Below are 54,119 nucleotides of genomic sequence, written 5' to 3'. Positions count from 1 at the left end.
TCTCCACGAGTACACCGTGAGGACGAGAGACACGCAGCCGACCGCCAGGAACATCAATCGCTTGGCGATGCCATCAAGATTCATGGCGCCTCCGAATCCTCCCACGAGGCCGCAAATGCCGAGGAAAAGAGATCGCCAGCCCAGCAGCTCATCAGCCAAGCCTCTGATGAATCCACCGCCTTGCAGCGAGTTCCAGTATTCTCTCAGTGTCATCTCATCACCGCGTCAGGAGATCGGGGGCTGCGCAGGACGGTTGAACGGGCCGGGTGCGATGTAGCGGACCGGACCGCCCTGCGGGAGCAAATAGACTACGACCGTCGCTCCGAGAGCCACCGGCACACCGAACACCTTGACCCCGACCCTGCCGAACGCGCGCGTCACCGGGCCGATCTGAATTCCCTTGCTGACTTCACCTGCGACGAGTCCAGTGAAGAAGGGGCCGATGAATCCCTTGATGGCCTCATTGGCCTCGTCGTGGCGTCCGAGGAGGTGCAGCACCACTCCGTCGATCGCGCCGCGATAGCTGAAGAAGCCGACGACGTCTCGCACACCATCGGGAATTCCCGCATTGTCGTACATATCGAACTCGACGTCATCATTGGATGAATCGTCCTGCAGACGGTACCCGTTCGCCTCGTTCCGCTGGGCCTCCTCACGCACCTTCTTCGCCTTGGCCTCCTGCTCCTCCTGATCCTTCGCGACGTAGGCCGCATAGGCTTCCCTCGCCGCCTGGTTGGCGGCCGCAGCGTCCTTGCCCGCGGCGATCGCGGCCGCACGGGCCTTGTTCGCGGACGAGGCGGCGCTCGCGGCGGAGTTGCTGGCCTGGACCGCGGAGGCGGTGGCCTTCTTCGCCGAGTAGTTCGCGGCCCGGCTGGCCTTCTGCGCGGTCGCGGCAGCCGACTTGGCCTGCTGCGCCGAGGCGGCCGCCCGCTCCGCCGACTTGTCCGCAGCCTCCGAACTGGCGCGGGCGCGGTCCGCGTGCTCCCCGGCCGTCTTGGCCGAGGCCGCCGCCGCATCGGCGTAGCCCTTGGCCTCTTCGGCAGCGCCCCGTGCACGGGCGGCCGCTTCCGAGGCAAAGTTGGCGTCCTCGTGCGCGGTGAACGCGGCCTTGGCAGCAAGGCTGACCTGCGCCTGGACGGCCGCCACGTGTGCGGCGGTGTCCTCGTCCGCCTGAGCCTGCTTGTACTGGATCCGGGTCACGAACACCGAGCACACCCTGGCAGCAGCGGCCGTGACTCACGACCGTCTTCGCTGGCGACGAACACGCGTCTCGCTCATCTCCAAGACGAGCCAGTGACATCAAAACTCACTGACCTTGATCTTGACGAGCCAGACGAGGTGACTCCCGGAACCGCATCCAAATGACTCCCCCTCAAAGTGACACAGCCAACCGTGGTCGGGACTTCCTGGCCGGTGGTGTGGTCGAGGTCGCCGGCTGGTCTGGTGCGTACACGCGGCGCTGGGCAGGACGGCACCGCTCCGTGCGAAGGAAGCGGGCCGACCATGTTGGACGTGGACGCGGGCAGTGGTGACCGGGTGGCGCTGGCGGTGCTGACGCAGTACCGGATGGCGACGACCGAGCAGATGCACCTCATCCTCAACCCCCAGGTGCGGATCGAGCAGACCCGGCGTCGGCTGGCCAAGCTGCGCGCGGAGGGGCTGGTTGACCGGATCACCTTGCCTCAGAGGGGGCGAACACGGGTGTGGTTTCCCACCCAGTACGGCGTGCAGGTCGCCCGCGAGTGGCCGGAGCTGCGGGGACGGCGGCCGTCGAAAACGGTGTCAGATCGGACCGCGGCGCGGCTGCGGGTCGGGCACGCGCTGACGGTGACCGAGACCGGACTGGCCTTCCTCCAGGACGCGCGGCGCCGCGGCGAGCTGTGTCGGCCGCTGGACTGGATCCCCGAGGTCTACCACCGCATCGGGAGCGGCGAGGCAGTCATCCCGGATGCCTTGCTGTATTACCGGCGGAGCCATGAGGGCGGCGAGGGGGCGATGCTGCGGGCGTTCGTCGAGGTCGACCGGGCCACCATGGGCCCCGAACGTCTGGCCGCGAAACTCCACTCTTACGCCCGCCTCCACCGCTACATGCCCGCGCCCGCGCCCGGCAGGCGGCAGCGGCTGGCCGACCAGGAACTGCTGCAAGAGAAGTGGAGGCGGCACTACCCGCTCTTCCCGCGGCTGCTGTTCGTCCTGGACGGCACCGGCCCCGCCGGCATCCAAACCCGTATCACCGCCCTGCGCGCGACCGCCACGGACCCGGCGCTGACCAGCTTCCTGCGCGAGGTACCCCATCCTGGCGGCGCCGCTGGTCGACCTGCTCCACAGCGGCCCATCCGAGCCCGCGCCGCAGAGGCCTGGGCGCCTGTGAGACGCGGCCCGGCGCCGTCGCATTACTCACCATCGCTGCCCCCGAGCTCTTCGGTGAGGCCGGCTCGTCACTCATGCGCTTCCTCCTTCCCCCGCTGGCCCTTGGGGGCCTGAAGGCTCCACAGCCGCCCGTCCGGGTCGCGCACGGTCATCAACCGGGTCCCGAAGTGCGTGTCCTCGAACGGAGTGACCACCTCGACGGCAGGGTCAGAGCGAAACGCGTCCGCGTCGGCCACCTTCAGTACCAGCTGCATCTGCGGCTGGCGATCTGCGGGCACCTCGGCGATGAACAGCGGGGGGCCATCGCCATTGCGCAGCTGGCCGGAGCTGTGGTCCGTCTCGAATTCCAGCTCATAGCCCAGCGCCTGGAAGAACCGCGCCGCCTTACCCCAGTTGTGGGTCTCCATGAACACAGCCTCGATACCTTCAGTCGTCATCTCAGACCTCCTCCTCATCCGATCGCTCTCGTTCTTCCTGGGAGTCGTCGAGGTAGGCACGCAGCGCCTCGGCAACCAGTGCCGACAGCGACAGCTCCTTCTCGATGGCACGGTGCTTGACCTGCTTGATCAGCCCGATCGGCAGGTACACGTTGAACTGCTTCACATCCTCGTCACCCACGGCAAGCATGCTAGCAAACTAAATCACTAGGATGTCGATCGCAATCCGGCCTGCACAGAGGAGGCATTTCCTCTTGGACAGTGCGTTGCTGAGCAGCGAAGCGCGTGCGGGGCCGGGCAGACGAGCGGGCAGCGCGCCCGGCGACTGGAGAAGCTCGGCATGGTCTGGTCGCCGGCGGATGAACGATTCCAGGAGAACCTGGAGGCTGCCAAGGCGTACTACGAGAACCACTGGACCCTGTGCACGCCGCGGACCGCGACCGCGCTGGACCGGCCAATCGGGCATTGGCAGTCCAACCTCCGCCGCCCCGGCGTGCTCGCGCGGCAGAGCCTGGCCAAATGCGGACCGGAGAGGTGTGGTGGGACGTCGCCGGTCAGGAACCCCGGCGCGCGAGGAGAGCACCCGGCCGCCGTCGCGTATCGCGCTCCTGGGTTCCCGGGTTCCGGCCGTGTCCGGTCCCGCCGCATCGAGAATTCGCGCCAACGTGTCCACGGTTACGGCTTTGAGAACGCGGGTGGCCTGTGTGGCGGTGTTCGGGCCGGAGTGGAGCTGGAACCGCAGATGGTGTCGAGCGGGGCGCGGAGCCTCCTCCTTTGGTGATGTCGGCTACCAGGTGTCAAGCTGCCTTTCCGGTCGTCGCGATGGGAGCCTGTGTCTTCGAGTCGTCATGCTCCCGCTGGATGGCGAGGAGGACGGCGTCGTCGCTGAGGTGCTTGTCTGCGTGGTGCAGCAAATCATCATGAAGGCGGCCGACGGTGTCGTCCACGTTGTCGCGCATGCAGGTAGGGATGCGGTCGATCAAAGGGTAGAAGATGCCGTGGCGGTTTCGAGCCTCAGTGACCCCATCGGTGTGCAGCAGTAAAGTGTGCCAGTAGGTGGCGGGAACGTTATGCGTGGTCAGGTGTCCTGCGGCGAGGGTGAGCTGGCCGAGTGGGAGGTTGGGTTCCTCGGAGTCCAAGAGCTTGGGGCCCGACGCGCTGAGGAGGATGGGGGGCTCGTGTCCGCAGTTGAGGATCTCCAGCGTCCCGTCGTCGTTGATCTCCAATAGGACTGCGGTCACGAATTCCTCGTGCGGCTCCGGACAACCGGCATCGGAGAGTTCACCGCGGACCCGTTCGAGGGCGGAGTCTAAACGCCGAGCGAGGCTCCTCAAGGTGGGCTCGTCGTGGGTGGTCGCCCGGAAGGTGCCGAGCACGGTAGCGGCCAGCTCCACCGCCTCCAGCCCTTTGCCGCGCGCGTCCCCGACGATGACGCGGACCCCGTATGGGGTGGGGATGGCGGCGTAGAAATCACCGCCGATGCAGGCGTCTGCAGCTGCGGGTTGGTAGCGAATGGCGAGCCGAACGGGGCCGAGTCGGTGGGGCATGGGTGGGAGTAGCGCCCGCTGCGCAACCTCGGCGACCGAGCGAACCCTGGCGAGTGCGCGCTGCGCGCGCCCTTCCCTGATGAGGCAGGCGGTGCAGCTGACGCCTGTCGCGATCGTGACTAGGGAGAGGTCGTACCAGCCAGAGACAGAATCGAGCGGGCCGTGCTGAATGTGGAAGACCACGGCCACGGTGAGTGCTGTGAACCCGGTCAGGGCAGTGCCGCAGGGCTTGCCGGATAAGACGAAAGTCAGCGCCGGTGTAACGGACAGCAATGGCAGCAGACGCAGGCTAGGTAGGGCAAGCTGAACCAGCGCGATCAGGCTGATCGCGATCAGAGCGGGCAGAGCGGACCGAATGGCCTCGGATAGTTTCGAGCTGACGTAGACCCCGACCCGTCGGGCCGCGCGTCGACCACGTCCTCGGGTGCGACCCCTCGCAGGCCCACTCGTCTCGTTGGCGGACTGCTCGGCATGGCGCGTCATTCCATTGTCCCCAAGTGGAAGGCGGTGCCCACAGGCTGCCGCATGCCGGCAACCTACTTGCTGCGACTGCCAGAATCGGCGGCCGCACTCCGCCCTGCCACAGGTGCCGAATGAACTCGATCCAGTGATCTGCGACAAGCTACCGGCTTGGCGAATGACCAGGACTCTAGCGGCCAACGGAAAGCCATTACCAGCTCTCCCCACAGGTCAACCCAGCGCCCCCGCCGTCCCAATCGGCGTGCCCCGACCGACGCGGAGGGGGCTGAACTGGGCACCGCCCGCGAAACTTCCGCTCGTCCTTGGCTGATCGTCTGGCTGAACGGGACCTCGGCGCGGGCAAGACGACGACGGCGCGAGGACCGCGACGCCGCCGAGGTAACACTCCACGTGGGCACGCCTGGAGCCCTGCCTTCCCCGCAACGCCGGGAAGGCAGGGCGCCCTCGGCCGCCAGGCGGGCCACCGCGGCGGCCGAGTGGCGGCCAGCATCCGCGCACCGCGGGCGGCGACCTGCCCGAACCGCCGCGCACCCGGGGCGGCTACCGCGACTACCCGCCCCAGGCCGCACACCGGCTCGCCTTCATCCGCGAGGCCCAAGCAGCCGGGCTCACTCTTGCGGAGATCCGCTCCGTCCTGGTCGTGCGCGATGCTGGCGAGGCGCCCTGCCTGCACGTCGCAGACCTGATCGCGCAGCACCTCGCGGACATCGAGCGCCGCATGGCCGAGCTGCGTGCCACCCGCACCGCCCTGCGCACGCTGACCCGCCGTGCGGCGGCCACCGACCCGAGCACGTGCACCGAGGCCGACATCTGCCGCATCATCACACCCGGACCGAGTGACAACGGGGGATTGTCACCGCGGGAGTGACAATCTACGGTTGTCAGCATGAGCCCAGAGCCCACCGTGGACCAGCTCATCCAGGCGGCCCACGCTCGTGCCATCAGTAACGACCCGCTCGATGTCCTCGACGCCGTCCTGGCCCTGGCACGTGATGTGTCCGGCCGGTCCGACGCAGCTGTCGACCAAACCGTGTGGCAGGCCCGCGAGGCCGGATACTCCTGGACCGTGATCGGCGAACGCCTCGGCGTCTCCCGCCAGGCCGCCCGCCAGCGGTACGCCAATCGCATCGCCCATGCACCCTCGACCGTCGGCCTGATCCGCGGCCGCGACCTGGAGGCCGCACTGGCCGCCGCCCTGGACGCTGCCGAGGCCGAGCATCTGGCTGAGGCGGGCACCGAGCACATCCTGCTGGGCCTGCTCACCGACGGGGTGGCCGCCGCCACCCTGGAACAGCTCGGCGTCAGCCGCGACAAGATCCGCGACGCCAGCCACCGCCTGTTCAGTTACCCCTCCCAACCCGCGCACGTAGGCCGGACCGTGTTCTCCGCCGAAGCCCAAGCGGCTCTGGCCGGCGCCGAGCAGCTGGCCACCGAACGCACGCCGGCCTGCGCGCCGGTCGCCGTCACCACGCCGCAGCTGCTCGCCGTGATCGCCACCAACCCCGGCTCACGCGCCCGCCGCGTCCTCAACGACCTCGGCGTGGACGTCGCCGACATCAAGCGGCTGCTGCACTGCTACATCAACGTCCCACGCACTCCTTTCGGCCGCCGCCCCCGCCGCGGTCGGCCCGGCAAGAAGCAGGCGCATCGCTGTTCGTTCTGCGGTCACGCCCGTAGCGAAGAGCACCGCCTGGTCGCCGGGCCCGACGTGTGGATCTGCTCCAATTGCGTCGAGATGTGCAGCGAGACACTCGCCCAGCCAACCGAGACAGGAACGTGACGGCCAGCCAACCCAGCCTGACCAGGCGCTAGTTCAGAGAAGGTCAGCGTCCCGATCGCCGTCCTGGGCGCAACCGAGGATCACAGCGTCTGCTTCCGCCGGCCGTCGACAACGGCCTGCTGCGCAACTGCTACTGGTGCGAGATCGAGGACCGCGAAGTCTCCCACGGAGAGATCGGCCAGGGCTATCAGACGGCCGGCGGCCGCATCATCCCGCTTACCGACGAAGAACTACGGCAGCCGCCGCTGCCCACGGCGCGCGATCGAACTGGTCGGCTACCTCCCGACCGCCGACATCGACCCGATCCGGATCGGCCCCGGCTACTACCTCCAGCCACAGGGCAGCCTCGCCGCGAAGCCGTACGTGCTGCTGCACCAGGCCCGGATCCCAATGCGCGGACAGGCAGAGCTCCGGCTGCCCTCGTGATCAAAATTGAGACGTCCGTACGTACGGGTTGCTGCGCCGAGCATCCCCGCCGGAGACCCCGGCCCGCCCAGAACCCGACCGGGACACCAGCCTCATCCTGAGCGGCGCACAGTGGCGTGCCCGCAGGGCGGTAGCCGTCACCGACCATCACGCCGTTGCAGTAGTACGGCCAGCCCTTCGGGCCGATCTTCGCTTCGGTGAGCATCCGGCCATGGAACACCGGCGGTGACCTGCGAAGAAGCGCGATCCGGGGTGCTTCCCGCCGGGCGGGAGGCCATCACCAGATCTTTCCCGAAGCGCCCGCCAGGCGGGCCGCCACGGCAGCCCGAGACGGTAAGCCGCCGCCTTGTGCACCTTCCCGCCCATGAGGCACGAACCCGTTCACGAGGACCTCTGTCCGCTGTGCGGCCGACCGCTCCGACCCGAGTACCGCCGCGCACCCAACCCTCGCCCAGAGACCACCCGGCCCGCGTCTGGCTCCACCAGTACCGCTGCGACGGCTGCGAGGCCGCCCGGCCCCAGCAGTCCGCGGACGTGATGCGCGCCATCTACGAGACCGAGCCGTGCCAATGCTGCGCTCCAGCTAGCGCCGACCGCTTCCGCGTGCCGGTCGGCCGTTGCCCGCACGACCAGGTCCAAGACGTCGTCCAGGGCGAGGCCTCCCCTACTCGGTCGGGTGAAGTCGGCGGGATCGGAGAACCTGTGCGGCTGCCCGCGCGTAGTGCCCGGCATGAGGCGGATCAATGACGCGCATGTGGCTGTGCCGGGCCTGGCCGTAGTGGACGTCGCGGCCGCGGATGACGAGACCGCCTCCGCGGTCCAGGAGCTGCTCGCCGCACGGTGCGCCGTCGCACCGGCGGACCGTACGACCCGGGAGCCTGACGAGCCCGGCGTGCGGCTGCGATTCTTCCTGGACCTACAACAGCACGCCGACACGTAGGCTCGCGGCGGGCGCCTGGCCGTGCTCGTGCCGGGCCGTGACGGGGCTTCTAGGCTGGTAGTGCTCGGGTCCCGGAGGTGTGCCATGCCCGCGAGCATCTTCAACGGCGCTATCTCGTTCGGGCTGGTCAGCGTCCCGATCACGGTCCTGAGCGCGACCGAAGACCACAGCGTCCGCTTCTGGAGGATCCACACCGCCGACAACGGTCTTGTGCGCAACCGCTACTGGTGCGAGGCGGGAGACCGCGAGGTCACCTTCGAAGAAATAGGGCGCGGTTATGAGCTGCCCGGCGGCCGGGTCATCCCGGTCACGGACGAAGAGCTGCGGGCCCTCCCGCTGACCACGACGCGCGCCATCGAGCTAATCGCGTTCATCCCGGCTGCTGCCGTCGACCCGCTGCGCATCGGCCCCGGCTACTACCTCCAGCCGCACGGGCTTATCTAGATCTCCCTCCGATATTTGCTGGTCAGCAGGGTTTCGTGTGGTGAGGGACGTGAGGTGTGGAAGGTCAACCTGGAGCGTCAACTCTGCGTCGAGGTGGATTGGTTGTGGCAGTGGCCCCGCCGAAGGCGGGGCCACTACGTTGATCTGTGAGGTGCGGTTGCAGTCGGTGCCGAAGCTCTGTGCTTGTCACGCTGGCGAGGGAGGCAAGGTCACGGGCCTGAGCTCGGGGGATTGAAGACGCAGAACTCGTTGCCCTCCGGGTCGGCAAGGACGATCCAGCGAAAGCCATGCTCGCTCATTTCTTCAGAGAGCCGCTCGGCGCCGAGTCGTTCGAGACGGTTGGCCTCGGAGGTCAGGTCTGCGGTCCCGAAGTCCAGGTCAAGGTGCATGCGGTTCTTCCCCTGCTTGGGTTCTGGGACGTGCTGCAGGAGGAGAGTTGGTGCGGGAGTTTGCCCAACCAGGCTCAGGTAAGGGGGTCCGTGGAATCCGCGCCGGTAGTCCAGCGGGGCGAGCGCTGCGAGCCAGAAGTTCGCTTGCGCTTCCGTGTCGACACAATCCAGCGTCACGACGATCTGCATGGCGGAACGGTAGGAGCCCTGGTCCGCCTTGACGATCCATTTTCTGCAGCACCCGGGCTCCCTATGCCTGGACCTCGGCCGCGTTGATCGCGGCGCAGGCGGCGCGCAACCGGCACCCATGCTGCCGGTTTCGCGCCGTCGCCAGGGGCCAGCTCATGGCAGGGCGAGACCGACCTCGTCACGACAGCCGTGAACTCCATGGGGCGGGCCCGCCGCCGAACGCGTCTATGCTGCAAGCAGATTCGTACGCGATCCGTACGGCCAAAGTACGCGAACGGTACGGTTTATGGGGTAGAATGTGGGACCGGAGGTGTTCCATGTCCGAGTTGTTTGACGCGGTCGACGCGCTGGTCGCGTCCCGCTCTCCGCTGCCGCCGGCGGAGGAGCGCAAGCGGCTGCGGGTCGCGCACGGCCTGACGCTGGACGAAGTCGCCGCCGCGCTGAAGGTCCGCCGGGCGACGGTGTCGGGCTGGGAGTCGACCAAGAAGCCGACCGAGCCGCGCGGCCCGGAGCGTGAGGCATACGCGCGGCTGCTGCGGCAGCTCGCGGAGCTCTACCCCACGCCGCAGGAGCTGGCCGCCCCGGCGCCCGCCACGTTCACCGGCGCGCCCAACCCGACGGAAGCGCAGACTCTGTCCGCACCCCAGGCCCCCAAGGCTACGGCCATGACTGCACCCGAGAACACTCAGACGCCTGCCCCTACTCCCGTCGCCGCCGCTCCGGCCGCCACGCCCCGCCCAGCGCCCACCACCAGGCCGTCGTCGACGTCGCGCCGTCCCGGCGCGCGGAAGGCAGCTCCGGCCGGCACTCTGGCGGGCGCCACCGACCCGCGGTTCGAGAACGGCCCGCTGGCGGTCCTGGACGTCGACGCCGACGGCAAGGTGCTGGCGTACTGCACCGGCGGCCTGGTCCTGGACGTGCCCGCCAAGTCGATCCCGTCCCTGGTGGACTGGACGCTCAAGGAGGGGAAGCTCGGGGCGCCGAAGCTGTCCGGGCCGGGTAAGGACGCCGACCCGCTGCTTGTGCTCACCGAGGCCGCGCTGGAGCGCTACGGCCTCCCGGTCGCCCTTACCGAGGAAGAGCGGCTCGCCGGACGCCTGCCGGAGGGCCACAAGATCATCAAGCAGCTGGCCCGCACGGAGTGGAAGCTGACGAAGCGCGGGTTCGGGCCGTGGGCGCGTATCTACCGCCCCGCGCAAGGCTCGGAGCGGGCCTGCGTGCAGTTCTGCATCCCGTCGTGGAACGCGCTGGACACCCGGCACTGGGGCGAGGCCGGGCAGCTCCCGCCAGCCGAACTCGCCCGGCTCCTGGGTGTGTACGCGTCGCGGGTGATGACGCCGCGCGGATCGACCGCCGTGACCGGCCTGGAGCTGATGACCGCGCTGCACCCGGCGACCCGGGCCTCCGAGCCCGACGCCGACGGCAAGCGGCACTCCGAGCACAACCCCGGCTCGCTCGGGAAGGACCCGGTGGACTGCGCGCCCTGCGAGGCACCCGACGGGCACCCGCTCCTGGCGGACCTGCCGCGGTTCCACGTGCGCGGCCCGGCGGAGAAGCTGTTCGAGGAGGCGTACGACTGGGCGCGGCCGATGACGGATGCCGAGTGCACCCTGCGGCACCTGGTCGGCATCGACGTGAACATGGCCTTCGCCGCCGGCGCGAACGGCCTGGTCGTCGGCCTCGGCTCGCCGACGCACGTCACGAACCCAGTCTTCGACCCGAAGCTGCCCGGCTCGTGGCTGGTGGACCTGTCCCACGTCGACCTGTCGAAGGTGAAGGTCGGCAAGGAGTGGGTTGAGCTGGACGGCAGCCTGCTGCCCTCCCCGTTCACGCCGAAGGGCGACCGTCCCGAGGGGCCGGCCTGGTACGCGACGCCCACCGTCGCGTACGCGGTGGAGCTCGGCTACGAGGTGCGGCCGGTGGAGGCTTGGGTGCGGCGGGAGAACGGCCGCTACCTGGACGGCTGGTACAACCGGCTGCGGGACGCCTACCTCGCCACGATGGCCGACCTCGGCGTCGACGCGGACCTGTCGCCGGAGGACTTCCTGGCGGCGATGGACGGCTACAAGGGCCGTGACCCGGAACTGGCGATCGTCGTCGCGGCGGTCAAGGCGACGGTGAAGGGCGGCCTGGGGAAGCTGCGCGAGCGCCCGCGTGGGGAGGGGTGGCGGCCGGGCGAGCCGTGGCGGGCGCTGTCCCGTCCGACGTGGCGGCCGGACATCCGTGCGGCGGTCATCTCCCGTACCCGGATCAACCTGCACCGCAAGATCGTCAAGCATGCGGCGTTCACCGGTCAGTACCCGGTCGCGGTCCTGTCCGACTGCGTCGTCTACGCGGCCAGCGGCGAGTCGCCGCTGGACTTCCTGCCGTACCGGGACGGCAAGCCGCTGCCCGGCGGCTTCAAGCTCGGCATCAACCCCGGCCTGGTCAAGCACGAGGGCACCCAGTCCGTCCTGTGGGGCGAAGAGGTCCGCGAGCGGTTCAACGCACCGGAACTCAACCTCGCCCGGTACATCAAGGACGGCACCGTCACCGACGTCGACAACGGAGAGTAGGAGAAGGCGATGAGCCTGTTCGGGGACGGCCTGGACGCCGCGGTGCAGAAGGCGTTCACCCGCCCGGCACCCAAGAGCGCGCCCGCGCAGATGCGCTACCTGGTCAAGCAACTCAAGAGCACCAAGGCCGTCGCCCAGATGCTGCGGATTTCCCAGCGCACCGTCGAGCGGTACGTGAAAGACCAGATCAAGAAGCCCCGCCCGGAACTCGCCGCGCGCCTGGAGCACGAGGTGAAGAAGCGATGGCAGCCGCAGATCAGGGCCAAGGCCCGACAGAGGGCGGCGACGACCGGCGGGATCGTCGTCGACACCCGGGCCCGCATCGGCTACACCGCGCCGATCGGGTCGACGGACGAGGATCGGATCCGGCACCTGACCGTGGCGTTGCCGCCGCAGTACGCCGCCCGTCTCTTCGAGGCCCAGGAGCAGGGCGCCACCGAGCAGTATCTGCGAGAGATCGCCGCCGAAGGGCTCAAGGAGGTGTACTTCCAGGACGGCGGCCGCCGCGCCGGCCAGTTGGAGGAGGTCCGCTTCACGGATATTGAGCACTTGGAGTTCGACCTTTAGCATGCGCCGTCGCCGGACGCGTCGCCGCTCTTCTCGCTCGAGGTCATTTCCGTCGGCCTGCCCGTTCTGCCCCCTCTCGCCGCCCCCTTTTGCCGGGCCTGTTCCTCCTCTGCGGCAGCTTCCTCCAGGACGCCCATGACCTCCGCCGCAAAACATCAAGTTTCTCCGGCCAGGAAACGACTCATCGCCCTCTGAAGCTTCCCCTTGATGTTGGACACCTGGAGACTGAATTTCCTGGCCACGTCATGACGGGCTGCTTCACCCCTCCTGGTGACCGGCCATGTCCACGGCTGGACCGTCGGACAGCTCGAACGCCGCCGTGATGCACTGGCCCACCCCACAGAGCCGGCCGCCCGTATCCGACAGTCAGAAGACTCGTTAAGCAGGCCATCGCGTGCACGAAGATCCGCCTCTCGCGGATACGCGAACACGGTGAGGGCCCAAACCAACTTCCTCCCGGCTCCGGGCCCTCACCCGTGTCCGGCCATGCCTGCCCGGCCAGGTTTGGACGGGGCCGCGGCCCACGCCGCCACCATGGTCGGGGCCGGCCAGGTGACGGGCGTACCGTCCGGCCGGCACCATGCTCTCCGGCCAGCGCCCAGCAGGGCACACGGTCACGCCTGGTCCGGCCAGGCCATCATCGTCTGGCCCAACTCCTCATCAGTGAGTGTGATGCGGGCGCCGGACATACTGCCGTACTCGCCCACCCACGACGAGAACTTACGACGGGCTGTCGCCACACTCCCCTACCCGACGTGGGGGTGTTCCGTACTTCTTGTAGGCCCCGCTGGTGTACGTCGAGTCCTCCCCGCCGACGTGGGGGTGTTCCGGCTGCCGGCAAGCTCATCCCGTCCCTGTCAGTCCTCGTTCATAAGATCACGGCATGTCTGACGCCTTCACCGTCTTGTGGACCCATGACACGTGCCGTGCCCTACGCAAGGCGGATCGCGTGGGTGAGCGGCCGCCGGTCGCCTTCAGCGGCGTGCACTCCTCCCTGCCCGCCTGGTCGGGTGCCCGCGCTGGGGACGAGGTGTACGCGCTGCACGTCAAACAGTGCGTCGTGTACGTGGTAAGCCGAATGCGGGTGATCGACATGGAGCGGCGCGACTGCTGCGGCGCCGCCCCCGCGACGTGGCAGGACGCGGCGTTTCCTGGGCACGGCGACTGGTCGATGCTCGGTGCCGGCGGCTGCGGCGCCGCAGCGGTGCACGTGGACTCGACGCCCGTACGCTTCGACATGCCGATCCCCAGCGATCTTCTGACCAGGCTTACCTGGCGTAACCGCCGGGGCAAGACCCGCAGTCTGAAGTACCTGTCGGACGGCCGTCTCGAGCGCTCGATCAGCCTCCAGGGGTTCTACCGCCTGACCTCTGAGTCGGCTGGCGAGTTGGCCAAGGTCGTAGGCAACGCGGGCCCCTGATACCGACGGACGAGCGGGTAACCGGATCACGCCCTCTACGGCCGTCCCTGCCGTGAGCACCGACCCCTCGTCGGTTCCCCACGCAGGATGCCGTGAGCGAGGAAATGATTCCTCCCCTGCGGCGGAGCTGCGCGGGTGCTATTCCGCCGCGTAGCGGCGGCGTGTCGCGTCTGCGGAGCAGACCGCGCGCAATAGGGCGAGCACAGCCGCGGGCTGGCCGCGCAGCCGGCCCGCGAACACAACGGTGTCCCCCGCACCTGGCAGCTCGTCGTGAACGAGGCCCGCGAGCGGTACGAAGCCGAGCAGGGTGAGGAGTCCTCCAGCGCGGCATATTGACAGGTCTGCTGCCGCTGCTGCCGTGCTTGTGCTGGCCGCTGCGCCGCCCTGCCCGCCCGCCTGCTTCCTCTGGCGTGCCGGGCTCGCCCGGCACGGAGCGCGGAGGCCCCGCCGACGCGCAACGACACCCTCGAGGGCGCCCGATCCCCCGCCGCGCCGACCGCCAGCCACAGCCCGCCCCACTTCCCTTTTTTCTGTTCTGGGGTCGGCTGCAAGAGGTGCATAGGGGGATGTCGGGCTTCCGACCACGGCCGGACCAGCGCGGTGACCTGCGAATACGCCACCCAGGCCGCGTTCGCGTGCGGGCAGTTGTCGGAGGGGTTATCGGCAGGGATGTCGGCCTGGTTCAGGGCGGTGTTGTCGCATCGTGACCGTGGTCAGGTCGTCCCGCGCCGACGGCCAAGGACGGGACTTTGGCAAGGCCGCCGCCTCCAGAGAGGACGGCGCGGCGCCGGCTGAGGAAGGCGAGGCATACGACCTGCACGCCCCCGGAGATCCGCGTTCTGGGACCGGTTGAGGTCACCGGCGTGGACAGCACCGGGCACGGCCCGCGGATCGCGCAGCTGGCCGCCTTGCTCTATTTCCGACCCGGGCGCGGCGCGGACGCCTGTGTGCTGACATGGATCCTGTCAGCCCGTGGTCGGTGAGTACGCTCAATGCCCGCTCTCAGGGCTTGCGTCGCTCGCTGGGCAACGATCCTGACGGCCACCCCTATGTGCCGCGCCGCAGTTCCGGCGACGACCCCTACCGGCTTGCGCCCGGGGTGTGCTGCGACTGGACCCGGTTCCTCCACCTCGCCGTGCGCGCCCTCCCCCAGGCCGCCGGCGGCCTGCCCGACCTGGAAAAGGTCCTGTCCCTCGTGCGGGGCCGCCCCTTCGGTACCCACTCGGTCCCTCTCTCAACGGACTGGGGAAGTTCAGGGCTGTGGCGGATATTTCGTGAAGGCCAGTTCCAAACATCCGCCATGCCCGGCAATGTCCGTTCATCAGCATGGTGTTCGTGGGGGACGAACCGTTCTGGGATCTGGTATGGCCTGACGTTGAGGGGCTGGTCATCGACGCGGTGGGCGTTGTTGGGGATGCTGTACGGATTGATCTGCATGCTCGGCAGCCGACGGTGGCATGTCCCTCGTGCGGTGTGACCGCCTTACGGGTGCACAGCACGTATACGCGGCGCCTGGCCGACCGCCCGCTGGGCGGTCGGCGGGTGCTGCTGCGGCTCCGGGTCCGCCGGTTCTTCTGCGACAACGGCCTGTGCTCCCGCCGGACGATGGCGGAACAGGTGCCGAGCCTGACCGCGCGGTACCGGCGCCGGACGATGGCCCTGGCCCGGATGGTGCAGGCGATCGGGCTGGCTGTCGGCGGCCGGGCCGGTGCCCGGCTCGCCGGCTACCTGCCTGTGCGGACGAGCCGGGACGTGATCCTTGGGGAACTCCGGCGACTCCCAGACCCAGCGTCTGCCCAGGTCAAGGTGCTGGGGATCGACGAGTTCGCGTTCCGCAAGGGCGCCACCTACGGCACCATCCTCATCGACGTCGAAACACGCCGGCCCATCGACCTCCTGCCCGACCGCACCGCGGACACCGTCGCCTCCTGGCTCGCCGACCACCCCCGAGATCGAGGTCATCTGCCGGGACCGGTCCAGCGCCTTCAGCCAGGCCGCCGCCCGCGCGGCACCCGACGCGATCCAGGTCGCAGACAGGTGGCACTTGCTCCACTCACTCGCCCGCGCAGTCGAACGAACCGCCCACCAGCACCGCGCCTGCCTGCGCAAAGACGCCGAGAGCAACGGTACGGACCAGCCCCTGCAGCCGTCGGACCCCGTGTCCCTGGCGGCGTTGATCGGGCCGCCGGAGCCGAGCGATCCGCCAGACGGCCAGCTTCTGGCCCGCGTCCGCCAGTGGCACACCGACATCCACCAACTGCGCGAACGTGGCTGGACCATCAGCCGAATCGCCAACCGCCTGGGGCGGGACCGTAAGACCGTCCGCCACTACCTCACCACCGACCTCGACCAGATCCTCGCCTCGGCCCGCGAACGCCGCCCCAACGGCCACATCAACCGCTTCAAGCCCTACCTGCAACACCGCTTCCGCGGCGGCGCAACCAACGCCGCAGCCCTCTTCCGCGAGATCCGAGAGCGCGGCTACCGCGGAAGCCGCGTCGTGGTCACCAAGTACATCGCGACCCTCCGCGCCGGCACCGCCGTCTCCGAACCCGCACGGCCGATCCCCAGCCCACGCCGAATCACCACCTGGATCATGCGCCACCCCGACACCCTGACCGACAGCCAGCGCGCCCAGCTCGACCGCATCCTGACCGGCTGCCCCGACCTGGCCACCGCCCGCGACCTCGCCCACGAATTCAGCGCCATCACCCGCGAACGCCGAGACCACGACCTCACCCACTGGATGACCCGCGCCCTCGACCAAGGACCACAGCCAGTCCAGGGCTTCGCCGCCTTCCTCCAGAACGACTGGGACGCAGTCGTCAACGGCCTCACACTTCCCTGGAGCTCCGGCGCCGTCGAAGGCCAGGTCACACGCATCAAGCTCATCAAACGCCGGTCCTACGGACGAGCGTCCTTCGGCCTCCTGCGCACCTTCGTCCTCACTCAACCGCCATGACCAAGCGTTGAAGGGTGGCTGTCAGTCAGGCGATGACGAAGGCTGGCAGGCGCTCGCTCTCCCATACATCACGGGGAAGGGAAAGATCGAACCGGGTCTCTATGATCGCCAGGGTGTGCCGGTCCCGGTCCCGGTAGGACTCGTCTTCCGGCCGTGCGTACTGGCCGTCGGAGTACAGCACGCCAGCCGCGACCAGCTCAGCTAGCAGGAAGTCTCGCTGGACGCCCCACCGCCAGCACTCCTCCCCGATCCCAAAGCTGCAGACGTCCACGCCGTCTCTTGCATAGGAGAACATCGCTGGCGGATGGTCCACGGAAGGGTCGAGGTGAACCACCTCCACCCCGTTCCGGGAAATATCGACCAGTCGTTGCGCACCGTCCCCCAGGCCGTATTCAACGGCGAAGGACCACCCACCGTGCGCACCGACACGCACGACATCATCGTCGGCCGTCGCCAGGTCGAGAACCATGTTCCATGCCTCAGCGTCCGTCATCGGCGAAACAACGGAACCAGGCACGCCCCCCATACGCAGGCCTAGCTCCTCGGGCGTAATGCCCCGTGCAAAAACCACGCTGTGTTGCCAGTCATCTTGCTCTACAAGCCACTGAATGCCGCCACGCACGACGCTCATCCTCCCCCTGCACGCGCTGTGCCCTCGTATGTTTCGAGCGATTGATCACCCTAGCCAAAGGGTGTGACAGGCCCCACCGCCACAAGATCTGATCTGGTGATCAGCCTCCACCGTCACGAAATATCCTCCACAGCCAAGTTCAGCGAGCGGCGGACCGTCGATGACCTGGGGCTGCCTGCTCGTTCAGCGCCCGGTCCGAGACAGTCCGTCAAGGGAGCTTGCAGCATCGCTCACATGGTGGGGTGTCGGTCTTCACTGCGAGAGGCGACCTTGGCGGCGGGGTCCGGGGTGCTGTGTCGAGTGAAGGCCCACAGCGCGAACCCGAGGCAGCTGAACGCGGAACCCAGTGCGCATACGGCGCCCCAGCCGGCCACCGTGTAGAGGGAGGTCGCGGCGATGGCGCCGGTGCCACTGCCGATCGAGTAGAAGACCATGTACCCGCCGATCAATCGGCTGCCCGCGTCCGGGTGCAGCGCGTAGATCAGGGTCTGGTTGGTGACATGGACCGCCTGCACAGCGAGGTCGAGAAGGATCACCCCGCCGACCAGGGCCCAGAGCGAGCTGCGGGTGAAGGCCAAGGGCACCCACGAGGCGGCGAGCAGCGCCAGGGCAATGCCGGTGGTCCGTCGGGAGAGTCCGCGGTCGTTCAGGCGGCCCGCCACGGTCGCGGCCAGGGCGCCAGCGACACCGATCAGCCCCAGCGCCCCGATCGCGCTGTGGGACAGGAAATACGGGGCCTCGCTGAGCGGCAGCGCGACGCTGCTCCACAGGGTGCTGAAGGCGGCGAAGATCAGGAGACCGAACAGGGCCCGGAGCCGCAGCAGTCGTTCCCGTGCGAACAGGGTGATCGTGGAGCGCAGGAGCTGTCCGTAGCGCAGGGTTGTCGGCTCAGCGTCACTGTGGCGCGGGAGCACTTGGTACAGGACCAGGGCGAGCAGAGCGGTGAGCGACGCCGAGGCGAGGTAGACCGAGCGCCAGCCCGCGAGATCGGCCAGGAGGCCGGATGCGGTGCGGGCGAGCAGGATTCCGATGACCACGCCGCTGGTGACCAGACCGACGACCCGACCGCGCTCGGAGGGAGGGGCCAGTGATGCCGCGAAGGCCACCAGCGTCTGCGTGACGACCGCGAGGAGCCCCACGGCGGCCATGCCCGCGAGCAGGATCGCTGTCGTGTGGGCGGCGGCTACCACGGCCAGCGCCACCACCAGGAGCAGCAACTGGGCCACGATGAGCCGTCTGCGGTCGGCCACGTCGCCCAGCGGCACGAGGAAGAAAAGTCCCAGCCCGTATCCGACCTGCGTGAAGGTGACCACGCTGCCGACCAGCGCCGGGCTCATGGCGAGGTCGTGGCCCATGGTCACCAGGAGCGGCTGGGAGAAGTAGACGTTGGCCACTGCGGCCCCGCAGGCGACGGCGAACAGGATGACGACGCCACGGGACAGGACGAACGCGGAACCCTCCCCGGTGCGGGCCTCGGTCCGTCGTGTCACAGCCTCACCGTTGCCGGGCATGAGCACCCCTCCGCAAATCTGGTTTCATCTTGCTACCATTGGCGACGGTAACTATTTTGGTAGCATGTTGCAACCGTTGTGAGAGAGGGACGCCATGGTGACCAGGACGCGCTTCGACGACAGCGAATGTCCCGTCGCCCGGTCGGTGGACGCGATCGGCGACTGGTGGTCCCTGCTGATCGTGCGGGACGCCTTCGACGGAAGCCGACGCTTCGGGGAGTTCCAGCGCAGCCTCGGCGTAGCGAAGAACATCCTCACCGCGCGTCTGCGCACCCTGGTCGCCAGCGGTGTCCTCGAATCCGTCCCCGCCTCGGACGGCAGCGCCTACCGCGAGTACGTACTGACTCCGAAGGGCAAGGCGCTCTTCCCCGTCATCGTGGCACTGCGGCAATGGGGCGAGCAGAACTTCTTCGCCCCCGGCGAACCCCACTCACAGTTGGTCGACCGCCGACAGGGACAACCCCTCCGCCCGCTGGAAGTGCTGTCTGCGAACGGGCGACGGCTGAACCCCGACGACACCACCGTCCACAAGATCTCCACCCAATGATTCGGGTTGATCACGCTGCGAGGGGGGCGTCCGTGGGGAGTACGCCCCCGTCGTACAGGGGGCACCGGTACCCGGTCGAGGTCATCTCCCACTGTGTGAGGCTGTACTTCCGCTTCCCGCTCAGCTTCCGCGAGGTCGAGGAGTCGATGCTCCAGCGTGGCGTCATCGTCTCTTACGAGACCATCCGCCGCTGGCCCGCCAAGTTCGGCCAGGCCAGAGCTTGTGGCCGTGCTCGCGCGTCCAGCGACGCACGATCTGCTCCTGGTCCTCCAAGCCGAACCCGTCGAGCTGGCCGCCCGTAACTGTGACAGTGAAACGGCTGTGCCGGATGGTCTGGCCCGGATTCGGCGGCTCGCTCGTCCCGCCGGAGGGGAGGGTGCAAGGGCCGCCGGACGGACCGGTGGCACGGGGAGGTGTAGTGATGCCAGAGAAGAGCGTGTGGGGCGATTACGCGGAGAGCAGGCGGACACAGCGGCTGGCCGGGAGGGTGAGGAGAAGCAGACCGACGCCATCGGGGAGGGGCTGGCCGCTGTTGCTTACGCCCTGCTCGATGTGGCCCACGCGATTCGCGAGCACACCGAAGCCAGCCGGTAAGCCAACTCAGGCGGGGGGGCTCCTCGTCGGCGCGGCCGCCGGCTCCGAGAGTCCGTCGCAGTGTGGGCAGCGTCGCCGTGGAGGCTCCGAGCACGCCCCGGGCGCGCAGCTCGGCAACGTCCGGGAGGTGCACGCCGGGCAGGGCGTCGATCAGGTCGGCCTGGGCGGCACGGATGCTGTGCGCGGAAGCCCCTGGGCCGGAGCCAAGACAGGGTTGTACCCCGAGTCGGGGGTGCCGCAGGAAGCCCCGACCATCCGCCACGGGCTATCGCTTGCACACATCACGCTCCATCTCCAGCTCGCGGATGCGCTTGTCCTTCTCCCGCGCCTCGGCCCGCAGCCGGCCAGCTCCGCCCGCTCACTCTCCCGCAACCGGCCAGCAGACGGCTCGGCCAGCGGCCGGTCCGACGACGGCGACCCGTTGCGCCGAGCCCGAGAGACCCAGCTGTGCAGCGTCCCGGGATGGATGCCCAGATCCTCGGCCACCTCCGGAATCGGCTTCCCGGTCTCCGTCACGATCCGTACCGCCCCCTCACGGAACTCGGCGTCGTAGATGCGCTTCCTGGATGCCATGACCCCCAACTATCCCTCCGGTCACGGTCGCCACAGTAGGAGGGGAGGTGCACTGGCGGGCCTCCACGTCTACGCAGAGACCAACAGGGCCATCCCCACCACGAAGATCAAATCGGCGAGTTGATTATTTACAAGCCCTTAGCTGAGTTCAGTCATGCTGCCCTCGCCCTCGGCGTGGCCGCCGTGATGCCTGGTCCGTGTCCTGGTTGGCGGCGCGGTACTCGGTGGGCGTCATGCCGATGGCGGCGCGGAAGGCGCGGGTGAAGTCGGATGGCCTCGGGTATCCCCAGCGCATTCCGATGGCGGCGATTGGGACGTGGCACTGGGAAGGGTCCACCAGGTCCCGTCGGCAGCGGGCGAGGCGCTGCTGCCGGAGGAAGTCGCTGACCGTGATCCCGTGCTGTTGGAAGATGCGGTGCAGATAGCGCGTGGAGATGTGGTGCGCCGTAGCTATGCCGCTCGGTGTGAGGCCGTCGTGTAAATGGGTGGTGATGTAGGCGTTGATCTGCTCGAACAGTGCACGCTGCCGTGACCCGGTCGGAAGCAGGGTTTGCCGGTCGGTGTGGTGGGCGAGCAGGGCCGCCGTGAGATCGAGTGCGGTGGTGCCCAGCCGGGCGCTGTCAGCGGAAGTGAGGTCAGCGTGTGTGTCCGCGAGGCCGGTCAGAAACTGACGCAGGAGCAGCCCGACGCCTGCTTGTCCGGGTAGCGCCGTTCCGCACAGCGGCGTTACGGCCTTCTCCGGCAGTGGCAGGAGGCGCCGTGGGAACTGCAACAGCATCGCCTGGGCTCCCGGGGGGGTCGGGCCCACGGTGGCGGTGAACGGCCGCGAGCTGTCGTACAGGAGCAGATCGCCGGAACCAAGCGAGGTGTAGGTCCGGGCCTGTTCAATGCTCTGCCGTCCCGCGAGGGTCAGCGCGAGCTGGTACGTCTCGGGATCACACTGCCGGATGAGCCGCGGTGTGCGCTGGGATGACAGCGGCGTGTAGGACATCACCGAAAGCTGGACCGGTCCAAGGGTCATGGCCTGGATCCGGGCTTCGAGCTGGTCCGACCCAAGGAACCTTAAGCGGGTGCTCAACAGGGCCTGATGCGTGATCTCCACCCAGGCCGCAGCCCGGTCGGCGGGCGGCAGGTGACCGGTTTCCAGCACAGTGGTCAGCATGACGCCCCCCAAGTGATGCTGCCTGACAACACGGGTGTGACAGAACTGGGCCCATCTGCCCCGTGCACACGATCATCGCCGGTAAGCAGCGACCCCGAAAAGTGCGTCGTGCGCCAAGTCGAGTGCGCTGCTCGCTCATGACACGACCGGCACCCCCACGGAAAGCTTCGTGTGTACGCCAGCGATGACGACCGTCACGGGACGGCCGCTGTTGAGCGCATACGGGCGACCACGGCTGGCGAACGCCTAAGGAATGAGGCAAGCCCATGCGCTTGCACGGCGGATGGGCCTCGCGCCGCCCCTCCACCCTCGAAGAAGGACTCCGCAGGACGAAAGGACGCCCATGAATTCCAGGCCACGTCTCCTCCTCGCAGCAGGGGCGGCCCTGACACTGTTCCTGGGGGTTGGCGCCGAAGCCGCCTCAGCGGCCCCGACGGCACACGCTTCGGCGGCCGCACAGCACCACACTCCGGTGTCGGCCTCCGCGCCCCTCCACCTAAACAGCCGCTGCTTGGTGTGGTGGAAGGAGACGACCAATTACGCCGGTATGACTGCTGGTTACTCATGGGCCTGGAATGTCACGGTCTCCCCCGGAGCGACCGGAGACAGGGTCAAGGAGATCCAATGCCTCACCGACTACCACGGCCAAGGGCCCAGCGCACTTGACGGCGTCTACGGGCCCGCCACGGTTGCGGCCGTAAAGCGTACACAGGCACGTTGCCAGTTCCCGCCGTCGCAACAGGACGGCATTGTTGGCCCGCATACGTGGGGATGCCTGCGCACTGAGGAGTGAGTTTCCTGCCGGGAGCCAGAGGAATTCCTGGCCTGGTTCGAGCGGAAGTCAGTACCCACGTCCGCGCTGACCGGCCGCATGCGGGTCCGGGCGCCATCGCAGCTGCAAGGGCCGCGAGCTAAATGCGGTGAACGGGCAGGGGCAACGTGGCAGGCAACAGACCCTACGGCATGTGGCTCGGCCGCCGGCTGCTGCCGCCCTGTGCCTTCCCCTTCTGGACCGTGGTCTCCCGCAAATGCCATGGCGGCATTTGCCATCCGGACCTTTCACACATCATCTGGAGGATGATCTCACCATGCGTACTAACAAGTCTCTTTCCGCGGCATTCGCGGCTGTAGTGGTGCTCGGGGGAGGACTAGCCATGGCCCCCGCCGCCGAGGCCCGGACACTGTCGGCTCAGGCGTACACCTGCCACTACTCCGCCTCTGGCGGTTACGTATACGCGGGCTACTACAGTGGCAACACGGTCGTTCCGTCGGCGTCCTATGTGACGAACGCAGGTATTGAGGCGCAGTGCCTACTGAAGTGGATCGGGTACTACCGCGACTCCGTGGACGGGATCTTCGGCCCGCATTCTCAGGCAGCGATGAAACTGGCCCAGAAGACCATGGGAGGCGTCTCGGTCGACGGTTTCCCGGGGCCGCAGTCCTGGCGCGGACTGCGCTACCTGGCCGGCGGTTGAGTACGGTCGAGAAATGACGCGGTAGCTGAGGCGCTTCCAGTCTCCGCTGCTTCAACTGTGATTCGCTACGCGGGCCTCCCGTACGCTGCCGCACTGCCGTCGTCGGCCCCGCGACAGGCCTGCTGCAGGTCTTCTACGTCCTGAGCCAGGCTGGCTGGCCGCGCGATCGCGGCCGCGGCCTGGTCCCTCAAGGTCAGACCCCTGAGAGCTAACTCGCCAGCCGCCACCTTGCGCCTCGACGATTTGGCTCAAGGACCTCACTCGAACCGCCCCTTGATCACAACCAAATATGCGCCCTTGCGTACCCGCTTGATCGGGCCCGGGGCGGACGAAGCTGTCGCGTCCGGCGCCCGCTCTTGCAGGACGCCGACCTGATGGCCCGAAGTTCACCGAGAGGATGTCTCGTGGAAATCACACGAACCGTGAGGACACGCAGGAAGCTCGCTCTAGGTTCCTCCCTGGGTGCCGCAGCACTTGTCCTGGCGACTACGGCGATGGCAGGCACCGCCGAAGCCGCTAACAACTGCCCGTCCGGCGCGCTGTGCGCCTACACCTCGACGTACGAGTTCGGATCACGCGGCGCGGTCTACGAGAACAACACGGACCTCACCGGCTTCTCCCAGTTCCGCGGCGCCGAGTCCCTGTGGAATGCCGGTACCTCCTGCAATGTACGGGTCTACAGCGAGCGCAACTACACCGGCCACTACTGGACACTGGCCCGTGGCACCGGGATGTACTCGCTCAACGACGTGGCCAACAACCCGGAATGGGGCACGGCTCTGTACCACCACGTCTACTCAAACAAATGGTGCGTATGAGCCGATCCCCCACACGACTCGTGAGGGTTGTGGTCACCGCCGCCCTGTTCGTGGCCGGCTGTTCCTTCCCGGGCAGCAACGGCCGCGGGCCGGGCACGTATGACCCGCGGCCGCTGTCTGCCTCCCTGGTCACCTCTGTGGCGGACACCGCACGTTTGCGAGAGCGTGAGGAGTCCGCCGTTGCCGATTGCATGGCGCGCCGCGGATTCAGGTACGTGCCGCAGCGAGCGACGGTGAGCGAGCGGACGGTGACCACCAATCCGTACGGGTTGCTGCGTGAGGAACAGGCACGCCAAGATGGTTACGGCGCGGTGGGCGAGATCCTCAACGGCGCGGGCAACGACCTCCCGGCGGCCACGCATCACTCCGCTCGCTGGACGAAGGAACTTGAGGGTACGCACGAGGAGAAATTCACCCTCCCGAACAACGTGGTTCTGACCTACCGGCCCGACGGGTGCGCCTACCAGGCCCGGGAAGCAGCGTACGGCCGAGGCTGGAACAGGCTCGAGAACGAACTGGAGGGCTTGCAGGCGGCCGTGATGGACCGGGTCCAAAAAGACGACCGGTACGCCAAAGCGCTGTCCGGGTGGTCCTCGTGCATGCGGAAATCAGGCCACTCGTACGAGGATCTCCAGGCTCCGAGACAAGAGTTGGCCCGCGGCATCAAGGCGACCGGCGGCGAAGACAACGCACTACGGGACCTCGGCCGCAAGGAGTTGCGCATTGCGGCCGACGATTACGCCTGCGAGCGCAAGGCACGGCTTCACGAGGCGGTGTACGAGGCCCAGCGGGACGCGGAAGGCTCCTTGCTGAACGACTCCGCCCGGACCGACATTCGGCGCTACCGGACATTGAAGCGGGCAGCACTTTCATTGAGTTGAAACAATCTGACTGCCTAGATGATCGTGTTGCGGGCGTGAAAGCGGCCACGGACGATGGGGGGATTGACGCTGACGGCGCCGTAGGAAGCGACGGGTCTCGTGGGCGAGGTCGTCCATCCGGAGCTCGGACGTCTGTGGATCGGCCATGTCCGTCACGATCACCCGCGGCACGTACTCCAGTCCCTTGAGGAGCTTGCGGAAGAAGCGCCTGGCTGCGGCCGTGTCGCGGCGGTCCTGGACGAGAATGTCGAGGACATTGCCATCATGATCGACCGCGCGCCACAGGTATTGCATCTTCCCGTTGACCTTGATGAACACTTCGTCTAGATGCCATTTGTCACCGGGACGCGGCTGCCGGCGGCGCAACTGAGTGGCGTAGGTGGGGCCGAACGTGGCGCACCAGGCCCGGACCCTCTCGTAGGAGACGATGATGCCACGTTCCAGGAGGAGCTCCTCGACCTCACGGCAGGAGAGCGGGAATCGGTGATACAGCCACACAGCGTGACCGATCACATCGGGCGGAAACCGGTAGCCCTATACGACGGTGCCGTCCCGCTTTCCACACCCAAGCATCTCCTCGTGACGATCTCTACCAAGATCATCCCACGGCCCGAGCCGAACCTGACAACGCCTCGGGAAGGACTGCGGAGGGGGACAGGCCCTCCAGAAAGCGTCCGACGCAGGGGTGCGGGGCCTCGAACGCGCGAAGCTCTTCGAAAAGACGCTCGGTTGACCAGTCGTCCCGAAACCTGATCACGTGGCGCTGGATGTCGTCGCGCAGTGTGCCGAGGTGCGGCCCCCACACGTTGAACTCATCCTCACTCAGGTCCCACAGCCGGCCCAGCAGAGCCAGAAACCGGTCCGGGTAGGCGAGGTGATCCGTCAGGTCGAAGTCCCTGGCCAGCTCTCGCCGCGTACGCCCAGGAACCTCCAGGTAGGGGCGCCCGAGCCACAGCACGTCCTGCAGTGGATTGCCTTCCGACACAGGGAGTAGCCCGCTGTCGAGGATCGCCTCAGCAACTTGCCCCAGGCGGTCATCGGGGCAGGCTTGCAGACTGGCCGTCAGGCGCTGATGCTTGGTGTGCCTTCCTCCCGAGGAGGCGGCGGGAGACGCAGACGCTCGCACAGCTCGGGCAGATCCCGGTGACCATAGCGCTGGTACAGGCCGGCGAGCACGCCGTCGATCAGCTCTCGCAACCGCGGCACATCCATGCGCTCAGTCATCCACTGATGATGAGATAGGCCAGGACACGATTCCAGACGCTGCCAGGCCCTCGCACTACGGGGAGAACGGAATGGCCGTTGGCACAGTGGCGGCCGGTCGTCGTCCAACGGATAATGTTGCCTTCGTGGTTGGTTCTTTGTGGCCGAGCTCCACCAGCCGGTGTACCGTCGTGATCAGCAGTCGTGGTTCCGAAGTCCCGTTCGCCCGTGATCGCAATCGCGGGCGTTTTTGCTGTTCAACGCCTCTCCGGACCAGGGCGATCACCTCCGGATCCCGCACGGTGCGGGACCCGATACGAGTCCCTTCAAAGGAGACAGGCATGGCCAAGGGCACTGTGAAGTGGTTCAACGCGGAAAAGGGCTTCGGCTTCATCGAACAGGACGGCGGCGGCCCGGACGTCTTCGCCCACTACTCGAACATCGCCGCCCAGGGCTTCCGCGAGCTCCAGGAGGGCCAGAAGGTCGAGTTCGACGTTACGCAGGGCCAGAAGGGCCCGCAGGCGGAGAACATCCGCGCCCTGTAAAGCCGGACACACAAGAGGCCCCAGCCGGGATGCAAGCTCCCCCACCGGCTGAGGCCTCTTCGGCCTTACCCGCCCCCGATGGTGGGAGGTTTCCGATCCCCCGCTGTTGAGGGAGCCTCAGGAAGAGCGGCGGGAGGCGTGCCCTCGTCGGCACGGCCGCCGGTTCCGAGGGTCCGCCGCGGGACCGGAGACGCCACCGGGTGATTGCCGAGAACACCCCGGGCCCTCAATTCGTCAAGGCCGCCGGACAGACGGACTGAGGGAAGAGAGGCGAGCAAGTCGGCCTGCGGGGCGCGGATGCCGTGCGCGGCCTCCGGGCCTGCGCCAAGGGTGCGGCGAGCGGTCACACCGGTCATCGTACGCTCGCGAGGTTCTCCCTCTCGCCCCGGCCAGCGCGGCCACAGACCGCCCCGAATCAGCGGTTCACCGCCTCGTTGCTGCGCCAGGAAACACTCAGAGGGCATTTGATCTAGGCGTATTGTCCTGTATGCCCTAGTAGGTTCCTCGCCAGGTTGGCGTGGTCTCGTCCGTTATGCGCTTGCTGAGGTTGTCGATCGAGGCGATGTGGATCGTCGCCTCGGAGCTGGCGGTGAGGGTTTCGTAGTCGCGGGCGAGACGCCTGTGGAGCATGATCCAACCGATGCTCCGCTCCACTACCCAGCGCCTTTTGACGACGTGAAACCCGCGGATTTCTGGGTTTCTTTTGACGACTTCGACGTCGATTCCGAGGCGGGCGCCGTGTTCGATGACGGCGTTCTTGAAGCCGGTGTCGACCCAGCTCTTGGAGATGGTCGGGTAGGTCTTCTTGGCTTGGCCGAGGAGGCGTATCCCCAGGGCGTTTTCCGACAGGCTGGCGGCGGTGACGGTCACGGCGAGGAGGAGGCCGATCGTATCGGTGAGGATGCCTCGCTTCCGGCCGACAATCTTCTTCGCGGCATCGGTTCCCTGGCTGGCCAGGGGTACGTTGGTGGAGGTCTTGACGCTCTGGGTGTCGATCACGGAAGCGGTCGGTTCGGGCTTGCGCCCTTCCTTCACGCGGGCGAGTCCGGTCAGGTCGTAGTTGAGTTGGGCGAGGATTCCCTCGTCACGCCAGGCGGCGTAGTAGGCGTAGACGGTTCCGTGGTTCGGGAAGTCGTGCGGGAGGTATTTCCAGGGGATTCCTGTGCGGTTGATGTAGAGGAGCGCGTTGAATACGTCGCGCAGTTCGACTTTGGCTGGCTGTCCGGTTGGCCGGCGTTCGAGGCGGGAATTTCGCCAGGCCGTCAGTGTCGGCTCGATCAGGGCCCACCGGGCGTCGGACAGGTCGCTGGGGTAGGGCTTGCGCTCGCTCACGGCACAGCGTGATCATGAGCATGCCGGAGTGATCGGTTCCGCTGAAAATCAGGCGGTTCCGTGGCATTTTCAAATCAGACGGGTTTCCGGGTGTGGAAGCGCACGATACGGACAGCTGAGTGCGTGACCCAGAGGAGAACATAAGACTGCTACCCGGGTGAAGGCGCTCAAACTGGGGCACGGTCAAAACCCGCATACCGGAAGAACCCTATGTGAACGCCCACTCAGAGAGAGGTTCGTGAGTTGATGTCCGCTTCTGGGGGAGGCTGAGGCAAGACTGCTTACGTCTGCTGGCCAGCCTCGTCCATCAACTCGTCCAGGGCCGCGCGCGCGAGAGGAACAAAGCGCCGCTGCATATCATCCACGTGAAGGCCCGTTTCCGCAGCTGAGGAGCGATAGCGATCCTTCTGCTCATCAGTCTGCGTCCCCCTGCTCAGTTCCATCAGATACTGAATGGGCGGGTGGATGTGCCGATCGATGGCTTCCGCGTACTCGGCGCCAGCCTGCGCCACAGCAGCGGGTCCTTCGAGCTCAACCGTGGTCGCGGCCTGCCGAGTTGCCCGTACCGCATCGATGGCTGCACCACGCCGCATGTCATAACGATGCTGGTCATAGGGCTCCAGGGTCAGCCGTGCCAGTTGCCAGATAGCCCCCTGCGCTTCATGAGCTGCATCCATCAAGCTCTTGTAAGCAGCTTGACGGCGATCCCGGCGCCACTTCTGGTGCTCGACCCGCAATTCACGAAGCGCAGCGCGATCTTGTGCGGCCTCTTGGCGTATCTGCTGCCGCTCCAGAGCCTCGTTCTTCCGCCGCTCAGTCCGAGCGGTTACAAACGCCGTCAGTCCGCTGCCGAGTAGGGTGCCGACAATCGCAATGGCCGTGGTCATCCAGGTGCTCGTCACAGGGAGACATTGTGAAGCACGGCCTCGCACCCTTCCGTGATCAGCGCAATGCCCTCCTCCGTTCAAGCAGCCCTCGGCAGGCGGCTGCACTCGTCCCGTCCGCGCCCTGCCGATGCCCTTGCACGCCGACAACAGATCCTGAGAGGCGGTTCGTTGATGTCCGCTTCTGAGTGAGGCTGGGCCAAGGCTGCTGGTGTCGGCTAGTGCTTCCTGGTGAAGCTGTCAGTGTCGGCTTCGGTGAGGATCCCGAGTTTGACCAGGCGTTTCAGCTTGGCCCGGGTGCCTTCGATTTTCTTCGGAAGCAGTTCGTGGCCGAGGGCTTCGCAGACATCCTTGGCCCGCAGCGGTCCGGTCGCGTGGTTGAAGGCGGCGAGGATGCGGGGGTAGTCCGGGTGCTCGGGCAGGTCCGGCGGGCCGGCTGGGAACCGAGCGGCGAGGCCGGTGACGGTCTTCCGGGTGATCGCGAGGTGTGCTCGAGGTGCTCGAGGTGGCGGCCTCCCGTAAGCGGGTCTGCAGTTTGCCGATCTACGTCTCGATGCACACGGCGTAGGCCGCCAGCCGGAACTCGCGCGCCTTCTGTACTTGGGACGTCTCCAGGCGAAGGGCGGCCGTCCCGCCTTGGATCCCCCGGACCGCGGACAACTTGCCTTCCAGGCTCTCCTCTTCGAGTGTCTGATGAGCACCCGCGAGTACCCGCACCCCCTGGAACAGCCGCGAAAGAGCGCGATGGCCAGCATCAGCGGCTACCTGAACGTCATCTGCCACCAGCCCTGCCATCTGGAGATCCACACCAACACGGCCTACCGCGTCGCGTGCCGTCCGCCCAGTTCTGTCGTGCCATCACCGGCGCATACCTCCCCGCGCAGCGAACGAGGCAGCCGCACCACCGCCCTGATCCGCGCGAGCACCTCGCTCAGCTTGATCGAGTCGAAGAGATCCGAAACAACCTGCACGGCCGGATCATCAAAGCCGAACGCGAAGGCTGGCTCGGCGAAGCCGAAGGTCTCCGCGTCAGCCTCGCGGCTGCGGAAGAGAAGATCGCCTCTCATCGGCTGAGGACGGTCATCCGCTGGAGGTTGTAGGCGAAGATTCCCAGTCCGGCCCAGGTCCGGGCGCCGGCCAGGCGCCGCAGGCGCGTGCGACAGAAGCCGAAACCGCGCTAGAGGTGACTGATGCGGGCCTCGATGCTGGCTCTCCAGTTCCGCATCCGCCGGAATGGGCGGCTTCGCTCGTACTCACGCCGTGCCCTTCCAGGCTTCCCAGATCGTTGTAAGCCGATCCGCTGAACACCGAGTTCGGCGAGAGCAAGATCGTTGGCCACGGTGCCGAAGCCGCGGTCAGCGACGACCGCGCCCGGCGGGCGACCGGTCAGTGACGCGGCACGCTCTACCGAGGGAACCAGTTGCGGCGCGTCGGGTGGGTCCCCGCGCTGGACCTGGTGGTCGACAATGAAGCCGCGTTCGTCCTCTGCCACGAGCGCGGTGTAGCCGAACTGGGTGGGGTGCTGGGGCTTGCCCTTGCGGATCGGCCGGGCGTCAGGGTCAGCCAACGAGACCAGCCGGTCGGGGATGGTGCGGACGCCCGCCAGTCGCAAGGCGGTCTGCTCCAGCAGTCGGCGGGTGCCCGCCGCGGTCTCGGCCAGCTCGCCCACCAGGTGCGCAAGTCGTCCCGAAGGCCACTTGCCCAGCGTGCGCCGGGTATTGCGCTCCACCGCCGCCGCGTTCCGCAGTGCCGCGCGGGCCACGGCGACGATTTCACCGGTGAGCCGGTCGATCTCACCCAGTGCCTGGCCGGTGCGCCGCGGGCACCGGCCTGACCCTCGACGATCCAACCTCACCCTGACGAACCGAAGTCAGTAGGAATCGTCGGTGCCCAGCAGCGCAGCGAGACGGTGCCGGTGGCCTTCGACCTGCTGACGTCGCTCGGTGCTTTCGTTGGGGCGGTCGCGCAGCCAGGCATCCGCGCGGTCCAGAGCCCGCCGTAGCCGATGCTCGGCCTGGGGCCGCCCGGGCGAGTGCTCCAGCCAGTGCGCCACCTGCATCAGCAGGGGACGGACCCCGCCGTGGTCGCTCGGCTGCACCTCCAGCCAGTCCAGCGCAACGTCCAGGACGTAGTCGACCGCTTCCGCGTCGGGCAGATCGCCGCCATGCAGCAGGGCTTCCAACAGCCTTCCGTTCGCCGCGTTGCGCTCACTGCCGGGCCGGAGCCGACGCCATGCCACCCGCGAGGCATACCGGCGCACGCCAGGGAAGGGCGCACGGCTGTCGAGCACGGCCGCCAGCAGATTGATCGCCCGGTTGTCACGGTTGTTGACGGTGGACCAGTCGACGCATGTGGTGTACAGCCGTTCGAGGACTGGGGCGTCGAGTTGGTCGGTGCCCTTCAGCATGTCTTCGAGTGCAGACCCCGCCCTCTTCGGCTGTCCCGCCCGCTCCAGCAGGTCGCAGGCGCGGGCGACGAAACGGTTCCACTCGGCGGATGTCTCGGCGCGGCGGGTCCGGAGGGCTCTGACGAGACTGGGCTTCTTCTTGTGCCCCTTCTCCTGCACCAGGGCGCGCACGGACAGCACCTGGACGGCTCTCGCGGCCAACCGGGCGCGGTCGGTCAGTGTCGCGAGCCGACTGTTTAGAGCGGTGGTCAGCAAACCCAAGGCACCGGGCGCCTTGGGGTACCGGTCCAGGCACTGGAGCGTCGCGGCCATCGCCCGGGCCGGCTCGTCGCCGGTGAGGTCGGAGCGCCGCAGGAGCGAGGTGAGCGGGTAAGCCGTGTGCGGGCTGGCAGGAGCCGAGGTCAACTGAGCGAAAGTCGCCTTCAGCAACCGGTCCCGGATGTCCCGGTCGAGGTGCGTCCGGCGCAGCATGGGCGTCAGGACGGAGCGTGCCACGGTGGGGTCGGGCCGCTCCTGAAGCAGGGTCAGCGCCCGGTCCGCGAGCCAGTGCAGCCGCTCTGGGTCCTCGTCGTGCAGTTCAGTGTCCAAGAGGGCACCAGTCACCTCGCTCACACTCAGTCCCGTGGAGCTGCCGCGCGCCGCCAGCCAGTCCATGGCCAGGCGTCCGAGCTGTCGCTGTTCGTCATCGGTGAAGGCGGCGTTGTTGCGGGCGGTGGACTTGGCGGCGTTCTTCAGCAGCGGAGGCAGGACCAGACCCAGCTCGACGTGCTGGTCGGCGTTCGGTTCCAGCCAGTTCCACGCCGCCTGCACGGCATGCGGCAGGGTATCCCGCCCGGGCAACCCGGGGACGACCAATTCCTTGAGCAGGTACGCGGCGACAGGACGCAGTCCGTACCCGGCGTCGTGGTCCAGCCAGGCGAAGGATGCCTTGACCGCCTGCTCGAACACCCCCTCGGGCAGGTCCCGGTACAGCCGGTGCCTCGTCAGCACTGCTTCGAGAGCGAAGGTGGCGTTCGGCGGGTCGCCGGGTGCCACCGTGTCCAAGAGCAGGCGAGCCGCCCATGCGAGGTCGGTACCGGTGAGTTCCCGGCGTTGGAGGAGCGGCCTGGCCACGAAGCCCGCCTCGCGCATCGTGCCGTAGCGGCGCAGCCAGCGCAGCGCCCAGTACAGGACCTGCCCGATGCGTGCGTCGCCATGCGGCAGGGCGTTCTTGCGGGTGTCGAGGAGTCGCTGCAACGGACGGCAGGCGCTGATGCGGTGCGAGTGGCGGGTGAGCCACTCGTAGGCCTGGTCCGCGGTCCACTCCCGGGTCGCCGGGTCGAGGTCGTCAGCCTCCAGGGCCTGGTGGAGGGCGAGCGCGGCTTCGGGCCGGTCGGCGTGGCCGTAGATCCATTCCGTGAGATAGCGGCGGCTGATCCTGGGGGGCAGGTGGCGTGCCGCGGTCAGGACGGCGTCGCGGGCTCTGGCTTTGGTGTAGTGCTCCCGCAGCCACGGTTCGGCCAGCTCGCGTACCGCCACCGGGCGCCAGGTGCGCCGTATGAGGAGGGTCCGAATCTCCCGGCCCTCGCCCTCGGGGTCTGTCAGGACCAGGTTCCGGAGAGCCTCGAGGCGATTGGCACACCACTCCTCGACGACCCGGGCCAGCTTGCCGCCCACCTCGGCGTCGAGCGTTTCGCGCAGCCGGTCCACCGCGGTGGCGACCCGCACCAGGGCGGGGCCGTCGGCCAAGCCGGTCTCCAGCACCCGGCGCAGGCCGTCGCGGTGCACGGTCTTCTGGTCGGCCTTGAGCACCGCGTGGCCGAGCAGGCTGTCGGCGTAGACATCATGCTCGGGCCGCAGCGCGCCGTCCTCCGCGTAGAGCAGGCCGTTGTCGACGAGCCGCCCGATCATCAATCCGCCCGCGTCCCTGCGTGGGTCATCGCAGCTCGGAGCGAAGAAGTCGAGCGCGTCTTCGAACCGGCAGGGTGAGTGGACGACGATCTGGGCCACGGCCGTCGTCACGGAATCCGGGGCACCGTCCCCGGGCACCACGGGCAGCCTCATGCCGAGCAGGATGTCGCGCAGCCAGTTGCTGAACTCGTCGTCGGGACGGGGCACGGCGTCCGTCAGGTCGTGGCCCTCGCGAGCCTGGTTGTCGTAGTACGTGGCGCAGAGCTGGCTGGCCGCCGGAGGACCGGCGCAGAGCCGCTCAAGGTGCCGCTCGCCCTGCTGCCTGACGGCGTCACGAGCCAGGCTCCGCACCATTTGCCGACCGATGGCACGGTGGTACTGCCGGTCCCAACGGACGTCGACGGTCTCGAAGGTCCTCATCGGGTTCAGCGGGCCGTCCGCGAGATCATTCAGCCGCACGCGGCGAGCGGTCGTCAGTACGGCGAGCCGGACACCAGATCCGGCGGCCTCGGAGAACACCTCGTTGTAGGTCGTCCCCGGCTCGGCGATCCAGTCGATGTGGTCGGCGACCACGAGCACCTGGTCCGCCAGTTCCTGGACGCTGTCCCACACGTCGATCAGGGACGCCGCTTTGGTGAGGTGCACAACCAGCCAATCCCGGCTGTCCTCAGCCAGGGCAGCGGTTTCCAGACACAGCCGTGTCTTGCCGGCTCCGGGCTCGCCGACGACGACCAGCCCGGCGGGCAGGCCCGGTCGGCTGGCCAGGTTGGCGAGGCGGGCGAGGACGGCGCCGGGCGAGCCGGCGCCACCGGGGTCGACGTAGGGCAGCTTCTCTTTGACGAGCGGCCGGTACGACCTGCGAATCACGTCCAAACGGACGTGGTGCTGCCGCAGTGCATTGTTGCGGTCCTGCCGCCCGGTGCGGTCCCAGCCGTCGGGCAGCGCCGGCAGGGGCCGCGGGTCCACGTCCTCCGTTCGCAGCAGCGCCCGCCACTCCTCGTCGTCGACTCGATCGAGCGGCGTCACCTCGAGCCTGCCGACGCCGGCCGCCGGAACGTGGTCGTTGACCACGGCGATCAGGAGCCCGGAGTCCTCGGTGATCAACGCTGCGCCGGACATGCCCTGCCAGGGGCTCTCGCCGGGCGGCGCCGGGGCGGGTGCGGCGTCTTCCACGACGACGCGCAGTCTGTCCGGTGCTCCGGTATCGCTGGTAAGGATCCTGCAGCGGACCCCGGCCCGGCCCCGCCAGACGTCGTCCGGCGCCTGAGGGGAACTCCTGTCGACCTCGGCCCATCCGGGATAGCCGAGCGCATGGGCGGACACGTCCGTGTGCCTGCCGCGGTCCACGCTCCCCAGCCGCACGGGCTCGATAGGCGTCGCGGGCGGCGTGTCGAACCGGAGCAGGGCCAAGTCCAGGGCCTCGTCCCGCCACACGCACGTCACCGGCCGGTCAATTCCGTCACCGCCGAGACGGGCCGCCACGCCCGTGATGTCCTTCAGCACATGGGCGGCGGTTACGACGAGCTGGTTGGAGACCCAGTAGCCGCTGCCGAGGCGGCACCGGCCGTCGGGCAGGTCGCCGACCAGGCGAGCCACCCGGGCAACGTCCAGGTGGGGCTTCACCACCGGGTCACCTCGGCCGTCGGCTCACCGTGTCGCCCGCGGAGACCGGTCTGTTGTCGAGCGTTGTGGCGTCCAGCTGGAGCCGCAGCGTCTGCACATCACTGCGGCCCTCCGAGCGTTGCGCGCCCGCGGAGATCACATGAACGCGGATGCCGCCGTTCACCCCGCCAGACTGGCTGAGCGTCGTCTGCAGTTCGAGTTCGAGCGAGGAGACCGAGAGCCGTACAGGACCGCCCTCGACCTGGGCCGCGCTCATCGCCTGCGCCAGTTCGCGCCGTATCGCACCCAGAGCGGCCGCCAAGCCGATGCCCTCGTCCCCGTCATGTCCGGACGCTGCCAAGTGTTCCCCCTGTTGGCCTGTCGGTCAGTGCACCGGTTCTGAAATCTGGTATGCCCACCAATGTCACCGCCAATACCACAGCTGGTCGGCGCAACTCCGAAATCCCATAGTTGATAGGGGAGTTGTAGAGGGCCGCACCGGCTCCTGCGGCCCGGGCTCAGGCTGAATGCGCCCTGGCAGGACACTCCCTCCTCGGAACGGCCCAGTTGGAAGGAACGCGCCGCGAACCTCGACGGCGATGTCGCCATCGCCGTCGACTACACCGTCTGTGCCCGCTGCGGGCTCGGGTAGGTCAAGTTGCCCTACACCATGGAGAAGTACCAGCGGTGCGGGCAGGTCACCGCGGGCCTGAAGGCGCTGCGCCTCGAGCACCAGGGCTTCTGGGCGGCTGTGGGCGCGGGCGTGCCGGGGAGCTATCAGCAGCGCGACACCTGCCCGCACCTGCCCGAAGGATGAGCCCGGCCAGGCCTCACACCCGGCGGGCACTGCGCCGGCCGCCCTCCACCAGAGTCGAACCGAGGCAGCGTCCGCTAGACAGCAAGTTCTCGAGCGACGCGGAACGGGTCGCCCACCGCGGCCAGGCGGGCGAGACGAGGACGTTGCTCCCCGATGCCACAGGAGCCGTCCTGCTCGTTCGGCCTCAGCCGACTGGAAGTCTCTTGCTCCATGCATGCCACCAGCAGCCTCGAGCGCACGGCATCTGGACGGGAAAGATGATCGTGTGCATTACGACCTGAACCGCCTGGGGACCCAAGAATTCGAACACTTGGCGCAGGCCCTTGTGCAGCGCGAGCTAGGGCTCGGGCTATCGGCGTTGGTTGATGGTAAGGACGCTGGCCGGGAGGCTTCGGTCACTGGCCCGGTGACCGACTCACGGCAGAATCAGGTGTGGGACGGGTACGGCGTGGTGAAGGCGATGTTCTGCCAGCATCCGGAAGGGGTGAATTCGGACACCGAGTGGCTTGAACGCAACGTCCGGGCGGAGTTCGAATCCTGGCTCAAGCCCGAGTCCAAGCTAGGTCGGCTGCCAGAGTATGTGCTGTTTACCACCAACGTAGCCCTGTCGCCGGTGCCGGACGGCGGAATCACACGCATGGACAAGCTCATAAGATCTTACGCTCAGAAGGTCGGCCTGAAGGGTTGGGCTGTATGGCATCACGACGAAATGTGTCGCCTCCTGGACGTCCACGATTCGGTCCGCCGGTCGTACACAGCGTTCATCACGCACGGAACGGTACTCTCTCGTGGCTCCGTACTCCCCGAAAGTCCTGACCAGCTCACTGCTCTGCTCGCCGCGCAACAGCCCGAGGCAATCTTGGGCACGCCGGAGAGCCAGTGGGTGGACTTCAAGAGCGTCGGCCCCAAGGGCCCGTACGATCTGAGCACCGAGAAGGGCAAGTTCGAGTTGGCCAAGGACGTCGCAGCGTTCGCCAACGCCAGCGGTGGGCTCCTCGTGTGCGGCTTCAGGGCAAAGCGTAGGCCGACGCAGCTCCACGAGGGGCCTTGACCCCGAATCCTGGACAGGGCTTATGCAGCTGGTGTCAGCGTAGTTGATGTTGTTCCGGACGCTGCCTCGTAGGCGATCGGGCTGCGTTGTCCGAGGCGGGAGTGACGGCGTCGGGTGTTGTAGCGGTGCAGCCAGCGGAACGCGTCGAGGCGGGCCTCGCGCTCGCTGGACCAGCTCTTGCGGCCTTGCAGCGTCTCGCGTTTGAACGTGGCGTTGAAGGACTCGGCGAGCGCGTTGTCCGCGCTGGAGCCGATCGCGCTCATGGACTGGAGCACGCCGGCTCTGCGGCAGGCGTCGGCGAATGCCCGGCTCGTGTACTGGGCGCCGTGGTCGGTGTGTATGACCGCCCCGGCGAGGCTGCCGCGGCATCGTTCGGCGGCGGCCAATGCGTCGGTGACAAGCTCGGTGCGCATGTGATCCACGATCGCCCACCTGGCCAGGCGGCGCGAGGCGAGGTCGATGACGGTGGCCAGGTAAAGGAACTTCCCGCTCTCCACAGGAGGATAGGTGATGTCGCCGACGTACTTCGTGTTCGGTTCGCTCGCGGTGAAGTCGCGGCCGATCAGGTCGGGGGCTTTCGCCGCGGCCGGGTCCGTAACCGTGGTGCGGTGTCTGCGACTCAGCCGCACTCCTGCCAGATTGATGCTCCGCATCACGCGCGCGATCCGTTTGTGGTTGACGCGCTCGCCCTCCTCGCGGAGCTCGGCGGTGATTCTCGGGACCCCGTAGGTGCCGTCCGATTCACGGTGCACGGCCCGTATCCGGTTGGCCAGCCTGGCGTCGGCTGCCTGCCGGGCTGCTCGGTCCGCGGCCGTCCGGCGCCAGTAGTAGAAGCTCGAGCGGGCGATTCCAAGGATGGAACACAGCCGCTTCACGCCGAACCGGAACTGGTTTGGCTGCATGATCTCGCGCACGGTCAGCGCGGCAGGGCGCGTTTAGAACTGCGTTGTCGCTCGGCTCTCTCCGCTCGGGCCGGTGCGTGAGGTGTTGTTGAGTTCAAGGCTGTGTACTCACACGAAGCTTCGCCTGCATTCGTTCCACAGCGCGCCGTATGAGGCGGAGGTCGGCGGGATCGGAGAAGCCCAGCCGAACGCCGAAGGCATCGGTGGCGACGACGTAGGTGGTCGATCCCGAGCGGTAGACCTCCCGCCAACCCCGGACGTGGGTCAGCGCCTGAAGATCGATCGTCCGATGCCCGGTCCAGGTGCGGGCTGTGAGATAGCGCGAGTCCGGCCCGTGCCTGCGTCGAGGAGTTCGTGCGTTGCATGCGTGGGGCAGTGCCCAGAAGCCGAAGCCGGCCGCGACCCCCGCCGTCATGAAGACCGGAGCCGGCTCGGCTAGCGACGCGACAAGCACCGCCGGCACCACCATGATCACGATCAGCGTCACCACCGCGAGCGTCAGCAGCAGACGACTGCGCCGCACGCAATCCGCCGCCCGCACGGCGTGTTCATCGTCGACAGAAGCGATCTCCGGGCTCCGCATGGCAGGACACTAGCCCGCGGGCCGCCGCGCGGACATCCCCGCCCTCATGCACGCACCAGCCGAAGATCACCCCATCGAGTCACCGCACTCGAACCCATGCCCACCAAGACCGGTACGACAACGGCTTCTATGCCTTGTCGCCCTAGTTGGTGTCGCGGATCATCTGCCGCGGGCTCGTGCGGGCGGCCGCCAAGTCGGCCTCCAGGGCGCGGACCTTCTTCTTCAGCCGCCGCAGCTCGGCGAGTTCTGCTTCCAGCTTCCGGTTGGCATCGGTGTGCTCGGTGATCCGCTCTGCCAAGGGGCGTTGGGTGATCTGGTCGAGCTGGTGGCCGAGGTTGTGTGGCATGCCGGACTGCAGGCGCTCGCACTTGTCCCGGAGGGCTCTGATTTCTTCGTGGGCCATGGCCAGGTCGGCCTTGAGGCTGGCCGAGGAGGCGATCTCTCCGTTGGAACGGGCGCGGACGGGACCTGCGTCCTGCTTGTCGATGGCGGCCTGAACGTGTTCGCGGACCCCGTCGGCATAGACCAGCCAGGTGGAGACCCGGGCCCGGCGGGCGAGCTCTCTGAACGTGATTTGTTCGCCCTCGTCGAGCATGTGCTGAAGGGTGTCGAAGACCCGCTGGCGTTTCGTGACGCTGGTTCGGCGGCGTGAGGCCGCGAGGACCTCAGCGGGCGTGCGGGCGCTCATCTCGGATTCCCTTCCTGGCGGTTGATCACGGTGACCGGCAGCAGGACGCGGTCGCCGCCGGCCCAGAGCCGACGCAGCATGACCGCGGCGTCCTCCAGTTCTGCGCGTTCATCGGCAACGGCTTCCACGGCCGCACCCTCACCCTCGGCCAGCAGCGCGAGCTCTTCCGTCGATGGACGACCAACGATCAGGTCCACCCGCACGAGGCTCTGCTCGGCATGCTCGCTCTGCTGCACGGGGCCTCCAGCACCGAAGTCCCGACGCTGAAGATCACCGACATCGACGCAGCGGCCCAGACTCTCCGACTCGGCAAACGCCCCCATCCCGTCCCGCTGGATCCCGCCTCCTGGACCGTGCTGCAACGCTGCTTGAACCACCGCGCAGAATGGCCGACGGCCAACCCGCACGTGATGGTCACCAAAGGAACCAAGGCCGGGCGAAGCCCGGCCTCAACTTCCTATCTCTCCCACGTCCTTGACGACTCCGGATACCCGCCCCGGATGATCCGCGGCACGCGCCTCGTCGACCTGGTGAACACCATGGACCCCAAGCTCGTCGCCGCCGCCTTCGGCATGGACCCGCAGGCCACCCTCATCTACCTTGCTGATCACATCGACCCAGGACGCCTGCCCCACCAGCACAAGTAGAGGAACGTGCATGCGGCACTTCATCCCCGGCATGGACCCCGGAGGCGCCGTGATCTACCTCGCCGACCACGTCGGCGAGCAGCGACTGCCTCAATCCTCGAGCACCTGATGGAGGAACAACCCATGAGCACCTCACCTTCGGACAACGATCTCTAGCAGGCGTTCGTCGAGGCCAAGCGGGAGATGCACCGTCGCCAAGCCGAGTTCTACCAGCACGCTCAGGACAGGCCCGAGATCCTCAAGGCCGCGTTGGCCGGAGGGGCGGGAGCGTGGGATCAAGGTGCCGCCCTCGACTTCCTCGCGGCACTGTCAGCCGATGGTCCAGCTCTTCTTCCAGAGCTCGTGGGGTGGTCCACGTCTCACCGATGGGCCTTTGACGCTCGACAAGCCATCGCCCGCATCCCGCGTGACCATTTGCTGCCCCACTCGAACCGCTCATTTTGGATCGACTCGGCTCGGCCGACGACGAGGAGTACCGGCGTTTCGCCGAGCTTCTTGCCCATGTCGAAGCTTGGGGGCTACTTGGTCAGCTCGTAGCTCGTGCACTGACCAGCGATGACCCTCACACACGCGAAGTGGCCGAGGACCTCACGGAGTCGTACGGCCCTATGTGGCTCTCCAAGTCGAACCCGTGAGGTTTTCGGCGCCGCCTCGCACACGTTCGCCGGAACATGTGCGCTTTGCCGAAGGACTCGTTGGAGGCGATCGCGAGGCTGTTCTTCTCCTCGCGTTCGGTCAGGACCTGGAACATGCAACCGCCGGGGGCTTCGTCTTGCTGCCCGGAGGACACCGTGCCCACGTACGAGACGCTCCCCCGCTTCACCGCCGACCTCCAGCACCTCACCCCCGCCCAGCGCCAGGGCTTCCGTCGCGTCGTGCAGGAAGCCTTCGTCCCCGACCTGCGCACCCGGCTGTTCCGTCCCGGCCTGCGCTAAGTGCGCGGGTTCGCAGAATCTGGCAGGGGTCTGACGGGGAACCCGTCCGCCAACTTGTGTTTTCCGACGTAGAACGAGTGGGTTCAGCCCAGTTGGTCGATGCGCCCGGGAGGTCCCAGCCGAACCGAAACTCCTGGCGGCCGACCTTACGAAGGACCAGCTCAGACCCATGTCTGGAAGGTAGGACAAGTTCAGCGGCTCAATGTCAGTGGCCGCTCGTACGCTCAGGCCCGTGAACAATGATGATCTTGAATGGCAGTCACGGACACTCGGCGGCGTATCTCCTCGCCTGGTCACCATGCTGGTGGAGCGGGGTGAGGTGGAGTTGTTGATTCAGGCTGCATCGGAGCGGGGGGAATGGTTCTGCGCCCAGGCGGCGGCTCGCGAGCTGTCCCGAACGGGCGAGGTCGAGCGGGCTCTGGACGTGCTGAAGCCGTTCATCGAGGCCGGGTGGAATCGGGCGCGCTGGGAGGGGGCCGAGGTCCTGCTCGAGGCAGGGAGGGTGCAGCAGGCACTGGACGCCGTCCGCCCGGACGAGGAAGGCCTTGCCTCGGAGTGGTTGTGCCACGACTTCGCGGAACTGTTGGCCAAGGCGGGGAGGCTGGACGAGGCGATCACCGTACTCAAGCCGCATCTGAACAGGGAGTGGATCCTGTCCACCCTCGTCGAGCTGACACAGAACCAGGGCCGTGATGAGCAAGTCCTGAAGCTGATCGCGCCGCGAGCTCAGCGGGCCCGCAGCGCCCGTGGCGAGGAGCGATGGAGTTTGAGCCCCAGCAACGCGCAGGACCTCCAAGCCCAGGTTCTGGAACGTGCGGGCCGGGTCGATGAGGCCGTACGGATACTTGGGGCAGACATCGCAGCCGGACACTTCGTGGTCCAGAACACACTCATCGCCTACGCCGAGCTCCTGCGGCGCCATGGGCGCGTGGAGGAACTGCGCGTGCTGGGCACCGGCGAGCATGCGGGTGAGACGCTCGCGTACTACGCGCGGGCGCTCGAAGACGACGGGCAGGCAGATGAGGCCGAGGCCGTGCTGCGGCATTTCATCGCGGCCGCCGAGTATCCGGACCGGTTCCGCTGGCCTCTGATCGAACTGCTGGACCGCCGGGGCCGGATCGAGGAAGCCGTCGAGGTGGGTCGCCCGACGTTCGACTACCACGACGCCTGCCTCTTCGAAGCCATCATCCACCTGCTGCATGAAGCCGGCCGGCTGGACGACGCCCTGGCGCTTCTCGACGAGCGCAGTGCTGACTTCGTCGAGGAGCACCCGTCCTGGTTCAGCTCGAACCGGATCTGGCTGCTGCGCGAGGCTGGCCGACACGAGGAGGCCCTCGCCTACGCTGGGACGCTGCCGCCGGATATGTACGGGCTGACGGTCAGCAAGGCATGGATCCTTGAAGAGATGGGGCGCCTTGAGGAGGCTCTCGCCCTGCTGCGGGCGGACACCGAACTGCGGCCGTCGGAAGTGGCCGAGCTACTCATCCGGCATGGCCGCGCCGCTGAAGCCATCGCCGGAATGCCGTCCCTCGCCGAACAGCATGCGGCCAGCCGGCGGCGTGACGCGGCCACGCAGGCCCACCGTGGCCCCAACGACCCTCCCTTCTAGACGAGCGGGCTCTGATGAGCGTCACAGGGGCAGCTTCGCCGTGGTCTCCCGTGGATCGCTGAGGACGGCGGACGGGCTCAGACGCGCTGCAGCGCGCGAGCGGTCTGCTGTGCGAACGCCTCGGGGTTGTCCAGCATGATGTTATGTCCGCAGTCCGGTACGGCCACGACGGAAATTCCTCTTTCGAGGAGCTGCTGTTCACCGGGGAGCGGGCCATCTCCTGCGGGACGCAAGTAGGTGCGGGGGATCGTCAGGCTCAGCAGGAGTTCACGCATGGTGGGGCTGGTGCCGCGGACGAGGTGTACGGCGCTGCGGTGGAGCGCTTCGCGCCCGGCCAGCCGCATCGTGGACCACCAGTGCGGCCCGGCGGCCTCGCGGACTTCCCGCCATCCTCCGGCGAGGAAGTCTTCTTCGGTGTAGGCGGCGATGCCGCGGATGCCGGGCCAGCATTGCTCGGGTGTCATGGGGTCGAGGACGGCGTCGACCAGGACCAAGCGGGACACCAGGTGCGGATGGCGACTGGCGAGCGCGATGGCCACGGCGCCGCCCATGCTGTGGGCTATGACGTCGGCCGCCTGGACGTGGGCCGCCTCAAGGGCCGTGGCGAGGGCGTCGGCGTGGTTTTCCACGGTGTACTCAAAGTCGGTAGGGCGGTCGCTGATGCCGAAGCCAAGCATGTCGACGAGCAACGACCGGTGGCCGGCAAGGTCCGGATGGACGGCGGCGGCTGCAAAGTACGGGCTGGACGAGGCACCGATTCCGTGCAGATAGACCCGGGTGTGCCGAGGGTCTCCGGGTATCTCGACCCAGCGGATCCGCGCCCCCTTGGGCGTCACCTGAGCGTCGTGCATGGCTCCTCCTCGGTCAGATAATGCATCGCCTAGACTGTACATCGGTATCGATATATAGCCTTGAGAGGGATGATGCTGCCGTGTTGGAGTTGGCGATTCTGGGTTTCCTGTTCAACCAGCCGCTGCACGGCTACGAGCTGAAACGACGCGTGGCGCACCTCACCGGTCATGTCCGGCCGATCGCGGACGGCACGCTGTACCCGGCGATCAAACGCCTGGAGCGGGCCGGCTGGCTGAGCCGTCAGACCGAACCAGGCAGCAGAGCGGCTCCCCGGCATGTGCTCACCCTGACCGACGAGGGACAAGATGAGCTTCGCCGTCGGCTGCGGGAAGCCGACGGAACCGCGATCAGCGACGAGAACCACTGGTTCACCGTCCTGGCCTTCCTGCGCCACCTGGAAACCCCAGCCGACCAGGCAGCCGTACTACAGCGTCGCCTGGCCTTCCTCCGAGAGCCCAGCAGCTTCTTCTACGAAGGCGAACGCCCGCTTGCAGCCGAAGAGCTCGACGACCCCTTCCGACAGGGACTTCTCAAGATCGCACGTGCAACAAGCGAGGCAGAGGTGGGCTGGCTGACAACGACGTTGAAGACGCTCGCCGCTCGCGGCTTGCAGTGAACGGCGTCGACAACTGGCGACCACTTAAAGGGCCTGTCTCTTGAATCAGGGGGACCAGTACGTGTGGACCACAGAGGGGCCTGTGTGCAGGTCAGACGGCCGGTGTCGTAGGCTGGCCTTCCATGGCAATAAGCACTTCGCTGTGGTCCTTCGCCCTGGTTGTAGGGCTTCTCACTCTGACTCCTGGTCTCGACACCGCTCTGATCTTGCGCACCTCTGCCCTCGGCCAGCGCAGCAGAGCCTGGGGCGTCGTCCTCGGAATCCAGTCGGGCACCCTCCTTTGGGGTGCGCTCACGTCCCTGGGAGTGACCGCGCTCTTCACGGCCTCGCACCTCGCCTACGTGACGTTGCGCTGGATCGGCGCCGCGTATCTCGTCTGGATGGGCGTCCGCATGTTGCGGGACACCTTCCGGGGCCTGCCCACGACCGGCGTCAGCGAATCCGACCTGCTCACCGGGAAGAACTCAGTCACCAGCGGCTGGCGGCAGGGGACACTCACCAACCTCCTCAACCCGAAGATGGGCGCCTTTTACGTCGCCGTCCTGCCCCAGTTCATCCCCGCCGGCGCAAGCCACTTCACCATGGGGCTGCTGCTCACCACGGTGCACATCGTCATCGGTCTGATGTGGTCGGCCGTCCTCATCGGTTTTGCCCGAGTGCTGCACGGCTGGCTGCGAAAGCCTCAGGCCCGTCGCCTACTCGACCGAATCACCGGGACCGTCATCGCCGCCTTCGGTATCCGGCTCGCTCTCGGCAACTGAGCACCATGCCTGCCATGGCGCAAAGCCATGCTCACTGCCGAGCCCGGATAAAGATGGCTGCGAGGTGGAGTGCGGCCTGGTAGGCGATGGCGAGCTTGTCGGTTCGCATGGCCAGACCGCGCCACTGCTTGAGCCGGTTGATACAGCGTTCGACCGCCTTGCGCTGCCTGTATGCCTCGGCATCGAAGGCGGGCGGGCGACCTCCGGCACGGCCTCGCCACAGCCGATGGCTGACCTGGACGGAGGGCTGAGGGATGACAGCGCGGATCCCGCATCCGCGGAGGTGGCTCCGGATGGCGCGCGAGCTACCCGCCGGAGCCGCGTTGCAGCACCCTGAAAGCATGACCAGGAGCACCAGCAGCACGACCCGCAGCGGTCGGGACTAGGTTCTGTCCGGCCGATCTTGGGTTGTGGGAGGATGCCGTCCATGACTTGCAGCCGAAGGGGCCGTGCCGCGTAGAACACCAGCTTCACTTCGGTCGCGGGAACGCGGCTGGAGAAGACCCTGGGTGCGGTATCGCGATGTCCCAGGTCTATCGGGAGCGGCGAACGCCGCCGTTCGTGTGCTCGAACGGGAGCGATTGTCTCCAGGCATCGTGGCAGTGGCGCTGAGCGTGTGGTCCGTGCGCGTCCACGGCACCAAGCGCCGGTGGAGGCAATGGGAGGATGAGTTCACCTGCCCCTGCTGCGGCGGGGGCTGGGCCCGGAACGTGCTGCAAGGCGCTCTGTTCATGCTTCCGCCAAGGGCCGCCGGCGAACTACGGGTGCAGGTGGAGCGCCTGGACATGGTGCTCCTAGGGCGAACGCATCACGAGCCGATGGCAGACCCGGAGTTGGCGTGGTGGCATCGCAGGTGCTGACCGCACCCATGTCGCCCACTGATTCGTTGGCTCTTGTATGACTGGTCGGGGGGATCTGACAGAGGCGGAGTGGCGACGTCTGGAGCCGCTTCTGCCGACAGGCAACAACCGCTGCGGGCGGTGGGTGGTCAACGGCATCCTGCACCGTGTGCGGACTGGGGTGCAGTGGCGTGACCTGCCGGAACGCTATGGGCCGTGGAAGACCGTCTATGAGCGTCACCGGCGCTGGTCGGCCGACGGAACCTGGGAACGGTTGCTTCAGCAGGCGCAGGCCCAGGCTGATGCCGACGGTGGGATCGACTGGGACGTCTCGGTTGATTCCACCTCGATCCGTGCGCACCAGCATGCGGCCGGGGCCCGGAAGGCCCCGCCACCCGCCCCGTCAAAAGGGGCGGCGACTATGACACACCAGAGCGAAAGACCATGGGCGAGACTGTGCGCCCGCCTGGTGAAGGCGGTCCAGGAGGTGAGGCGCTCGGTCGCTCCCGAGGAGGCTTCACCACCAAGATCCACCTGAGTGCTGACGGTCGTTGCCGCGTGCTTTCACTGCTGCTGACGGCGGGCCAGCGGGCGGACTGCACGCAGTTTGAGCCGGTCATGGAGCGCATTCGGGTGCCTCGCCTCGGGCCGGGCCGCCCGCGCTTGCATCATCGCGATGAGGTCTCGTTGACGGCCATGGGGTGGGAGGCGCCGCTGGAGCCCGCGCCGCTGACCACGGCGTCAGTCGACGCGCTGCCCGCCAATCACCCCGACGTCGACTGGGAGCTGCTGCACGCGGTGGAGAAAGGCCGGCACTCCCCCTCTCGCCTCACTGCGCCCGACCCCGGCCCATCACGGGTGCGGTGCAGGCGGCTTGACGCCTTGTGGTTCCGCAGCGGCAGCGCGGGCGAGCGCCGGATTACGGATGAGGCCCTTGCCTTCGGCAGGATGGGCGCATGACCGAGATCCGCACACCCCGCCTCCTCCTCCGTACCTGGCACGATGACGACCTCGCGCCGATGGCGGACATCAACGCGGACCCACGGGTCATGCGCTGGATCGACGACGGCTCGGTGCGCGACCTGGACCACACGGCCAAGGACATCGAGCGGTGGGAGGAAGAGTGGGACGAGGAGGGCTTCGGGCTCTTCGCCGTCGAGCTGCTGGCCTCGGGCGAACTGATCGGCTTCACGGGACTGTCCGTGCCCGAGTTCCTGCCGGAGGTGATGCCCGCCGTGGCGATCAGCTGGCGGATCGGCTCACAGTTCTGGGGCCAGGGATACGCGTCCGAAGCCGCCCACGCCACAATGGAGTTCGCTCTCCAGGACCGCGGCCTGGACCGCGTCATCAGCATCAACCGGGTGGGTGACAACGCCTCCGAGAACGTCATCCGCAAGCTCGGCATGACGCCCGAGCGGGAGACGGCACACCCGGTGTACGGCTACCCGCTGCGCGTTCACGCCATCGACCTCACCGAGTTCCAGGCATGAACCGGCCGAGCCGTCGATCACCACAAAACAGCCGACCACTGTTCCTACATCCCCGAGCGCATCAATCGCGACGGTACGGACACCCAGGGACGGATGGTGTCTTCCCATCGCTGACCTCCGCTTTCACGGAACTGCGGCCAGAGCCTGAGAAATGACGTCACTGCCTGAACTTGGTGGCGGACAGGCTGTTTTCTGGCCACGAGTCCTCGATGAGGGGGGCCAGGCACGACGAGACCCGTGCTGTACGTCGACGATCAGGTCTCGTTGTCCTGTGCCGTCGAACGTTGAGTGCATGCCATCGAGGTTTGAGTGACGTGGATCACTAAAGACCTGCGTGCCGCACGCAACTGCGGCCTGTTCCGTCGCTGTCTGACAGGGAGTCGGGCCCGTATGGGTCGGGGAGCGAGAGAGCGGGGCAGGTAGTGGGACGGCGCAGGGGCGGCATAGGGATCGCACTTGTCACGGTCGCGATGCTAGTGGGCGCGAGTGCCTGCGGCAGGGGCGGCAGTGACAAGGCGAGCGGGGAGGACGCAAAGGCGACGGGCAAGCCGAGTGCGAGCGTCTCTCCGTCACCGACGAAGCCCGCGGGCCCGCCGATGCTGCTGGAGACGATCACCCCGCAGACGGGAAACACGGTCGGCGTGGCCATGCCGATCTCGGTGGTCTTCACGGACCCGGTGGCGGCAAAGGCGCGGGCCACGGTGGAGAAGCGCATGAAGGTGAGCGCCTCGCAGCCAGTGGCCGGCGCCTGGCACTGGATGGGCGACAGGCGCGCCGACTGGCGGCCGAAGGCGTACTGGCCCTCCGGTACGAAGGTGAAGGTCGACGTTGACATGAAGGGCGTCGGCAACGGCAATGGACGCTACGGCGTGCGCGACTACACGCACACCTTCGAGATCGGCGACGACGTGCGCGCGGATGTCTCGGTGACCGGCCACACCATGAAGGTGAGTCGGAACGGCAAGGTGGTGCGCACCCTGTCGATCAATGCAGGTAGTGCTCAGTATCCGACGTGGAACGGGACGATGGCCGTCATTGACAAGCAGGAGAAGCTTCACATGACCTCCTGCAGCGTCGGCATCACCTGCGACAAGGGCAACCCCGACTACTACGACCTGACGCTGCCCTGGGACGTCCACCTGACCCAGTCCGGCACGTATGTGCACTACTCGACCGGCGACCCCACTCCGGGCAGCGGCAGCGCCCGCGGCTCCCATGGCTGCGTCCATCTGTCCCTGTCGGACGCCAAGTGGTTTTACGGTCAGGTCAAACAGGGCGACCCGGTCACCATCACCGGCTCGCCCCGTGCCAAGGCGCCGGCCGACAACGGCTACGCCGCCTTCAACCTGACATGGGACCAGTGGCTCGCAGGCAGCGCGTCCGGGGATCAGACGACCGCGACACTTTGACGCGCTGCAGCGGCGACACCGGTCAGCGGCACCCGCTCGCATCCGCGAGCTGCCCCACGGCCACCCCTGACCATCAGCACTCAGCGCCGATCAAAACTTCGATGGCACGAACTTACTGATCAAACAACCTTCGATGGCAACGATCAAGCTTCGATGGCACAGCACACTCGTCCGGCAACGTCGTCACCGTCTGACCCTGCCGTCTAGAATCGAACATGCGAACGATATTTCCGCCTGACCTGCCCCGCCTCCGCACCCTGGAGACGTGGCTCGTCCTCACCCTCGACCGGGTACGGCAGCAGATCGCCACAGCCGAGCGCCGCGAGCAGGAGCGCCAGCGCGGCGAGCAGGCCCGGCCGGCCACACCCGACTGGATCCTCGAAGGCGGCCTGAACCGCGATTCACCGTCCGTCACCGTCCACGTCGGCGGCTGCCATATGGCAGGCAAACGCTGGAAAGGCGTACCCCGGGACGTCGCCCTGCGAGCACTGAGCGAAGGCATCGAGGCCTGCGGGCACTGCCAGCCTGACGCCGAGCTCGGCTACCTGGATGGCTAGGCGCTGCGACGGGCAGGACGACGCCAGGTACTTCGCCGCGGCGGTAGAGATGGCCGGGACCTTACTCGGTCGGGTGAAGCCGCCGGGATCGGAGAACCTCTTGGGGCGCTGGCGCGTAGTGCCGTGCATGGAGCCGATCAACGAAGCACATGTGGTGGAGCCAGGGCTGGCCGTGGTGGAGATCGCGGCATACGACGACCAGACCGCCTTCGCCGTCCAGGAGCTGCTCGCCACGCGGTGGGCGACCGCGACGGCAGACCGCACCACCCGGGATCCAGGCCAGCCCGGAGTGCGGCTGCGCTGACCGGCGGCCAGTGGCGGGAGATGCCGACCGAGTTCGGCGCCTGGCCGACCGTCCACAACCGCTTCCGGCAGTGGCGCGACGCCGGCGTCTTCGAGGCCCTGTTGGAAGGCCTGATCGCGGAGGCCGCGAAGCGGCGAGGTGGACCTGTCCCTGGTCAGCATCGACTCCACCACCGCCCGGGCACACCACGACACCGCTGGGATGCACCTGGGCGAGGACGTCCTCACCCTCTAGAGAAAGCTGCCACAGAGGTGGTGAAGGCCAGGTCAAAAGGAGCGGCCTCGAAGAACGAAACGGACAGGACCCCTAACCTCGCGTTTTCATGAAGCGGGGATAGTTGGTATGTGACCGCAGCGAGCGCGAGTGCGTTGACCAGCAAGGACATGGGGGGCTGAGGCTGCCCCTTCCGTTCCCGTCGGATGCACTTCCCAAGTAAGCGTTCCGGCCCCGTGCCAGGCGCGGAACGCAGTGATGACAGGACGCTGGGAAGCTGACGGGCTGCCAGGTTCCGTGACTACACTGCCCGTGTGATCAGGACGGGGGTCGGTTTCTACGCGTTCTTCGGCTTGGGCTGGCTGCTCGCCGGACTGGGGCACTTCGGAGGCGCAGTCATGGGGGCGGCGTGCCTGCTGGGACTGGTGGTCGCGCTCACCCTGGTGCTGGTGGCGCGCAGACTGCCGCCGGAACCGGCAGGTATGGTGAGCCAGCCGTTGCCGCCCCTGCAGCGACGCCGGTTCGGGCAGGTCAATGCCGTGCAGTGGCTCCTCATCGCCGCGATCGCCGCAGGCTGCGGCGCGGGCGGGGTCCCCGAGCTGATCATGCCGTTGGTCGCGATTGTGGTCGGGCTTCACTTTCTTCCGCTGGCACGTGTCTTCGCCGACCGCCGGCTTGTCGTTCCTGGCGCGGCTCTGACCGTTCTCGGCATCGCCGGTCTCCTGGCGTGGGCCGCGGATGCCTCACCAGGCGCTGTCTTCACCCTCGTCGGGGTCGGCTGTGCACTGACTCTGTGGTCCACGGCCGCTTGGTCCATCGCCGGGGCGAGGCGGGCCGTCCGGGCCTAGCCTCGCGCTTCGCGGGTGTGGGCGTCCGGAGCTTGATCAAATAAGCAGACCGGCGCCGGACCGTGATGAGGGCCGCCCGGCCCGGTCCGCGTGGCCTGGCCCGGGGCAGGGACGAGCGGCAGGGAAGTGTGGCAGCAGCGGCGTTGCGGACCGTGCCGCTGGCCGGGGAGACCACCGCGTCGCTGAATAGCCGGGTCGCGGCCCGCTACGGGCTGCCGGCCGCGCGCTTCATCTGGTTCACGTGCGGCAGGAACAACAGCAGCGCCAGTGAGGTCCTGACAAGCACGACCTTGCCCGACAAGCCGGATCTGCTACTGCCGGTCCTGGAGTACGGGCTGCTGCAGAAGACGACCGCGAACCGGGTCGTGAGGACGCCGTGTCCTCAGAGCTCGCCCTGCCCGGCGTCGTCCCGAGCGCCGCTCCTGTCCGGGCGTACGGGCAGCAGCAGCGTGAACGTGGTGGGCACTCCGTGTGTGAGGGAGAGACGCCCACCGAGGAAGACGGCGAGGTCGCGGGCGAAGGCGAGGCCGATGCCAGCGCCGGGTCCGCCGCCGGAGTAACCGCGTTCGAACAACCGAACTCCGTCGCCGTCCACGGCGCCCTCGTCGGCAACGTCGAAGGCGAGGGCGTCGTCGAGGTCCCGGACGGCGACGCGCACGGTGCCGCGTCCATGGGCGCGGGCATTGTCCAGCAGCACTCCCAGGATCTCGGTGACCGGACCGCCCGGGATGTGTACGTCGTCCGGCACATCCTGGACGGCAAACTCCAGCCGTCTGCCGTCTTTCGCGAGGAGGGCGTGCCACCGTTTCTCGGCCCGTGCCAGCAACTCCCCCACCGGCCGGTCCAGCGCGGTGCGCCGAGGCAGACCGGCGGAGCTCGAGAGCCTGAGCACCTCCTCCACGGTCTCGTGCAGGCGGCGGGTGGCGGCCAGGGCCTCCTCAAGCGCGGGCCGTGCGTCGTTCTGGGCCAGTCCGGCTTCCAGGGTGAGCTGGAGCCCGGTGAGCGGGGTGCGCAGCTGGTGGGAGGCGTTGGCAGTGAAGTCCCGTTCATGGCGTAGAAGTTCGGACAGGCTGTGCAACATGTCGTTGTGGGTCCGGGCGACCTGGTCGATCTCGATGATGGTGCTGGGCGCGGCCCGCGCAGTGAGATCGCCCTCGGCCACCGCCCGGCAGTGGCGCGAGAGGTCCTCCAGCGGTACGGCGAGCGCGCGAGCCTGCCAGCGGGCGACCAGGACAGCGACGGTGAGCGCGACCACGGCCACGCCCACCAGGGCGGCCCAGCCAGCGAACACACGGCCCCTCACGTCCGCAAGGGGGGAGGAGGCACGGACCACGCCAATCACCTGTTCGGCATGGGCGACGGGCACGGCGGCGACCAGCTCACCGCCCGACGAGGACCGGGTCACCTTGCCAGCCAGGGCCCGGCCGACCGCGTCGCCGCCGCTCCGGGGCCCGATGCCGGCGCGCAGCCGCAGCCGCGGGTCGTACAGGCCCAGGCGCTGTCCGGACACGGCCGCCGGCAGCTCCGCCGGGTCCCCCTGGAGGTAGTCCGGGTTCACCCGGACGGCGGCTGCCAGGGCCGCCCGTTCCAGCGCGTCCCGCTGGTCGGCGTACAGGGAGGACCTGATGGCGAGGGCCAGGGGGACAGCGAGGAGGACGAGGGCGACCAGAACGGCGGTAAGGGCCACCCGCACCACACGCTGTCTCATGCCTTCATGATGCGGGTCGTCCACCAGGTCGTACGAAACCCGGCCCACGGTTTTACCGTCGTCTAACCGTCGGCGCGCGAGCCGTTAACTGGGCCGCTTCTAGCGTCTGGGACGTGACCGTCCGGTCCCAGGCGCCTTCTGGAGGGCAGTGGCCATGACACGTGTACGGACGTCCGCCATCGTAGGGCTGGTGCTCTGCGCGGCGTTGACTGCCGGGTGTTCCGGATCCGGATCGGGGTCCGGGTCTGGCTCCGATACGACGTCGGACAATTCGGCGTCGGCCCCAGACAAGTCGTCGTCCGGTTCGGCGCCGAACGCCGCGGCGCCCACCGAGTCCAATCCGCCCGGCGACATCCCCGACAACCAGGCGTTCGTCGCCTACCGGCCGTCCGGCGGCTTCACCGGTTTCACGGTGAAGGTGCCCGAGGGCTGGGCCCGGACGACGAACGGCGCGACGACCGTGTTCACGGACAAGCTGAACCGCATCCAGATCTCCGCCGCAACCGCCACAGCAGTGCCCACCGTCGGTTCGGTCACCAACACGGTCGTCCCCCAACTGCACGGTCAGGTATCGAAGTTCGCGAACCCGAAGGCGAGCGTGGTGCAGCGCAGGGCGGGCACCGCCGTACTGCTGACCTACCAGGGCGACTCCGCCGCGGACCCGGTCACCGGCAAGGTCGTGCGGGACGCATTCGAGCGGTACGCCTTCTACCGGCAGGGCCACGAGGTGGACCTCACCCTGTCCGGTCCGGTGAACGCCGACAACGTGGACCCGTGGCGCATCGTCAGCGACTCCTTCGGCTGGCGGTGAGCGCAATGCCCGTACGGTCGTACAACGAAGCCCTCACGGCCCGCGAGCTGTACCGCTTCTTCCGGGCCGGCGAGGAGGAGACGCTCGCACTGCGTGGTGTGTCGCTGCGGGTGGCGCGCGGCGAGACGGTCGCCGTGGTCGGTCCGTCCGGGGCCGGCAAATCCACGCTGCTGTCCTGTCTGGCCGGGCTCGACGAGCCGTCGGGCGGCGAGGTGCATGTGGACGGCGTCCGCATCAGCCACCGGTCCGAGACCGAGCGCGCCCGGCTGCGGGCCCGGCACATCGGCGTCCTGCTGCAGACCCGCAATCTGCTGCCCCATCTCAGCGTGCGCGACAACGTGCGGCTCGCGCAGGGCGCCGTCCGCGGCCGACCCGCCGCCTCCGCGGAGGCGCTACTGGACCGGGTGGGGCTGGCGGAACGCCGTCACGCGCTGCCCCGGCAGCTGTCCGGCGGGGAGCTGGCCCGCGCCGGGCTGGCCGTCGCGCTGGCCAACGCGCCCGCGGTGCTGCTCGCAGACGAGCCGACCGGCGAACTAGACGGCGGCACCGAGCGGCTGGTCCTGCAGATGCTGCGGGACCGTGCAAAGGACGGCTGCGCGGTGCTGATCGTCACGCACAGCGCGGAGGCGGTACGGATCGCCGACCGGGTGATCAGGCTCGACGACGGTCGCGCGACAGAGGACGCCGAGACGGGTGCCCAAAGCTCCGGCCCGGCCGCTGCGGAGGTGCACCATGTCTCCGGCTGACATGCTGATCGAGTGTCAGGACGCTGCCCTGACCTTCGGCCGCGGCCCGAACGCGGTGGTCGCCGTGCATGGCGCCGGGCTGCGGATCCGCGCCGGGGACCGGCTCGCGATCGTGGGGCGCTCGGGGTCGGGCAAGTCGTCGCTGCTGCATCTGCTGGCCGGACTCGAACAGCCCACGAGCGGCACCGTGACCTGGCCCGGCCTGACCGGACTGCGCGACATCGGCCTGGTCTTCCAGGGCGACAGCCTCATTCCGGCGCTCGACGTCGTCGAGAACACCGCGCTGCCGCTGGTGCTCACCGGGATGCCCGACGACCGGGCACGCGAGGCCGCCCTGGCCGCGCTCGCCCTGGTCGACGCGGCCGACCTGGCCGACCGGCTGCCGGAGGAGATCTCCGGCGGCCAGGCCCAACGCGTCGCCGCCGCCCGGGTGCTGGCCCAGGCCCCGCGGGTGATCCTGGCCGACGAGCCCACCGGCCGCCTCGACCACGCCACCGGCAGCCGGGTCCTGGACGCACTGCTGACCGCGGCCGACGAGACAGGCGCGGCATTGGTCGTCACCACCCACGACCCCGCGGTCGCCGCCCGCCTCACCGCACGCCGCACCATGCGCGACGGGCGGCTGACGTCCGCGGACGACGCGGATACCGACCGCGCGGATGCGGACACCGCCCACAGCCTTGGAGAGCCCTCGTGATCAGCGCATGGGCGAGCGGTCTCGCCCGCCACCGCACCGGCCGACTAATCGCCGCCATGACCGGGATCGCGCTCGCCGTCGCACTCGTCGCCGCGCTCGGATCCTTCCTGACCGCATCCAAGGCGACCATGACCCAGCGCGCGGGGCGCTCGGTCGCCGTGGACTGGCAGGTCGAGGTGCAGCCCGGCGCCGACCCGAACGCGGCCCTGTCACTGATACGCAAGACACCGGGCGTACGCTCCGCCGTCCCGGTCAGCCTCGCGCACAGCAGCGGCTTCACGGCCACCGTGCAGGGAAGCACCCAGACCACGGGCCCCGGCATGCTCCTCGGCCTCCCCGACAACTACCGCACCCTCTTTCCCGGCGAGATCCGCTCCCTGACCGGCCGCCCCACCGGCGTGCTCCTGGCCCAGCAGACCGCCTCGAACCTGCACGCGGCCCCCGGCTCCACCGTCAGCATCAAGCTCCCCGGGAC

At 68.0% G+C, this 54,119-nt stretch carries 57 protein-coding genes and 8 pseudogenes (2 of these 65 only partly in view); 36 read left to right on the top strand and 29 right to left on the bottom strand.

Going from position 1 to position 54,119, the window contains the following annotated elements:
- Positions 1 to 213: the 5' portion of a hypothetical protein gene (locus ACIHCX_RS34020; RefSeq protein ID WP_400036472.1), read on the bottom strand. It extends 54 nt beyond the left edge of the window; only the first 213 of its 267 coding nucleotides appear in the window; the start codon lies at positions 211 to 213; its stop codon lies beyond the left edge, outside the window.
- A gap of 12 nt (positions 214 to 225) precedes the next feature.
- Positions 226 to 1,206 carry a hypothetical protein gene (locus ACIHCX_RS34015; protein ID WP_400036470.1) on the bottom strand — a complete coding sequence of 327 codons (981 nt, stop codon included), beginning with the start codon at positions 1,204 to 1,206 and terminating at the stop codon, positions 226 to 228.
- A 297-nt stretch (positions 1,207 to 1,503) separates the two neighbouring features.
- Between ACIHCX_RS34015 and ACIHCX_RS34010 the strand changes: the two genes are divergently transcribed.
- Positions 1,504 to 2,484: a replication-relaxation family protein gene (locus tag ACIHCX_RS34010; RefSeq protein ID WP_400036468.1), complete on the top strand. Its 981-nt coding sequence runs from the start codon at positions 1,504 to 1,506 to the stop codon at positions 2,482 to 2,484.
- Here ACIHCX_RS34010 and ACIHCX_RS34005 read toward each other — a convergent pair.
- Positions 2,439 to 2,807, bottom strand: a complete 369-nt coding sequence (locus ACIHCX_RS34005) for a VOC family protein (protein ID WP_400036466.1) — start codon at positions 2,805 to 2,807, stop codon at positions 2,439 to 2,441. The two genes, ACIHCX_RS34010 and ACIHCX_RS34005, sit on opposite strands and share 46 nt — an antisense overlap.
- 1 nt (position 2,808) lies before the next feature.
- Entirely contained in the window at positions 2,809 to 2,988 is a 180-nt protein-coding gene (locus tag ACIHCX_RS34000; RefSeq protein WP_400036464.1) for a CopG family transcriptional regulator, read from the bottom strand.
- 159 nt (positions 2,989 to 3,147) lie between these two features.
- Here ACIHCX_RS34000 and ACIHCX_RS33995 point away from each other — a divergent pair, with 159 nt between their 5' ends.
- Positions 3,148 to 3,588, top strand: coding sequence for a helicase associated domain-containing protein (locus tag ACIHCX_RS33995; protein WP_400036462.1), 441 nt, complete (start codon positions 3,148 to 3,150; stop codon positions 3,586 to 3,588).
- 16 nt (positions 3,589 to 3,604) lie between these two features.
- Here ACIHCX_RS33995 and ACIHCX_RS33990 read toward each other — a convergent pair whose 3' ends face one another.
- Positions 3,605 to 4,543, bottom strand: a complete 939-nt coding sequence (locus ACIHCX_RS33990) for a PP2C family protein-serine/threonine phosphatase (protein WP_400036459.1) — start codon at positions 4,541 to 4,543, stop codon at positions 3,605 to 3,607.
- A 691-nt stretch (positions 4,544 to 5,234) separates the two neighbouring features.
- Between ACIHCX_RS33990 and ACIHCX_RS33985 the strand changes: the two genes are divergently transcribed.
- From ACIHCX_RS33985 to ACIHCX_RS33970, 4 genes are all read left to right on the top strand, one after another.
- The gene (locus ACIHCX_RS33985) at positions 5,235 to 5,702 is read left to right on the top strand and encodes a MerR family DNA-binding protein (protein ID WP_400036545.1); all 468 of its coding nucleotides are present in this window, start codon (positions 5,235 to 5,237) and stop codon (positions 5,700 to 5,702) included.
- Positions 5,703 to 5,720: 18 nt separating this feature from the next.
- Entirely contained in the window at positions 5,721 to 6,614 is an 894-nt protein-coding gene (locus ACIHCX_RS33980; RefSeq protein WP_400036457.1) for a Clp protease N-terminal domain-containing protein, read from the top strand.
- Positions 6,615 to 7,770: 1,156 nt separating this feature from the next.
- Positions 7,771 to 7,980, top strand: coding sequence for a DUF6207 family protein (locus tag ACIHCX_RS33975; protein WP_400036455.1), 210 nt, complete (start codon positions 7,771 to 7,773; stop codon positions 7,978 to 7,980).
- Between the two features lie 84 nt (positions 7,981 to 8,064).
- Complete coding sequence (locus ACIHCX_RS33970) at positions 8,065 to 8,424, top strand: Ku protein (protein WP_400036453.1); 360 nt, start codon at positions 8,065 to 8,067, stop codon at positions 8,422 to 8,424.
- A gap of 209 nt (positions 8,425 to 8,633) precedes the next feature.
- Here the strand turns inward: ACIHCX_RS33970 and ACIHCX_RS33965 are convergent, their stop codons facing one another.
- Complete coding sequence (locus ACIHCX_RS33965; protein WP_400036451.1) at positions 8,634 to 9,002, bottom strand: VOC family protein; 369 nt, start codon at positions 9,000 to 9,002, stop codon at positions 8,634 to 8,636.
- 317 nt (positions 9,003 to 9,319) lie between these two features.
- On the opposite strand from ACIHCX_RS33965, the gene tap reads away from it, so the two are divergent.
- The 5 genes and pseudogenes from tap to ACIHCX_RS33940 all read left to right on the top strand — a co-directional run bounded on the left by tap (position 9,320) and on the right by ACIHCX_RS33940 (position 16,506).
- On the top strand, positions 9,320 to 11,557 hold the full coding sequence (gene tap, locus ACIHCX_RS33960; protein ID WP_400036449.1) for a telomere-associated protein Tap: 2,238 nt from the start codon (positions 9,320 to 9,322) through the stop codon (positions 11,555 to 11,557).
- A 9-nt stretch (positions 11,558 to 11,566) separates the two neighbouring features.
- A complete protein-coding gene (tpg, locus tag ACIHCX_RS33955) occupies positions 11,567 to 12,124 on the top strand; it encodes a telomere-protecting terminal protein Tpg (RefSeq protein WP_400036447.1) in 558 nt (185 codons plus the stop codon).
- Positions 12,125 to 13,007: 883 nt separating this feature from the next.
- Entirely contained in the window at positions 13,008 to 13,544 is a 537-nt protein-coding gene (locus ACIHCX_RS33950) for a hypothetical protein (RefSeq protein ID WP_400036445.1), read from the top strand.
- 1,326 nt (positions 13,545 to 14,870) lie between these two features.
- Positions 14,871 to 15,597: pseudogene (locus ACIHCX_RS33945) on the top strand (ISL3 family transposase); the annotation flags it as partial.
- 543 nt (positions 15,598 to 16,140) lie between these two features.
- Complete coding sequence (locus ACIHCX_RS33940) at positions 16,141 to 16,506, top strand: transposase (protein WP_400036543.1); 366 nt, start codon at positions 16,141 to 16,143, stop codon at positions 16,504 to 16,506.
- A 25-nt stretch (positions 16,507 to 16,531) separates the two neighbouring features.
- On the opposite strand, the gene ACIHCX_RS33935 is transcribed toward ACIHCX_RS33940, so the two are convergent.
- Together ACIHCX_RS33935 and ACIHCX_RS33930 are read right to left on the bottom strand one after the other, a co-directional pair.
- A complete protein-coding gene (locus ACIHCX_RS33935; protein WP_400036443.1) occupies positions 16,532 to 17,137 on the bottom strand; it encodes a DUF6461 domain-containing protein in 606 nt (201 codons plus the stop codon).
- Between the two features lie 230 nt (positions 17,138 to 17,367).
- Entirely contained in the window at positions 17,368 to 18,648 is a 1,281-nt protein-coding gene (locus ACIHCX_RS33930; protein WP_400036441.1) for an MFS transporter, read from the bottom strand.
- A 94-nt stretch (positions 18,649 to 18,742) separates the two neighbouring features.
- On the opposite strand from ACIHCX_RS33930, the gene ACIHCX_RS33925 reads away from it, so the two are divergent.
- Together ACIHCX_RS33925 and ACIHCX_RS33920 are read left to right on the top strand one after the other, a co-directional pair.
- Positions 18,743 to 19,195: a winged helix-turn-helix transcriptional regulator gene (locus tag ACIHCX_RS33925; protein WP_400036439.1), complete on the top strand. Its 453-nt coding sequence runs from the start codon at positions 18,743 to 18,745 to the stop codon at positions 19,193 to 19,195.
- A gap of 32 nt (positions 19,196 to 19,227) precedes the next feature.
- A pseudogene (locus ACIHCX_RS33920) lies at positions 19,228 to 19,416 on the top strand (IS6 family transposase); the annotation flags it as partial.
- Between the two features lie 523 nt (positions 19,417 to 19,939).
- Here the strand turns inward: ACIHCX_RS33920 and ACIHCX_RS33915 are convergent.
- Together ACIHCX_RS33915 and ACIHCX_RS33910 are read right to left on the bottom strand one after the other, a co-directional pair.
- Positions 19,940 to 20,362: a transposase gene (locus tag ACIHCX_RS33915; RefSeq protein WP_400036437.1), complete on the bottom strand. Its 423-nt coding sequence runs from the start codon at positions 20,360 to 20,362 to the stop codon at positions 19,940 to 19,942.
- A 148-nt stretch (positions 20,363 to 20,510) separates the two neighbouring features.
- The gene (locus ACIHCX_RS33910) at positions 20,511 to 21,524 is read right to left on the bottom strand and encodes a helix-turn-helix domain-containing protein (protein ID WP_400036435.1); all 1,014 of its coding nucleotides are present in this window, start codon (positions 21,522 to 21,524) and stop codon (positions 20,511 to 20,513) included.
- A gap of 253 nt (positions 21,525 to 21,777) precedes the next feature.
- On the opposite strand from ACIHCX_RS33910, the gene ACIHCX_RS33905 reads away from it, so the two are divergent.
- The 4 genes from ACIHCX_RS33905 (at position 21,778) to ACIHCX_RS33890 (ending at position 24,698) form a co-directional block, all read left to right on the top strand.
- Positions 21,778 to 22,317 (top strand): peptidoglycan-binding protein, encoded by a 540-nt coding sequence (locus tag ACIHCX_RS33905; RefSeq protein ID WP_400036433.1) that lies wholly within the window; start codon positions 21,778 to 21,780, stop codon positions 22,315 to 22,317.
- Between the two features lie 361 nt (positions 22,318 to 22,678).
- Positions 22,679 to 22,999, top strand: a complete 321-nt coding sequence (locus tag ACIHCX_RS33900) for a peptidoglycan-binding protein (RefSeq protein ID WP_400036432.1) — start codon at positions 22,679 to 22,681, stop codon at positions 22,997 to 22,999.
- A gap of 494 nt (positions 23,000 to 23,493) precedes the next feature.
- Positions 23,494 to 23,817: a peptidase inhibitor family I36 protein gene (locus tag ACIHCX_RS33895; RefSeq protein WP_400036430.1), complete on the top strand. Its 324-nt coding sequence runs from the start codon at positions 23,494 to 23,496 to the stop codon at positions 23,815 to 23,817.
- Positions 23,818 to 23,846: 29 nt separating this feature from the next.
- Positions 23,847 to 24,698 carry a hypothetical protein gene (locus ACIHCX_RS33890; protein ID WP_400036428.1) on the top strand — a complete coding sequence of 284 codons (852 nt, stop codon included), beginning with the start codon at positions 23,847 to 23,849 and terminating at the stop codon, positions 24,696 to 24,698.
- Here ACIHCX_RS33890 and ACIHCX_RS33885 read toward each other — a convergent pair.
- From ACIHCX_RS33885 to ACIHCX_RS33875, 3 genes are all read right to left on the bottom strand, one after another.
- Positions 24,687 to 25,196 carry an IS6 family transposase gene (locus ACIHCX_RS33885; RefSeq protein ID WP_400036426.1) on the bottom strand — a complete coding sequence of 170 codons (510 nt, stop codon included), beginning with the start codon at positions 25,194 to 25,196 and terminating at the stop codon, positions 24,687 to 24,689. The genes ACIHCX_RS33890 and ACIHCX_RS33885 overlap by 12 nt on opposite strands.
- A 100-nt stretch (positions 25,197 to 25,296) precedes the next feature.
- Complete coding sequence (locus ACIHCX_RS33880; protein ID WP_400036424.1) at positions 25,297 to 25,683, bottom strand: hypothetical protein; 387 nt, start codon at positions 25,681 to 25,683, stop codon at positions 25,297 to 25,299.
- Between the two features lie 77 nt (positions 25,684 to 25,760).
- Positions 25,761 to 25,922: a hypothetical protein gene (locus ACIHCX_RS33875; protein ID WP_400036422.1), complete on the bottom strand. Its 162-nt coding sequence runs from the start codon at positions 25,920 to 25,922 to the stop codon at positions 25,761 to 25,763.
- Positions 25,923 to 26,242: 320 nt separating this feature from the next.
- On the opposite strand from ACIHCX_RS33875, the gene ACIHCX_RS33870 reads away from it, so the two are divergent.
- Positions 26,243 to 26,446 carry a cold-shock protein gene (locus ACIHCX_RS33870; protein WP_100572255.1) on the top strand — a complete coding sequence of 68 codons (204 nt, stop codon included), beginning with the start codon at positions 26,243 to 26,245 and terminating at the stop codon, positions 26,444 to 26,446.
- Between the two features lie 492 nt (positions 26,447 to 26,938).
- On the opposite strand, the gene ACIHCX_RS33865 is transcribed toward ACIHCX_RS33870, so the two are convergent.
- From ACIHCX_RS33865 to ACIHCX_RS33830, 8 genes and pseudogenes are all read right to left on the bottom strand, one after another.
- The gene (locus tag ACIHCX_RS33865; RefSeq protein WP_400036419.1) at positions 26,939 to 27,778 is read right to left on the bottom strand and encodes an IS5 family transposase; all 840 of its coding nucleotides are present in this window, start codon (positions 27,776 to 27,778) and stop codon (positions 26,939 to 26,941) included.
- Between the two features lie 281 nt (positions 27,779 to 28,059).
- A complete protein-coding gene (locus ACIHCX_RS33860) occupies positions 28,060 to 28,680 on the bottom strand; it encodes a hypothetical protein (RefSeq protein WP_400036417.1) in 621 nt (206 codons plus the stop codon).
- A gap of 200 nt (positions 28,681 to 28,880) precedes the next feature.
- Positions 28,881 to 29,205, bottom strand: a pseudogene (locus ACIHCX_RS33855) (hypothetical protein).
- Positions 29,206 to 29,457, bottom strand: coding sequence for a hypothetical protein (locus tag ACIHCX_RS33850; protein ID WP_400036415.1), 252 nt, complete (start codon positions 29,455 to 29,457; stop codon positions 29,206 to 29,208).
- A gap of 23 nt (positions 29,458 to 29,480) precedes the next feature.
- Positions 29,481 to 29,729: a hypothetical protein gene (locus ACIHCX_RS33845; RefSeq protein WP_400036413.1), complete on the bottom strand. Its 249-nt coding sequence runs from the start codon at positions 29,727 to 29,729 to the stop codon at positions 29,481 to 29,483.
- Positions 29,726 to 30,481 (bottom strand): annotated as a pseudogene (locus ACIHCX_RS33840) (transposase); the annotation flags it as partial. The gene ACIHCX_RS33845 and the pseudogene ACIHCX_RS33840, both read right to left, overlap by 4 nt.
- 51 nt (positions 30,482 to 30,532) lie before the next feature.
- Positions 30,533 to 34,585: a trypsin-like peptidase domain-containing protein gene (locus tag ACIHCX_RS33835; protein WP_400036411.1), complete on the bottom strand. Its 4,053-nt coding sequence runs from the start codon at positions 34,583 to 34,585 to the stop codon at positions 30,533 to 30,535.
- Positions 34,586 to 34,589: 4 nt separating this feature from the next.
- The gene (locus tag ACIHCX_RS33830) at positions 34,590 to 34,922 is read right to left on the bottom strand and encodes a trypco2 family protein (RefSeq protein ID WP_400036409.1); all 333 of its coding nucleotides are present in this window, start codon (positions 34,920 to 34,922) and stop codon (positions 34,590 to 34,592) included.
- A 309-nt stretch (positions 34,923 to 35,231) separates the two neighbouring features.
- On the opposite strand from ACIHCX_RS33830, the gene ACIHCX_RS33825 reads away from it, so the two are divergent.
- Entirely contained in the window at positions 35,232 to 35,378 is a 147-nt protein-coding gene (locus ACIHCX_RS33825) for a hypothetical protein (RefSeq protein WP_400036407.1), read from the top strand.
- Between the two features lie 265 nt (positions 35,379 to 35,643).
- Positions 35,644 to 36,429: a helix-turn-helix domain-containing protein gene (locus ACIHCX_RS33820; protein WP_400036405.1), complete on the top strand. Its 786-nt coding sequence runs from the start codon at positions 35,644 to 35,646 to the stop codon at positions 36,427 to 36,429.
- A gap of 20 nt (positions 36,430 to 36,449) precedes the next feature.
- On the opposite strand, the gene ACIHCX_RS33815 is transcribed toward ACIHCX_RS33820, so the two are convergent.
- The 4 genes from ACIHCX_RS33815 to ACIHCX_RS33800 all read right to left on the bottom strand — a co-directional run bounded on the left by ACIHCX_RS33815 (position 36,450) and on the right by ACIHCX_RS33800 (position 38,838).
- Positions 36,450 to 37,331: an IS3 family transposase gene (locus ACIHCX_RS33815; RefSeq protein ID WP_400036403.1), complete on the bottom strand. Its 882-nt coding sequence runs from the start codon at positions 37,329 to 37,331 to the stop codon at positions 36,450 to 36,452.
- 94 nt (positions 37,332 to 37,425) lie between these two features.
- Entirely contained in the window at positions 37,426 to 37,914 is a 489-nt protein-coding gene (locus ACIHCX_RS33810) for a hypothetical protein (protein WP_400036401.1), read from the bottom strand.
- Positions 37,915 to 38,056: 142 nt separating this feature from the next.
- Entirely contained in the window at positions 38,057 to 38,602 is a 546-nt protein-coding gene (locus ACIHCX_RS33805; protein WP_400036399.1) for a DUF6262 family protein, read from the bottom strand.
- Positions 38,599 to 38,838, bottom strand: coding sequence for a hypothetical protein (locus tag ACIHCX_RS33800; RefSeq protein ID WP_400036397.1), 240 nt, complete (start codon positions 38,836 to 38,838; stop codon positions 38,599 to 38,601). Before ACIHCX_RS33800 ends, ACIHCX_RS33805 begins: the two co-directional genes overlap by 4 nt.
- Between ACIHCX_RS33800 and ACIHCX_RS33795 the strand changes: the two genes are divergently transcribed.
- Positions 38,821 to 39,249: a hypothetical protein gene (locus ACIHCX_RS33795; protein ID WP_400036395.1), complete on the top strand. Its 429-nt coding sequence runs from the start codon at positions 38,821 to 38,823 to the stop codon at positions 39,247 to 39,249. The two genes, ACIHCX_RS33800 and ACIHCX_RS33795, sit on opposite strands and share 18 nt — an antisense overlap.
- Before the next feature lie 652 nt (positions 39,250 to 39,901).
- Here ACIHCX_RS33795 and ACIHCX_RS33790 read toward each other — a convergent pair.
- Positions 39,902 to 40,000: pseudogene (locus tag ACIHCX_RS33790) on the bottom strand (AAA family ATPase); the annotation flags it as partial.
- 40 nt (positions 40,001 to 40,040) lie between these two features.
- On the opposite strand from ACIHCX_RS33790, the gene ACIHCX_RS33785 reads away from it, so the two are divergent.
- Both ACIHCX_RS33785 and ACIHCX_RS33780 read left to right on the top strand, forming a co-directional pair.
- Complete coding sequence (locus ACIHCX_RS33785) at positions 40,041 to 40,184, top strand: hypothetical protein (protein WP_400036393.1); 144 nt, start codon at positions 40,041 to 40,043, stop codon at positions 40,182 to 40,184.
- Between the two features lie 232 nt (positions 40,185 to 40,416).
- Positions 40,417 to 41,793: a hypothetical protein gene (locus ACIHCX_RS33780; RefSeq protein ID WP_400036391.1), complete on the top strand. Its 1,377-nt coding sequence runs from the start codon at positions 40,417 to 40,419 to the stop codon at positions 41,791 to 41,793.
- Between the two features lie 77 nt (positions 41,794 to 41,870).
- Here ACIHCX_RS33780 and ACIHCX_RS33775 read toward each other — a convergent pair whose 3' ends face one another.
- Positions 41,871 to 42,644 (bottom strand): alpha/beta fold hydrolase, encoded by a 774-nt coding sequence (locus tag ACIHCX_RS33775; protein WP_400036389.1) that lies wholly within the window; start codon positions 42,642 to 42,644, stop codon positions 41,871 to 41,873.
- A gap of 80 nt (positions 42,645 to 42,724) precedes the next feature.
- Between ACIHCX_RS33775 and ACIHCX_RS33770 the strand changes: the two genes are divergently transcribed.
- Positions 42,725 to 43,261, top strand: coding sequence for a PadR family transcriptional regulator (locus tag ACIHCX_RS33770; RefSeq protein ID WP_400036387.1), 537 nt, complete (start codon positions 42,725 to 42,727; stop codon positions 43,259 to 43,261).
- A 122-nt stretch (positions 43,262 to 43,383) separates the two neighbouring features.
- The gene (locus tag ACIHCX_RS33765) at positions 43,384 to 44,022 is read left to right on the top strand and encodes a LysE family translocator (protein WP_400036384.1); all 639 of its coding nucleotides are present in this window, start codon (positions 43,384 to 43,386) and stop codon (positions 44,020 to 44,022) included.
- A gap of 31 nt (positions 44,023 to 44,053) precedes the next feature.
- Here the strand turns inward: ACIHCX_RS33765 and ACIHCX_RS33760 are convergent.
- Positions 44,054 to 44,335, bottom strand: a pseudogene (locus ACIHCX_RS33760) (IS5/IS1182 family transposase); the annotation flags it as partial.
- Between the two features lie 584 nt (positions 44,336 to 44,919).
- On the opposite strand from ACIHCX_RS33760, the pseudogene ACIHCX_RS33755 reads away from it, so the two are divergent.
- The 7 genes and pseudogenes from ACIHCX_RS33755 to ACIHCX_RS33725 form a co-directional block, all read left to right on the top strand.
- Positions 44,920 to 45,524: pseudogene (locus ACIHCX_RS33755) on the top strand (IS5 family transposase); the annotation flags it as partial.
- 293 nt (positions 45,525 to 45,817) lie between these two features.
- Positions 45,818 to 46,351: a GNAT family N-acetyltransferase gene (locus tag ACIHCX_RS33750; RefSeq protein WP_400036382.1), complete on the top strand. Its 534-nt coding sequence runs from the start codon at positions 45,818 to 45,820 to the stop codon at positions 46,349 to 46,351.
- A 470-nt stretch (positions 46,352 to 46,821) separates the two neighbouring features.
- A complete protein-coding gene (locus ACIHCX_RS33745; RefSeq protein WP_400036541.1) occupies positions 46,822 to 47,760 on the top strand; it encodes an Ig-like domain-containing protein in 939 nt (312 codons plus the stop codon).
- Between the two features lie 215 nt (positions 47,761 to 47,975).
- Complete coding sequence (locus ACIHCX_RS33740) at positions 47,976 to 48,317, top strand: DUF6233 domain-containing protein (RefSeq protein ID WP_400036380.1); 342 nt, start codon at positions 47,976 to 47,978, stop codon at positions 48,315 to 48,317.
- Between the two features lie 127 nt (positions 48,318 to 48,444).
- Positions 48,445 to 48,621, top strand: coding sequence for a DUF6207 family protein (locus ACIHCX_RS33735; RefSeq protein ID WP_400036378.1), 177 nt, complete (start codon positions 48,445 to 48,447; stop codon positions 48,619 to 48,621).
- Positions 48,621 to 48,922 (top strand): annotated as a pseudogene (locus ACIHCX_RS33730) (transposase); the annotation flags it as partial. The gene ACIHCX_RS33735 and the pseudogene ACIHCX_RS33730, both read left to right, overlap by 1 nt.
- A gap of 226 nt (positions 48,923 to 49,148) precedes the next feature.
- Entirely contained in the window at positions 49,149 to 49,682 is a 534-nt protein-coding gene (locus tag ACIHCX_RS33725) for a hypothetical protein (protein WP_400036376.1), read from the top strand.
- Positions 49,683 to 50,064: 382 nt separating this feature from the next.
- Here the strand turns inward: ACIHCX_RS33725 and ACIHCX_RS33720 are convergent, their stop codons facing one another.
- Entirely contained in the window at positions 50,065 to 51,390 is a 1,326-nt protein-coding gene (locus ACIHCX_RS33720; protein ID WP_400036374.1) for a histidine kinase dimerization/phospho-acceptor domain-containing protein, read from the bottom strand.
- Positions 51,391 to 51,544: 154 nt separating this feature from the next.
- Between ACIHCX_RS33720 and ACIHCX_RS33715 the strand changes: the two genes are divergently transcribed.
- The 4 genes in view from ACIHCX_RS33715 to ACIHCX_RS33700 are tightly spaced (at most 5 nt apart) and all read left to right on the top strand, a layout consistent with a single transcriptional unit that may run on beyond the window.
- Positions 51,545 to 52,201, top strand: coding sequence for a hypothetical protein (locus ACIHCX_RS33715; protein WP_400036372.1), 657 nt, complete (start codon positions 51,545 to 51,547; stop codon positions 52,199 to 52,201).
- A 5-nt stretch (positions 52,202 to 52,206) separates the two neighbouring features.
- A complete protein-coding gene (locus ACIHCX_RS33710) occupies positions 52,207 to 52,947 on the top strand; it encodes an ABC transporter ATP-binding protein (RefSeq protein WP_400036370.1) in 741 nt (246 codons plus the stop codon).
- Positions 52,934 to 53,644, top strand: coding sequence for an ABC transporter ATP-binding protein (locus ACIHCX_RS33705; protein ID WP_400036367.1), 711 nt, complete (start codon positions 52,934 to 52,936; stop codon positions 53,642 to 53,644). Before ACIHCX_RS33710 ends, ACIHCX_RS33705 begins: the two co-directional genes overlap by 14 nt.
- A protein-coding gene (locus tag ACIHCX_RS33700) for an FtsX-like permease family protein (protein WP_400036365.1) crosses the window boundary here: on the top strand, positions 53,641 to 54,119 show its start. 2,167 nt of this gene lie beyond the right edge of the window; the window shows 479 of its 2,646 coding nt (coding positions 1-479); it begins with the start codon at positions 53,641 to 53,643; its stop codon lies beyond the right edge, outside the window. Before ACIHCX_RS33705 ends, ACIHCX_RS33700 begins: the two co-directional genes overlap by 4 nt.

The organism is Streptomyces sp. NPDC052043 (genome assembly GCF_044548235.1).
Lineage (GTDB): Bacteria > Actinomycetota > Actinomycetes > Streptomycetales > Streptomycetaceae > Streptomyces.
Note: the sequence above shows the minus strand (reverse complement) of the source record. Positions and strands in the feature narration are given on the sequence as shown.

Coding starts and splice junctions, on each gene's coding strand:
- ACIHCX_RS33935 (WP_400036443.1), bottom strand. CDS start 17,137: ATGAGCGTCGTGCGTGGCGGCATTCAGTGGCTTGTAGAGCAAGATGAC.
- ACIHCX_RS33950 (WP_400036445.1), top strand. CDS start 13,008: ATGTCTGACGCCTTCACCGTCTTGTGGACCCATGACACGTGCCGTGCC.
- ACIHCX_RS33850 (WP_400036415.1), bottom strand. CDS start 29,457: ATGGCAGGGCTGGTGGCAGATGACGTTCAGGTAGCCGCTGATGCTGGC.
- ACIHCX_RS33710 (WP_400036370.1), top strand. CDS start 52,207: ATGCCCGTACGGTCGTACAACGAAGCCCTCACGGCCCGCGAGCTGTAC.
- ACIHCX_RS33795 (WP_400036395.1), top strand. CDS start 38,821: ATGCTCGCTCTGCTGCACGGGGCCTCCAGCACCGAAGTCCCGACGCTG.
- ACIHCX_RS33750 (WP_400036382.1), top strand. CDS start 45,818: ATGACCGAGATCCGCACACCCCGCCTCCTCCTCCGTACCTGGCACGAT.
- ACIHCX_RS33765 (WP_400036384.1), top strand. CDS start 43,384: ATGGCAATAAGCACTTCGCTGTGGTCCTTCGCCCTGGTTGTAGGGCTT.
- tpg (WP_400036447.1), top strand. CDS start 11,567: ATGAGCCTGTTCGGGGACGGCCTGGACGCCGCGGTGCAGAAGGCGTTC.
- ACIHCX_RS34010 (WP_400036468.1), top strand. CDS start 1,504: ATGTTGGACGTGGACGCGGGCAGTGGTGACCGGGTGGCGCTGGCGGTG.
- ACIHCX_RS33940 (WP_400036543.1), top strand. CDS start 16,141: ATGCGCCACCCCGACACCCTGACCGACAGCCAGCGCGCCCAGCTCGAC.
- ACIHCX_RS33720 (WP_400036374.1), bottom strand. CDS start 51,390: ATGAGACAGCGTGTGGTGCGGGTGGCCCTTACCGCCGTTCTGGTCGCC.
- ACIHCX_RS33930 (WP_400036441.1), bottom strand. CDS start 18,648: ATGCCCGGCAACGGTGAGGCTGTGACACGACGGACCGAGGCCCGCACC.
- ACIHCX_RS33965 (WP_400036451.1), bottom strand. CDS start 9,002: ATGCAGATCGTCGTGACGCTGGATTGTGTCGACACGGAAGCGCAAGCG.
- ACIHCX_RS33705 (WP_400036367.1), top strand. CDS start 52,934: ATGTCTCCGGCTGACATGCTGATCGAGTGTCAGGACGCTGCCCTGACC.
- ACIHCX_RS33735 (WP_400036378.1), top strand. CDS start 48,445: ATGGAGCCGATCAACGAAGCACATGTGGTGGAGCCAGGGCTGGCCGTG.
- ACIHCX_RS33825 (WP_400036407.1), top strand. CDS start 35,232: ATGGAGAAGTACCAGCGGTGCGGGCAGGTCACCGCGGGCCTGAAGGCG.
- ACIHCX_RS33745 (WP_400036541.1), top strand. CDS start 46,822: ATGCTAGTGGGCGCGAGTGCCTGCGGCAGGGGCGGCAGTGACAAGGCG.
- ACIHCX_RS33875 (WP_400036422.1), bottom strand. CDS start 25,922: ATGACTGAGCGCATGGATGTGCCGCGGTTGCGAGAGCTGATCGACGGC.
- ACIHCX_RS33740 (WP_400036380.1), top strand. CDS start 47,976: ATGCGAACGATATTTCCGCCTGACCTGCCCCGCCTCCGCACCCTGGAG.
- ACIHCX_RS33895 (WP_400036430.1), top strand. CDS start 23,494: ATGGCAGGCACCGCCGAAGCCGCTAACAACTGCCCGTCCGGCGCGCTG.
- ACIHCX_RS33810 (WP_400036401.1), bottom strand. CDS start 37,914: ATGCGGAGCCCGGAGATCGCTTCTGTCGACGATGAACACGCCGTGCGG.
- ACIHCX_RS33775 (WP_400036389.1), bottom strand. CDS start 42,644: ATGCACGACGCTCAGGTGACGCCCAAGGGGGCGCGGATCCGCTGGGTC.
- ACIHCX_RS33970 (WP_400036453.1), top strand. CDS start 8,065: ATGCCCGCGAGCATCTTCAACGGCGCTATCTCGTTCGGGCTGGTCAGC.
- ACIHCX_RS33845 (WP_400036413.1), bottom strand. CDS start 29,729: ATGAGAGGCGATCTTCTCTTCCGCAGCCGCGAGGCTGACGCGGAGACC.
- ACIHCX_RS33980 (WP_400036457.1), top strand. CDS start 5,721: ATGAGCCCAGAGCCCACCGTGGACCAGCTCATCCAGGCGGCCCACGCT.
- ACIHCX_RS33905 (WP_400036433.1), top strand. CDS start 21,778: ATGAGGCAAGCCCATGCGCTTGCACGGCGGATGGGCCTCGCGCCGCCC.
- ACIHCX_RS33915 (WP_400036437.1), bottom strand. CDS start 20,362: ATGGCATCCAGGAAGCGCATCTACGACGCCGAGTTCCGTGAGGGGGCG.
- ACIHCX_RS34005 (WP_400036466.1), bottom strand. CDS start 2,807: ATGACGACTGAAGGTATCGAGGCTGTGTTCATGGAGACCCACAACTGG.
- ACIHCX_RS33910 (WP_400036435.1), bottom strand. CDS start 21,524: ATGCTGACCACTGTGCTGGAAACCGGTCACCTGCCGCCCGCCGACCGG.
- ACIHCX_RS33870 (WP_100572255.1), top strand. CDS start 26,243: ATGGCCAAGGGCACTGTGAAGTGGTTCAACGCGGAAAAGGGCTTCGGC.
- ACIHCX_RS33925 (WP_400036439.1), top strand. CDS start 18,743: ATGGTGACCAGGACGCGCTTCGACGACAGCGAATGTCCCGTCGCCCGG.
- ACIHCX_RS33815 (WP_400036403.1), bottom strand. CDS start 37,331: ATGCAGCCAAACCAGTTCCGGTTCGGCGTGAAGCGGCTGTGTTCCATC.
- ACIHCX_RS33715 (WP_400036372.1), top strand. CDS start 51,545: ATGACACGTGTACGGACGTCCGCCATCGTAGGGCTGGTGCTCTGCGCG.
- ACIHCX_RS33975 (WP_400036455.1), top strand. CDS start 7,771: ATGAGGCGGATCAATGACGCGCATGTGGCTGTGCCGGGCCTGGCCGTA.
- ACIHCX_RS33995 (WP_400036462.1), top strand. CDS start 3,148: ATGGTCTGGTCGCCGGCGGATGAACGATTCCAGGAGAACCTGGAGGCT.
- ACIHCX_RS33900 (WP_400036432.1), top strand. CDS start 22,679: ATGGCCCCCGCCGCCGAGGCCCGGACACTGTCGGCTCAGGCGTACACC.
- tap (WP_400036449.1), top strand. CDS start 9,320: ATGTCCGAGTTGTTTGACGCGGTCGACGCGCTGGTCGCGTCCCGCTCT.
- ACIHCX_RS33805 (WP_400036399.1), bottom strand. CDS start 38,602: ATGAGCGCCCGCACGCCCGCTGAGGTCCTCGCGGCCTCACGCCGCCGA.